57 protein-coding genes, 1 tRNA gene, 1 pseudogene and 1 riboswitch (1 of these 60 only partly in view) are annotated in these 55470 nt (G+C 73.3%); of the genes and pseudogenes, 37 read left to right on the plus strand and 22 right to left on the minus strand.

The genetic code is table 11. The features are described from left to right. Positions 1-54: 54 nt before the first annotated feature. From SHK17_RS03385 to SHK17_RS03395, 3 genes are all read left to right on the plus strand, one after another. Complete coding sequence (locus SHK17_RS03385; RefSeq protein ID WP_322921079.1) at positions 55-726, plus strand: hypothetical protein; 672 nt, start codon at positions 55-57, stop codon at positions 724-726. Positions 727-802: 76 nt separating this feature from the next. Then, positions 803-2050, plus strand: coding sequence for a class I SAM-dependent methyltransferase (locus SHK17_RS03390; RefSeq protein ID WP_322921080.1), 1248 nt, complete (start codon positions 803-805; stop codon positions 2048-2050). A 72-nt stretch (positions 2051-2122) separates the two neighbouring features. Next, a complete protein-coding gene (locus SHK17_RS03395) occupies positions 2123-3013 on the plus strand; it encodes a hypothetical protein (protein WP_322424962.1) in 891 nt (296 codons plus the stop codon). Here the strand turns inward: SHK17_RS03395 and SHK17_RS03400 are convergent. Beyond that, complete coding sequence (locus SHK17_RS03400; RefSeq protein ID WP_322921081.1) at positions 3010-3735, minus strand: aspartate/glutamate racemase family protein; 726 nt, start codon at positions 3733-3735, stop codon at positions 3010-3012. The genes SHK17_RS03395 and SHK17_RS03400 overlap by 4 nt on opposite strands. Before the next feature lie 20 nt (positions 3736-3755). Further along, positions 3756-4544 (minus strand): SDR family NAD(P)-dependent oxidoreductase, encoded by a 789-nt coding sequence (locus tag SHK17_RS03405; RefSeq protein ID WP_322424960.1) that lies wholly within the window; start codon positions 4542-4544, stop codon positions 3756-3758. Positions 4545-4569: 25 nt separating this feature from the next. Here SHK17_RS03405 and SHK17_RS03410 point away from each other — a divergent pair. The 4 genes and pseudogenes from SHK17_RS03410 to SHK17_RS03425 form a co-directional block, all read left to right on the plus strand. Then, positions 4570-5081, plus strand: a pseudogene (locus SHK17_RS03410) (ribonuclease H family protein); the annotation flags it as partial. Between the two features lie 261 nt (positions 5082-5342). Continuing rightward, on the plus strand, positions 5343-5714 hold the full coding sequence (locus SHK17_RS03415; RefSeq protein ID WP_172269696.1) for a hypothetical protein: 372 nt from the start codon (positions 5343-5345) through the stop codon (positions 5712-5714). Positions 5715-5831: 117 nt separating this feature from the next. Beyond that, entirely contained in the window at positions 5832-7088 is a 1257-nt protein-coding gene (gene mshA / locus SHK17_RS03420; protein ID WP_322424958.1) for a D-inositol-3-phosphate glycosyltransferase, read from the plus strand. Beyond that, positions 7085-7585 carry a type III secretion system chaperone family protein gene (locus tag SHK17_RS03425; protein ID WP_322424957.1) on the plus strand — a complete coding sequence of 167 codons (501 nt, stop codon included), beginning with the start codon at positions 7085-7087 and terminating at the stop codon, positions 7583-7585. The genes mshA and SHK17_RS03425 overlap by 4 nt, the downstream gene beginning before the upstream one ends. A 33-nt stretch (positions 7586-7618) precedes the next feature. Here the strand turns inward: SHK17_RS03425 and SHK17_RS03430 are convergent, their stop codons facing one another. The 3 genes from SHK17_RS03430 to SHK17_RS03440 form a co-directional block, all read right to left on the minus strand. After that, positions 7619-8539, minus strand: a complete 921-nt coding sequence (locus tag SHK17_RS03430; protein ID WP_322424956.1) for a DMT family transporter — start codon at positions 8537-8539, stop codon at positions 7619-7621. 74 nt (positions 8540-8613) lie between these two features. Continuing rightward, positions 8614-9291 (minus strand): response regulator, encoded by a 678-nt coding sequence (locus SHK17_RS03435; protein WP_172269700.1) that lies wholly within the window; start codon positions 9289-9291, stop codon positions 8614-8616. Continuing rightward, positions 9288-10508, minus strand: a complete 1221-nt coding sequence (locus tag SHK17_RS03440) for a sensor histidine kinase (protein WP_322424955.1) — start codon at positions 10506-10508, stop codon at positions 9288-9290. Before SHK17_RS03440 ends, SHK17_RS03435 begins: the two co-directional genes overlap by 4 nt. Before the next feature lie 120 nt (positions 10509-10628). Here SHK17_RS03440 and phoU point away from each other — a divergent pair, with 120 nt between their 5' ends. Further along, positions 10629-11279, plus strand: coding sequence for a phosphate signaling complex protein PhoU (gene phoU / locus SHK17_RS03445; protein ID WP_172269704.1), 651 nt, complete (start codon positions 10629-10631; stop codon positions 11277-11279). Positions 11280-11343: 64 nt separating this feature from the next. On the opposite strand, the gene SHK17_RS03450 is transcribed toward phoU, so the two are convergent. The 3 genes from SHK17_RS03450 to SHK17_RS03460 are packed head-to-tail and all read right to left on the minus strand — an operon-like array spanning position 11344 to position 13277. Further along, complete coding sequence (locus tag SHK17_RS03450; protein WP_172269706.1) at positions 11344-12087, minus strand: phosphoglyceromutase; 744 nt, start codon at positions 12085-12087, stop codon at positions 11344-11346. Continuing rightward, positions 12084-12557: a copper chaperone PCu(A)C gene (locus SHK17_RS03455; RefSeq protein ID WP_172269708.1), complete on the minus strand. Its 474-nt coding sequence runs from the start codon at positions 12555-12557 to the stop codon at positions 12084-12086. The genes SHK17_RS03450 and SHK17_RS03455 overlap by 4 nt, the downstream gene beginning before the upstream one ends. A 21-nt stretch (positions 12558-12578) precedes the next feature. After that, the gene (locus SHK17_RS03460; protein WP_322921082.1) at positions 12579-13277 is read right to left on the minus strand and encodes a UbiA prenyltransferase family protein; all 699 of its coding nucleotides are present in this window, start codon (positions 13275-13277) and stop codon (positions 12579-12581) included. A 167-nt stretch (positions 13278-13444) separates the two neighbouring features. Here SHK17_RS03460 and SHK17_RS03465 point away from each other — a divergent pair, with 167 nt between their 5' ends. Both SHK17_RS03465 and SHK17_RS03470 read left to right on the plus strand, forming a co-directional pair. Next, positions 13445-13930: a CarD family transcriptional regulator gene (locus tag SHK17_RS03465; protein ID WP_056602200.1), complete on the plus strand. Its 486-nt coding sequence runs from the start codon at positions 13445-13447 to the stop codon at positions 13928-13930. A gap of 113 nt (positions 13931-14043) precedes the next feature. After that, positions 14044-14526: a 2-C-methyl-D-erythritol 4-phosphate cytidylyltransferase gene (locus tag SHK17_RS03470; RefSeq protein WP_322424952.1), complete on the plus strand. Its 483-nt coding sequence runs from the start codon at positions 14044-14046 to the stop codon at positions 14524-14526. Here the strand turns inward: SHK17_RS03470 and SHK17_RS03475 are convergent. Beyond that, positions 14495-15190 carry an IspD/TarI family cytidylyltransferase gene (locus SHK17_RS03475; protein ID WP_322921083.1) on the minus strand — a complete coding sequence of 232 codons (696 nt, stop codon included), beginning with the start codon at positions 15188-15190 and terminating at the stop codon, positions 14495-14497. The two genes, SHK17_RS03470 and SHK17_RS03475, sit on opposite strands and share 32 nt — an antisense overlap. Beyond that, positions 15190-15675, minus strand: coding sequence for a 2-C-methyl-D-erythritol 2,4-cyclodiphosphate synthase (gene ispF / locus SHK17_RS03480; RefSeq protein WP_172269714.1), 486 nt, complete (start codon positions 15673-15675; stop codon positions 15190-15192). Before ispF ends, SHK17_RS03475 begins: the two co-directional genes overlap by 1 nt. Positions 15676-15712: 37 nt before the next feature. Here ispF and SHK17_RS03485 point away from each other — a divergent pair, with 37 nt between their 5' ends. Further along, the gene (locus SHK17_RS03485) at positions 15713-17233 is read left to right on the plus strand and encodes a molybdopterin-dependent oxidoreductase (RefSeq protein WP_322921084.1); all 1521 of its coding nucleotides are present in this window, start codon (positions 15713-15715) and stop codon (positions 17231-17233) included. Between the two features lie 15 nt (positions 17234-17248). On the opposite strand, the gene SHK17_RS03490 is transcribed toward SHK17_RS03485, so the two are convergent. Then, positions 17249-18448 (minus strand): C39 family peptidase, encoded by a 1200-nt coding sequence (locus tag SHK17_RS03490; protein ID WP_322921085.1) that lies wholly within the window; start codon positions 18446-18448, stop codon positions 17249-17251. A 92-nt stretch (positions 18449-18540) separates the two neighbouring features. Here SHK17_RS03490 and cysS point away from each other — a divergent pair, with 92 nt between their 5' ends. From cysS to SHK17_RS03505, 3 genes are read left to right on the plus strand one after another with little or no spacing between them, the layout of a single operon-like run. Beyond that, positions 18541-19941, plus strand: a complete 1401-nt coding sequence (cysS, locus tag SHK17_RS03495; protein ID WP_322921086.1) for a cysteine--tRNA ligase — start codon at positions 18541-18543, stop codon at positions 19939-19941. A gap of 1 nt (position 19942) precedes the next feature. Further along, positions 19943-20902: a 23S rRNA (guanosine(2251)-2'-O)-methyltransferase RlmB gene (rlmB, locus tag SHK17_RS03500; RefSeq protein ID WP_172269722.1), complete on the plus strand. Its 960-nt coding sequence runs from the start codon at positions 19943-19945 to the stop codon at positions 20900-20902. A 10-nt stretch (positions 20903-20912) separates the two neighbouring features. Continuing rightward, positions 20913-22421 carry a metallophosphoesterase gene (locus SHK17_RS03505; RefSeq protein WP_322921087.1) on the plus strand — a complete coding sequence of 503 codons (1509 nt, stop codon included), beginning with the start codon at positions 20913-20915 and terminating at the stop codon, positions 22419-22421. Here the strand turns inward: SHK17_RS03505 and SHK17_RS03510 are convergent. Together SHK17_RS03510 and SHK17_RS03515 are read right to left on the minus strand one after the other, a co-directional pair. After that, complete coding sequence (locus SHK17_RS03510) at positions 22405-23613, minus strand: DUF4032 domain-containing protein (RefSeq protein WP_322921088.1); 1209 nt, start codon at positions 23611-23613, stop codon at positions 22405-22407. The genes SHK17_RS03505 and SHK17_RS03510 overlap by 17 nt on opposite strands. Before the next feature lie 9 nt (positions 23614-23622). Beyond that, entirely contained in the window at positions 23623-25494 is a 1872-nt protein-coding gene (locus SHK17_RS03515) for a glycoside hydrolase family 13 protein (protein ID WP_322921089.1), read from the minus strand. A gap of 49 nt (positions 25495-25543) precedes the next feature. On the opposite strand from SHK17_RS03515, the gene SHK17_RS03520 reads away from it, so the two are divergent. Continuing rightward, positions 25544-25619 (plus strand) — tRNA-Thr (locus tag SHK17_RS03520). 25 nt (positions 25620-25644) lie between these two features. Here the strand turns inward: SHK17_RS03520 and pdxY are convergent. From pdxY to SHK17_RS03550, 6 genes are all read right to left on the minus strand, one after another. Then, a complete protein-coding gene (pdxY, locus tag SHK17_RS03525; RefSeq protein ID WP_172269730.1) occupies positions 25645-26508 on the minus strand; it encodes a pyridoxal kinase PdxY in 864 nt (287 codons plus the stop codon). Between the two features lie 110 nt (positions 26509-26618). Continuing rightward, positions 26619-27392 (minus strand): dioxygenase family protein, encoded by a 774-nt coding sequence (locus SHK17_RS03530; protein WP_172269732.1) that lies wholly within the window; start codon positions 27390-27392, stop codon positions 26619-26621. 22 nt (positions 27393-27414) lie between these two features. Continuing rightward, positions 27415-28110, minus strand: a complete 696-nt coding sequence (locus tag SHK17_RS03535) for a uracil-DNA glycosylase (RefSeq protein WP_322921091.1) — start codon at positions 28108-28110, stop codon at positions 27415-27417. Beyond that, entirely contained in the window at positions 28107-29549 is a 1443-nt protein-coding gene (locus SHK17_RS03540) for a pyridoxal phosphate-dependent decarboxylase family protein (protein ID WP_322921093.1), read from the minus strand. The genes SHK17_RS03535 and SHK17_RS03540 overlap by 4 nt, the downstream gene beginning before the upstream one ends. After that, on the minus strand, positions 29530-30894 hold the full coding sequence (locus SHK17_RS03545) for an MFS transporter (protein WP_322921095.1): 1365 nt from the start codon (positions 30892-30894) through the stop codon (positions 29530-29532). Before SHK17_RS03545 ends, SHK17_RS03540 begins: the two co-directional genes overlap by 20 nt. Beyond that, complete coding sequence (locus SHK17_RS03550) at positions 30891-32045, minus strand: alpha/beta fold hydrolase (protein WP_322921096.1); 1155 nt, start codon at positions 32043-32045, stop codon at positions 30891-30893. Before SHK17_RS03550 ends, SHK17_RS03545 begins: the two co-directional genes overlap by 4 nt. Before the next feature lie 99 nt (positions 32046-32144). On the opposite strand from SHK17_RS03550, the gene SHK17_RS03555 reads away from it, so the two are divergent. From SHK17_RS03555 to SHK17_RS03570, 4 genes are all read left to right on the plus strand, one after another. After that, positions 32145-32786, plus strand: a complete 642-nt coding sequence (locus SHK17_RS03555; RefSeq protein ID WP_172269742.1) for a fasciclin domain-containing protein — start codon at positions 32145-32147, stop codon at positions 32784-32786. A gap of 51 nt (positions 32787-32837) precedes the next feature. Beyond that, complete coding sequence (locus SHK17_RS03560) at positions 32838-33476, plus strand: RNA polymerase sigma factor (RefSeq protein ID WP_172269744.1); 639 nt, start codon at positions 32838-32840, stop codon at positions 33474-33476. Then, complete coding sequence (locus tag SHK17_RS03565) at positions 33463-34233, plus strand: anti-sigma factor (protein ID WP_322921099.1); 771 nt, start codon at positions 33463-33465, stop codon at positions 34231-34233. The genes SHK17_RS03560 and SHK17_RS03565 overlap by 14 nt, the downstream gene beginning before the upstream one ends. Before the next feature lie 96 nt (positions 34234-34329). Next, positions 34330-35895: an FMN-binding glutamate synthase family protein gene (locus SHK17_RS03570; protein WP_322921100.1), complete on the plus strand. Its 1566-nt coding sequence runs from the start codon at positions 34330-34332 to the stop codon at positions 35893-35895. A gap of 53 nt (positions 35896-35948) precedes the next feature. On the opposite strand, the gene SHK17_RS03575 is transcribed toward SHK17_RS03570, so the two are convergent. Continuing rightward, positions 35949-37391, minus strand: a complete 1443-nt coding sequence (locus SHK17_RS03575; RefSeq protein WP_322424936.1) for an alpha,alpha-trehalose-phosphate synthase (UDP-forming) — start codon at positions 37389-37391, stop codon at positions 35949-35951. Positions 37392-37595: 204 nt separating this feature from the next. Here SHK17_RS03575 and SHK17_RS03580 point away from each other — a divergent pair, with 204 nt between their 5' ends. The 5 genes from SHK17_RS03580 to SHK17_RS03600 all read left to right on the plus strand — a co-directional run bounded on the left by SHK17_RS03580 (position 37596) and on the right by SHK17_RS03600 (position 41235). Next, positions 37596-37889, plus strand: coding sequence for a DUF3263 domain-containing protein (locus SHK17_RS03580; protein ID WP_172269752.1), 294 nt, complete (start codon positions 37596-37598; stop codon positions 37887-37889). 49 nt (positions 37890-37938) lie between these two features. Then, positions 37939-38514 carry a LytR C-terminal domain-containing protein gene (locus SHK17_RS03585; protein ID WP_322921102.1) on the plus strand — a complete coding sequence of 192 codons (576 nt, stop codon included), beginning with the start codon at positions 37939-37941 and terminating at the stop codon, positions 38512-38514. Positions 38515-38591: 77 nt separating this feature from the next. Beyond that, positions 38592-39422, plus strand: coding sequence for a trehalose-phosphatase (otsB, locus tag SHK17_RS03590; protein WP_322921103.1), 831 nt, complete (start codon positions 38592-38594; stop codon positions 39420-39422). A gap of 75 nt (positions 39423-39497) precedes the next feature. Continuing rightward, positions 39498-39637: riboswitch (SAM riboswitch) on the plus strand. Between the two features lie 10 nt (positions 39638-39647). Next, the gene (gene thrC, locus SHK17_RS03595; protein WP_322921104.1) at positions 39648-40946 is read left to right on the plus strand and encodes a threonine synthase; all 1299 of its coding nucleotides are present in this window, start codon (positions 39648-39650) and stop codon (positions 40944-40946) included. 13 nt (positions 40947-40959) lie between these two features. After that, positions 40960-41235 (plus strand): MoaD/ThiS family protein, encoded by a 276-nt coding sequence (locus SHK17_RS03600; RefSeq protein ID WP_172269760.1) that lies wholly within the window; start codon positions 40960-40962, stop codon positions 41233-41235. A gap of 13 nt (positions 41236-41248) precedes the next feature. Here the strand turns inward: SHK17_RS03600 and SHK17_RS03605 are convergent, their stop codons facing one another. Together SHK17_RS03605 and SHK17_RS03610 are read right to left on the minus strand one after the other, a co-directional pair. Next, complete coding sequence (locus tag SHK17_RS03605; protein ID WP_322921105.1) at positions 41249-41743, minus strand: GDYXXLXY domain-containing protein; 495 nt, start codon at positions 41741-41743, stop codon at positions 41249-41251. 11 nt (positions 41744-41754) lie between these two features. Then, positions 41755-42981, minus strand: a complete 1227-nt coding sequence (locus SHK17_RS03610; RefSeq protein WP_322921106.1) for a DUF2157 domain-containing protein — start codon at positions 42979-42981, stop codon at positions 41755-41757. A 125-nt stretch (positions 42982-43106) separates the two neighbouring features. Between SHK17_RS03610 and SHK17_RS03615 the strand changes: the two genes are divergently transcribed. The 13 genes from SHK17_RS03615 to SHK17_RS03675 all read left to right on the plus strand — a co-directional run. After that, entirely contained in the window at positions 43107-43946 is an 840-nt protein-coding gene (locus tag SHK17_RS03615) for an SGNH/GDSL hydrolase family protein (RefSeq protein WP_322424933.1), read from the plus strand. Between the two features lie 9 nt (positions 43947-43955). Then, the gene (locus SHK17_RS03620) at positions 43956-44804 is read left to right on the plus strand and encodes a hypothetical protein (protein ID WP_322921107.1); all 849 of its coding nucleotides are present in this window, start codon (positions 43956-43958) and stop codon (positions 44802-44804) included. 10 nt (positions 44805-44814) lie between these two features. Continuing rightward, positions 44815-45681 (plus strand): ATP-grasp domain-containing protein, encoded by an 867-nt coding sequence (locus SHK17_RS03625; protein ID WP_322921108.1) that lies wholly within the window; start codon positions 44815-44817, stop codon positions 45679-45681. A 198-nt stretch (positions 45682-45879) separates the two neighbouring features. Continuing rightward, complete coding sequence (locus tag SHK17_RS03630; protein ID WP_322921109.1) at positions 45880-46308, plus strand: TadE/TadG family type IV pilus assembly protein; 429 nt, start codon at positions 45880-45882, stop codon at positions 46306-46308. Continuing rightward, entirely contained in the window at positions 46305-48023 is a 1719-nt protein-coding gene (locus SHK17_RS03635) for a pilus assembly protein TadG-related protein (protein ID WP_172269772.1), read from the plus strand. Before SHK17_RS03630 ends, SHK17_RS03635 begins: the two co-directional genes overlap by 4 nt. A gap of 237 nt (positions 48024-48260) precedes the next feature. Continuing rightward, on the plus strand, positions 48261-49892 hold the full coding sequence (gene groL, locus SHK17_RS03640) for a chaperonin GroEL (RefSeq protein WP_172269774.1): 1632 nt from the start codon (positions 48261-48263) through the stop codon (positions 49890-49892). Between the two features lie 135 nt (positions 49893-50027). Beyond that, the gene (locus tag SHK17_RS03645; RefSeq protein WP_322921110.1) at positions 50028-50861 is read left to right on the plus strand and encodes a hypothetical protein; all 834 of its coding nucleotides are present in this window, start codon (positions 50028-50030) and stop codon (positions 50859-50861) included. Between the two features lie 78 nt (positions 50862-50939). Next, on the plus strand, positions 50940-51464 hold the full coding sequence (locus SHK17_RS03650) for a hypothetical protein (protein ID WP_322424928.1): 525 nt from the start codon (positions 50940-50942) through the stop codon (positions 51462-51464). Next, the gene (locus SHK17_RS03655) at positions 51461-52012 is read left to right on the plus strand and encodes an NTP transferase domain-containing protein (RefSeq protein ID WP_172269780.1); all 552 of its coding nucleotides are present in this window, start codon (positions 51461-51463) and stop codon (positions 52010-52012) included. Before SHK17_RS03650 ends, SHK17_RS03655 begins: the two co-directional genes overlap by 4 nt. A 54-nt stretch (positions 52013-52066) precedes the next feature. After that, on the plus strand, positions 52067-52945 hold the full coding sequence (locus SHK17_RS03660; RefSeq protein WP_322424927.1) for an AAA family ATPase: 879 nt from the start codon (positions 52067-52069) through the stop codon (positions 52943-52945). After that, on the plus strand, positions 52942-54099 hold the full coding sequence (locus SHK17_RS03665; protein WP_322921111.1) for a vWA domain-containing protein: 1158 nt from the start codon (positions 52942-52944) through the stop codon (positions 54097-54099). Before SHK17_RS03660 ends, SHK17_RS03665 begins: the two co-directional genes overlap by 4 nt. Beyond that, entirely contained in the window at positions 54092-55225 is a 1134-nt protein-coding gene (locus SHK17_RS03670; protein ID WP_322921112.1) for an XdhC/CoxI family protein, read from the plus strand. Before SHK17_RS03665 ends, SHK17_RS03670 begins: the two co-directional genes overlap by 8 nt. Before the next feature lie 64 nt (positions 55226-55289). Continuing rightward, positions 55290-55470: the 5' portion of an exonuclease/endonuclease/phosphatase family protein gene (locus SHK17_RS03675; RefSeq protein ID WP_322921113.1), read on the plus strand. Its footprint extends 728 nt past the window's final position; only the first 181 of its 909 coding nucleotides appear in the window; its start codon is at positions 55290-55292; its stop codon lies beyond the right edge, outside the window.

Raw genomic sequence — 55470 nt, forward strand, 5'->3', positions numbered from 1 at the left:
ACCTGGCTGTGGAGGACGGCCCGTCCGCCCGCTCCGGTCCCTACCGTCGATGACATGGAGCTCTGGACCGAGCGGCAGGCGACCAGGCACCTGATGGTGCCCGGCGTCGGTCGCGACGCAGCGCGCAGTGCCCTGAAGGCCAACGTGGCGGGACGCCCGCTGTCGGCAGGGGGCACGCTCCTGTACGACGCCCGCGCCGTGTGTGCCGTCCTCGATCGGATGGACCCGCCGTGCGAGATCCGCCAGCGGACGGGACGGCCGATCTTCGTGGCGCGCGTGGCGCCACGCACCCCAGATCCGGCGAGCTCGTGGCGAACGTGGCGCGGCGCCGACGTCCTGGCACCGCGCCCCCAGCAGCTCGACGCGGTGCGAGGGTGGTGGCACCTGGGCTTCCGGCTGGAGGCGCTCTTGCGCGGCGTGGGGCAGTACAAGGGCGTGCCCTTCGTCGCGACCTGCGGCGGGATCGTGGTGCTCGGGGCCGAGATCCGCGGTATCGACGCCGCGCTGGCGGACGAGGGCGCGGCGCTCAGCGAGGCGCGGATCGCCTCCTCCCCGCCCGGGTCGGACTACACGCGGCGGGCGTATGCCTTCGTACTCGACGAGCCGGGAGCCTGGTTCGACGGCCAGCGCGGCCGACGGTTCACGACCGGAGCGGGGGGCCCATTCCGGCTGCTCCACGGCAGGAAGCGGGATGCCTCGACCGGGCGACCTAGGATGGAAGCATGAACCCCCGCCACCGCCGACTCGTGATCCCGGTGGCACTGGGGACGCTCATCCTCATCGTCGTCCTCGCCGCGGTCCTGTGAGTGCACCGGACCTCACGCACGAGCTCCGCGACAGCGCCGAGTGGTCGCGGCTGCGGGCCGCGCTGCTCGACGCCGACCAGCTCGTCCGCGGACTGGCCAGTGGTCGGCGCAGGGGACAGCCGGCGCCGGTGACGGGTGGCCGCGAGGTGCAGCGGCTCGAGCTCCGGGTCGTCGACCTGCGGGCCGGGCGCCACCTGCAGGTGACGTCGTACGACGCCACGCAGGCGCACACCGCCAACCACCTGCTCGGGGAGGCCGCCGAGACGGCGGTCGACGAGCTGCTGGCGCAGCCGTTCGCCAACTGGCACGTCGAGACGGCGACCGAGACCCACCAGCTGCGGGTGACCAAGAAGGGCGTGCCGATGCTCCACACCTCGGCCCGCGCGGAGGCGGTGGAGGTGACCCGCGCCCACGACCGCGACAAGGACCGGCTGCTGCGCGGCGACGACCCGGTGCTGGTCGCCCTCGGCATCAGCGACGCCCAGGGCCGGGTGAAGCCGAGCCGTCAGGCGAAGTACCGCCAGGTGGAGGAGTTCCTCCGGCTGCTCGACGCCAGCCTGTCCGACGGCCTGGCCAAGGGTCACGTCCGCACCCCGACGCCCGACGACCCGCTGCGGATCGTGGACCTGGGCTGCGGCAACGCCTACCTCACCTTCGCCGCGCACCAGTTCCTCACCATGCCGACCGACCGGGGCGGACGCGGCCTGCCGGTCCGGGTGACCGGCGTCGACGTCAAGCAGCAGTCGGCCGACCACAACGCGTCGGTGGCGGCCGAGCTCGGGATCGAGGCGGACTTCGTCGTCGGCTCCATCGAGGACGCCCGGCTCGAGCAGGCGCCCGACGTGGTGCTCGCCCTCCACGCCTGCGACACGGCGACCGACGACGCCCTTGCCCGCGCCGTGGAGTGGGAGGCCGCGCTCGTGCTGGCGGCGCCCTGCTGCCACCACGACATCGCGGCCCAGCTCCGCAAGGCGCCGCCGCCCGCGCCGTACGCCGCGCTGACCCGCGACGGCATCCTGCGCGAGCGGCTGGCCGACACGCTGACCGACGCGCTGCGGGCCGAGCTGCTGCGCGGGACGGGCTACCGGGTCGACGTGGTCCAGTTCGTCGAGAGCGCGCACACCCCGCGCAACACCCTCATCCGCGCGGTGCGGACGGACGGCGCTTCCCGGTCCCGCGGCGAGTACGACGACCTCGTCGCCGCCTGGGGCGTCCGCCCCCGGCTCGGCGAGCTCCTCGCCTGATCGTGCTGCCGGCCTGATCGTGCTGCCGGCCTGATCGTGCTGCTGGCCTGACCCCGCGGCTACCGTGGGCCCATGGAGGTCCGACGGGTGGCAGTGGGTGCGGTGGTCGCGCTGCCGTTCCTGCTCGGCGCCGCCGCCGGTGCGCCCGGTGCAGCCGAGGACGTCGCCTTCCGGTTCTCCGACACCGACGTGGTCGAGTCGAGCGGCCTCGTGGTGCTCGAGGGTCCTGCGGCCGGCGGCCTCGTCGTCACCACCAACGACTCCGGTGACTCCGGACGGGTGTTCGCCGTCGACCCGGACACCGGTGACACCGTGGGCGTGACCTCGTGGGCCGGCGACCCGGTCGACGTCGAGGCACTCGCCCCGGCCGGTCCCGGCCACGTCTGGGTCGGCGACATCGGCGACAACGCCCGCGCGCGCGACTCCGTCGAGGTCCTGCGCGTGCCGGTCGGCCGCGGCGACCGCAGCGTGACGCCCGAGTCGTACGAGCTGGTCTATCCCGAGGGCGCCGGCGACGCCGAGGCGCTGCTGGCGGACCCGCTGACGGGCCGCCTCCTCGTGGTCACCAAGGGCGTCTTCGCCGGCACGGCGTACGCCGCTCCGCTCCAGCTGCGGGCCGACCGGCCCAACCGGCTGGTGGAGGTCGGCGACGCCCCGGGGCTCGTCACCGACGCCACGTTCCTGCCGGGCGGGGGCGGCGTCGTGATGCGGACCTACTCCCACGCCCACCTCGTCGCGTTCCCGTCGTGGGCGCCCGTCTCCTCATGGGAGCTGCCGCAGCAGGACCAGGGCGAGGGTATCGCGCTGGCCGGTCGGCGCCTGCTGGTCAGCACGGAGGGCGCCCGGTCGCAGGTCCTGGAGGTGGACCTGCCGCCCGCGGCCCGCACCACCGCCCTGCAGTCGCCGGCGTGGACGGCGCTGCGGTGGCTCGCGGCCGCGACGGGGAGACCGCTCCCGGCCTAGGCCCGGGCCTGGACCCGGGCCGAGGCAGAGGGCTCGGCGAGCGCCTCGTCGAGCGCGGCCTGGACGTGCAGCGTCGTGCACGGGAAGACGGGCAGCTCGACGTCGGCCTGCTTGACCAGCAGCTCGAGCTCGGTGCACCCGAGCAGCACGCCGCCGGCCCCGGCGTCCCACAGCTCCTCGATGATCTCCACGACCCGGTTGCGGGTGCGGGGCAGCACGACGCCGTGGACGAGCTCCTCGTAGATCGCGTCGTTGAGGAAGTCGTGGTGGCGGACGTCGGGGACGACGACCGAGAGGCCGTGGCCCCGCAGCCGGTCGACGAAGAACGGCTCCTGCATCGCGACCTTGGTCCCGATGAGCCCGACCGTCTCGACGCCCGCCTCACGCACCGCGGCGGCGACGACGTCGGCGAGGTGCAGCACCGGGATGTCGACGGCCTCCTCGACCTGGTCGGCGACCTTGTGAAAGGTCGTCGTGCAGAGCAGCAGGAAGTCCGCGCCGGCCCGCTCGACGCCCCGCGCCGCCTCGGCGAGCAGCGAGCCGACCTGGTCCCAGCGCTCGTCGTCCTCGAGGTGGGTGACCTCGGCGAAGTCGACCGTCGTCAGGGCCAGCCTGGGCGAGGAGAGCCCGCCGAGGCGCTCGCGCATCCCGAGGTTGAGGTCGCGGTAGTAGACCGCGCTGCTCTCCCAGCTCATGCCGCCGACGAGTCCGATGGTCTTCACGCGCGGCAGTCTCCCACGTCTCAGGCCCGGTGCACCTTGTGCGCCGCGGCCTGGGCACGCGGCTTGATGACCAGCTCGTCGATGTCGACGTGCGACGGCCGGGTGGCCACCCACGCGATGGCGTCGGCGACGTCCTCGGCGAGCAGCGGCTCGGCGACGCCGGCGTACACCGCGTCGGCCTTCTCCTGGTCACCGCCGAAGCGGACCAGGGAGAACTCCTCCGTGCGCACCATCCCGGGCGCCACCTCGGTGATCCGGATCGGCTCGCCGTTGAGCTCGAGCCGCAGCGTCTCGGTCACCACCTTCACGCCGTGCTTGGCCGCGGTGTAGCCGCCGCCGCCCTCGTAGGCCCAGCGCCCGGCGGTCGAGCCGACGTTGACGATGACCGCGTCGCCGCTCGCGCGGAGCGAGGGGAGCAGGGCCTGGGTGACCCGGACGAGGCCGAGCACGTTGACGTCGTACATCCAGCGCCAGGCGTCGAGGTCGGCCGCGTCGACCCGGTCGACGCCGACCGCTCCGCCGGCGTTGTTGACCAGTGCGTGGCACACCGGGACGGCCGCGGCCAGGGCCTCGACCGACGCCGCGTCGGTGATGTCGCAGGTGATCGCCTCGCCACCGATCTCGGCGGCCAGGTCCTCGATGCGGTCGGTGCGCCGGGCGGCGCAGACGACGCGGAAGCCCTGCGCGGCCAGGGCGCGCGCGGTGGCGGCGCCGATGCCGCTGGAGGCGCCGGTGACGACGGCGGTGCGGGGGTGGGCAGGATCGTGGGTCTGGCCGTGGGGGTGGTCGTGGGGGTGGTCCTGGGTCATGGAGCCATCCTGCCAAGATGTCCCGGTGATCATCGCGGCGGCAGACGGTTCGGCCCTCGGCAACCCCGGTCCGGCCGGCTGGGCCTGGTACGTCGACGACGACTGCTGGGCCTCGGGCGGGTGGCCCCACGGCACCAACAACATGGGCGAGCTGATGGCCGTGCTCGACCTGCTGCAGCAGACCGCGCACCTCGACGACGAGCTTCGCGTCTACTGCGACAGCACCTACGTCATCAACACCGTGACGAAGTGGATGGCCGGCTGGAAGCGGCGCGGCTGGCGCAAGGGCGACGGCAAGCCAGTGATGAACGTCGAGCTGGTCAAGGGCCTCGACGCTGCCATGCAGGGCCGCCGGGTCGACTTCGTGTGGGTCAAGGGCCACGCCGGGCACGAGCTCAACGAGGCGGCCGACCGGCTCGCCAACGCGGCCGCGGCGGCGTACCGCGACGGGCGCGAGCCCGACCCCGGACCGGGGATCCCGGACAGCTCGACCGCCCACCCCGCCGCCAGCGTCGGGCAGGTCGAGCCGGAGCCGGACCTGTTCTCCGGCCTGGGCCCGGAGGAGCCGGACGTCGTCGTCCTCGCCGACGCGGCTCCGGCGCCCACCGCGCCCGACGTCGAGGTGGTGTCGCTCGACCTGCTGGACGGCGACACGGTCCGGCTCGGCTGGCGGGTCCCGGGCGACCCGTCCGCAGCGGTGCGCAGCGGCGTCTGGGAGCGCGCGGGGGACCAGTGGCGCCGGCGGACCGACGGGTCGTGAGCCGCGCCGGCGCCGGGCCGCCGTGGCACACTTCCGGGATGCCTCCAGCGAAGCTCGCCGCAGCCGCGGCCCTCCTCGGCGGCCTGCTCTGGGTCGTCCGTGCCCTCCTCGGCGGCGGCTCCGACCCGCTCGCCGGCACGCTGTTCCTCATCGGCCTGGCGCTCCTGCTCGTCGGGGCGGCCGTCTTCGGCACGACGCTCGTGCGGAGCGACGCGGTCGCGATGCGGGTGACCGTGGGCCTGGCGGCCGGGCTCCTCGCGCTGTCCCTCACCGAGGCCTTCCGCCCCGCCGACACCCCCTGGTACGACGGCGGCTGGGGCGTCCTCGCCGTCCTGCTGGGCGGACTGGGCCTCGTGCGCGGCAGGCGCGGCGCTTCCGGCCGGCCCGGGGCCGGCGCCCACTCGCGCTGAACCCACCCCTCCGGGCGCGGTGGACGACACCACCGGGAACACCGGGGCCCCTCGCGCGGTTGCACCGGAGGTGCCCGCGTCCGGGCACTCCCCGGACGGGCGGACACAGGAGGCAGCGTGGGCGAGCGGGTGGCGATGATCAGCCTGCACACCTCCCCCCTGGACCAGCCGGGCACCGGTGACGCCGGGGGGATGAACGTCTACGTGATCGAGCTCTCCAAGCGGCTGGCCGCCCAGGGCATCGACGTCGACGTCTTCACCCGCGCCACGTCCTCGGCGCTGCCGCAGGTCGTCGAGGCCGCCGACGGGGTGCTGGTGCGCCACGTCGCCGCCGGGCCCTTCGAGGGCCTCACCAAGGGCGAGCTGCCGGGCCAGCTGTGCACCTTCGCCCGCGAGGTGCTGCGCGCCGAGGCGATGCAGCCGCTCGGGCACTACGACGCCGTGCACTCCCACTACTGGCTCTCCGGCCAGGTCGGGGCGCTGGCCCGCGACCGGTGGAACGTGCCGCTCGTGCACTCCATGCACACCATGGCCAAGGTCAAGAACGAGGCGCTCGCCGCGGGCGACACCCCCGAGCCGCTGTCGCGCGTCATCGGCGAGGAGCAGGTGGTGGAGGCCGCCGACCTGCTGGTCGCCAACACCGACACCGAGGCGCGCCAGCTGGTCGACCTCTACGACGCCAGCCCCGACGCGGTCGAGGTGATCCACCCCGGGGTGGACCTGTCGGTCTTCGCCCCCCGCGGGCGCGCCGAGGCCCGCCGTGAGCTGGGCCTCCCCGAGGACGCCGTCGTGCTGCTGTTCGCGGGCCGCATCCAGCCGCTCAAGGCGCCCGACGTGCTGCTCCGCGCCGTGGCGGTGCTGCTCGACGAGGACCCGTCGCTGCGGGGGCGCCTCGTCGTACCCGTGGTGGGCGGCCCCTCCGGCTCCGGGCTCGAACACCCGACCTCCCTAGCCGACCTGGCCGCCGACCTCGGCATCAGCGACGTGGTCCGGTTCGTCCCGCCGGTCACGCAGGCCGAGCTGGCCGTGTGGTCCTCGGCGGCCACCGCGGTGGCGGTGCCGTCCTACAACGAGTCGTTCGGCCTGGTGGCCGTCGAGGCGCAGGCGACCGGTACGCCGGTGGTCGCGGCCGCGGTCGGTGGCCTCACCACCGTGGTGCGGGACGGCGTCAGCGGCCTCCTGGTCGCCACCCACGAGCCCCGCGACTGGGCGGCCAGCCTCCGCCGCCTCGTCGACGACCCGGCGCTCGTGGAGCGGCTCGGACGTGGTGCCGTGGCGCACGCCCAGGAGTTCTCGTGGGAGCACACCGCCGCCCTGACGTTGAAGGCCTACGAGCGCGCCGCCGGCCGGATGCGTGCTGAGATGGCCTCATGAGCGCCCTCGAGACGATCCGCGCCTACCTCGCCGACAACGAGATCGAGCACGAGGAGACGAGCCGCGAGGGCGTCCCCGGCGCCCGCTTCTCGCTGACCCTGCCGGGTGAGAAGAAGCTGCAGACCCCCGTGCGCCTCGACGTCGGCCCGCACGCGCTCGGCGTGCACGCCTTCGTGTGCCGCAACCCCGACGAGAACCACGCGCGCGTCCACCGCTGGCTGCTCGAGCGCAACCTGCGGATGTACGCCGTCTCCTTCGCCGTCGACCGCCACGGCGACATCTACCTCGAGGCACGGCTGCCGCTGGCCGCGGTCAGCGCCGACGAGCTCGACCGGATCCTCGGCTCGGTGCTCGCCAATGCCGACGAGTCCTTCAACGCCATCCTCGAGCTCGGCTTCGCCTCCTCGATCCGCAAGGAGTGGGAGTGGCGGACCTCCCGCGGGGAGTCGACCCGCAACCTCGAGGCGTTCCGCGGCTGGCTCGAGGCCCAGCCGTGACCTCCCAGCCGTGAGGACCGGCGCCGGGATCCCCTAGGCCCCGGCGCGGGGCTTGCGCCGGGTCATCAGCACGCCGACGATCGCGAGCGCCCCGCCGACGAACGTCAGGGACGGCGGCACCTCGTCGATCGTCAGCCAGGCGATCAGCGTCGCGATGCCGGGCACCAGGAACGTGGTGAGCGACAGCGCGCCCGCGTCGGTGTGGGTGAGTGCGTAGGCCCAGGTCGTGAACGCGACCGCGGTCGGCAGGACGCCGAGGTAGACGATCCACCACAGCTCGGCACCGCCGTCGGCGACGATGCCCGGCAGGTCGCCCGAGAAGGGCAGGCAGACCACCGCGCCCATGAGGAACGACACGAACACCACCTGCACCGAGGGGAGCCGGCGCAGCAGCACCTTCTGCGTCAGCACGCCGACGGCGTACATCGCCGCCGCGAGCAGCACGAGCAGCACGCCCAGCACGCTCGCGCCGGCCTCGGTGGAGGACCCGCGGGCGATGACCGCGACGCCGGCGAAGCCGACGACCATGCCGGCGAGCAGCCAGCCGTGGAGACGCTCCCCGAACAGCGGCACCGCGAGCAGCGCGACGATGACGGGGCCGATCTGGATGATCATCGCCGCCGTGCCGGCATCGACGTGCCGCTCACCCGCGTTGAGCGCCAGGTTGTAGACGCCGAACCAGCCGATCCCGCCGACGGCGAGCAGCGTCCACTCGCGCCGCGTCGGACGGACCCAGCCGTGGCGCAGGACCAGCGGCAGGACGACGAGCGCGGCCACGAGCAGCCGGCCGGAGCCGAGCGCGCCCGGGCTGACGTCGTGGGCGACGTGGCGGATCACCACGAACGCCGAGGCCCACATCACGAGCGTGACGCCACCGGCCGCGACGGGGAGCCAGGCGGGCGGTGCCCCGGTCTCGCCGGGTGCGCCGGTGGGGGACTGCGTCGTGGTCGTCACGAGTCAAGGCTAGGTACGGTCATGACCGGGCGCCAGCGGTTTTCGGACGCCGAACGCCGACATCCCGCCGTGGCTCAGAGGTCGAGCTTGTAGCCCAGCCCGCGCACGGTGACGAGGTACTTCGGCTCGCCCGGGTCGGGCTCGAGCTTGGCGCGCAGCCGCTTGACGTGGACGTCGAGGGTCTTGGTGTCGCCGACGTAGTCGGAGCCCCAGACCCGGTCGATCAGCTGGCCGCGGGTCAGCACCCGCCCCGGGTTGCGCAGGAACATCTCCAGCAGCTCGAACTCCTTGAGCGGCAGCCGCTGCTCGGAGCCGTCCACCGTCACCACGTGCCGCTCGACGTCCATCCGCACCGGCCCGGCCTCGAGGGTGTCGGGCATGAGGTCCGGCTCGTGCCCGCGCCGCAGCACGGCCCGGATGCGCGCCACGAGCTCGCGGGGGGAGTAGGGCTTGGTGACGTAGTCGTCGGCGCCGAGCTCGAGCCCGACCACCTTGTCCACCTCGTCGTCCTTGGCGCTGACCATGATGACCGGGACCGAGGAGGTCTGGCGGATCTGGCGGCACACCTCCGTGCCCGGGATGCCGGGGAGCATCAGGTCGAGGAGCACGATGTCGGGCCCGAAGCGGTCGAACTCCGTGAGGGCTGTGTTGCCGTCGGCGGCGATGGCCACCTCGTAGCCCTCCTTGCGGAGCATGTAGGCGAGCGCGTCGCTGTAGCTCTCTTCGTCCTCGACGACGAGTACCCGTGTCACGGGCGTACCTCCTGCTGGTTCCTGCGTGGGGTGGACGTGGTGGCCGGCCGTGCCGGCACGACGAGCTCGACGGGCGTGCGCCCGGAGCCCTGGTCGGTCTCGGCGTTGCGGGGGAGCGTCAACGTGAACGTCGAGCCCTGCCCCTGCACGGACCACACCGAGATGTCGCCGCCGTGGGTCGCCGCGACGTGCTTGACGATGGCCAGCCCGAGGCCGGTGCCGCCGGTGGAGCGGTGCCGGGCGGGGTCGACGCGGTAGAACCGCTCGAAGATGCGGTCGATGTCCTCGGCGGGGATGCCGATGCCCTGGTCGACCACGCTGATCTGGATCTGCTCGCCCTCGGAGCGGGTGGTGACCACCACGCGCGAGCCGCTGTTGGAGTAGGCGACGGCGTTGGCGACCAGGTTGCTGATGGCGGCGCCGATCTGCTCCTGCGAGCCGAAGACCTCCAGGCCGTGCTGGCCGCGCGACTCGACGGTGATCTCCTTGGCGGCGGCCTCCATCGCGCTGGTGTCGACGGCGGTGGCGACGGCGGCGTCGAGGTCGACCATGACCGGCGTCTCGAACGGGTCGTGGCCCTGCAGCCGGGACAGCTCGATGATCTGCTGCACGAGCTTGGAGAGCCGGTCGCTCTCCTTGAGCATCCGGTTGGCGAAGCGCTGCACCGCCTCCGGGTCGTCGGCGGCGTCGGTGACCGCCTCGGCCAGCAGCCGGATGGCGCCGACGGGGGTCTTGAGCTCGTGGCTGACGTTGGCCACGAAGTCGCGGCGCACCGCCTCGACGCGCCTCTCGCGGGTGCGGTCCTCGACCAGGGCCAGCACGAGCCGGGCGCCCAGGGGCGCCACGCGCGCGGTCAGCGTGCGGTCGATGCCGCCGGCGGCCGCGGGCATCTCGAGCTCGCTCTCGCGGATCTGGCCGTCGCGGCGCACCTGCGCGACGACGTCGAGCAGCTCGGGGACCACGACCGTGCTGCCGCGCACCAGCCCGAAGGCGTACGCCGGCGCCGAGGCCTTGAGGACCTGGTCGGACGCGTCGACCACGATCGCGCTCGAGCGCAGGATGCTGAGCACGGCGGCCACGCCGGCCTGCACGACCGGCTCCTCCGCGGCGGGCAGCGTGTGGCGCTGGCGCTCGCTGATGTGCCAGGCGAGGACCGCACCGCCGGCGACGATGGCCCCGACGATCGCGGCCAGACCAGCCTGCATCGTCGGGTCCACGCCCACCATCGTACGCAACCGGCACGACCGTCCAGACGGGTTGGACACCGGGCGCCGACTGTTCACGCGCCGTTCATCGGGCACGTACGTGTGTTCGCTTCGGCTCCCTAGGGTGGCGGCATGCGTGAGGCCTTCCATGACCAGCTCGACGGCATCTTCGCCGACCTCTCCGAGATCTGCGGGCAGGTCGAGGTCGCGGTGCGCGAGGCGACCAAGGCCCTGATGACCGGCGACATCCACACCGCCGACCAGGTCATCAGCGGCGACAAGGCGATCGACGCCGCCCGCGAGCGCGTCGACGACACCGCGTTCGCCCTGCTGTCGCTGCAGCAGCCCGTCGCCGGCGACCTCCGGATGATCGTGTCCGCGCTGCGCATGGTGAGCGAGCTCGAGCGGATGGGCGACCTGTCGGTGCACGTCGCGAAGATCGCTCGGCTGCGCGTCCCCGCCGTCGCGGTGCCGGACGAGCTGCGACCCACCATGGAGCGGATGGCCGAGACGGCCGAGGACATGGTGCGTCGCGTGCGCGGCATCATCGTCGACCGCGACGTCGAGGCCGCCATCGAGCTCGGCCGCGACGACGAGGTCATGGACCAGCTGCGCCGCCGCAGCTTCACCGAGCTGCTCTCCACCGACTGGCAGCACGGCGTCGAGGCCGCGGTCGACATCGCCCTGCTCGGCCGCTACTACGAGCGCATCGCCGACCACTCGGTGTCGGTCGCGAACCGGGTGGTCTTCGTGGTCACCGGGGACCTGCCGCCCCGCGACTGAGCCGGGGGCCCAGCGGCCCCGGCTCGAAGGCCGGACTCAGCGGCCGGACTCAGCGGGCCCGGACTCAGCGGCCCTGGTTGGCGACCGCGGCCGCGGCTGCTGCCGCCGCCTCGGGGTCGAGGTACTCGCCGCGGGCGACCGTCGGGCGCAGGTCCTCGTCGAGGCGGTAGACCAGCGGCATGCCGGTGGGGATGTTGAGCCCGGCGATCTCCTCGTCGCTGATCTTGTCGAGGTGCTTGACCAGGGCGCGCAGGCTGTTGCCGTGGGCCGCGACCAGGACGGTCTTGCCGCTCTGCAGGTCGGGCACGATCTCGGCGTCCCACCACGGCAGGAACCGGGCGATGACGTCCTTGAGGCACTCGGTGCGCGGGAGCTCGTCGCCGAGGTCGGCGTAGCGCGGGTCGCCGGCCTGGGAGTACTCGTCGGCGTCGTCGAGCGGCGGCGGCGGGACGTCGAAGGAGCGCCGCCAGAGCATGAACTGCTCCTCGCCGTACTCCTCGAGCGTCTGCTTCTTGTCCTTGCCCTGCAGGGCGCCGTAGTGGCGCTCGTTGAGGCGCCAGCTGCGCTTCACCGGGATCCAGTGGCGGTCGGCGGCGTCGAGCGCCAGCGCGGCCGTGTTGATCGCGCGGCGCTGCAGCGAGGTGTGCACGACGTCGGGGGTGAGCCCGGCCTCGCGGATGAGCTGGCCGCCGCGCACCGCCTCGGCCCGGCCCTTCTCCGTGAGCGCGACGTCGACCCAGCCGGTGAAGAGGTTCTTGGCGTTCCACTCGCTCTCGCCGTGGCGGAGCAGGACCAACGTGTGCGTCATGAGACGTCCAGACCTTCCCAGTAGCCGCTGTCGTCGGGCATCACGGGGACCTTCATGGTGACGGTCTCGCCGTTGCCGAACTCGATCGCCAGCGGGACGAAGTCGCCGGCGGTGAACTCGCCGGTCAGCACGATGCCCACCGGGGGCTCCGCGAGGTTGACGAAGCCGCCGGCCGGGATGGCCACCGGCTCGAACTCGGCTGCAGTGATCGACTCGCCCTCGTCGCCCCCGACGCCGGTGAAGCTCTGCTCCTCGGTGTCGTCGTTGTTGGAGAACGAGGCCACGAAGGTGCCCGAGCCCTCCTGGCCCGAGACGACCACCGCTCCGAGGACGTCGACGAGCGCCTGGCGGTTGTCCGCCGCGCTGTTGACGGTGTACTCCCGATCGGTGGCGTAGTCGAAGCCACAGGAGGACAGCGGAGCGGCGAGCGCAAGAACCGCAGCGGCGGTCGCGATGAGTCGTTGCTGCATGGCGCACAGCCTAGCGTCGGCTCAGGTCAGTCCGACGGTCCGCCCTGCGATGAGGATGCCGAGGACGACGAGGGTGGTCCACACGCTCGCCACGAGCAGCAGCCGCGGTGTCCCCGTGCGCAGCGCGAGCAGCATCGGGAGCGACCGCTCGGCCTCCTCGTGGTCGTCCACCAGGCCCGGCAGCGACAGCAGCACGTGGACGCCCAGGCCGAGGGCCGCGGCGAGGGCGACCACCGCCGCGGTGGGCGGCGTCGTGGCGCCGACGCCGTTCCAGCCGCCGTACGCCAGGAAGGCGGGGTAGAGCGCGAAGCTCGCCGTCCACGGGACGAAGGACAGCGGCCGTGCGTGCAGCAGGCGGTCGCCGATCGCCGAGAGCGCCAGGAGGGCCAGGTACGCCGTCGCCGCCCGGCGGCCGTGGGCCACCGCGAGCGGGACGACGAGCAGGACCCCGCAGGCGATCGCGAACCAGACGGTCCCGGCCTCCAGCGCGCCGAAGGTGAGCGGCTTGTCGGGACGCCGACGGGCGTCGCGACCCCGGTCGGTCAGGTCGTCGGCCCAGCCCAGGACCGACTGGCCGACCAGCACCGTCGCGAGCACGAGCGCGACCTCGCGCAGCGGCCTCCCGGCGACGGCGGCCGCGGCCGCGAGGGCCGTCGCGGTGCCGACGGCCTGGCGCGGGTGGGCGGCTCGGAGGAGGGCCAGCGCCGGGGTCGTCGCCATGGCCCGAAGTATGGCCGAGCGCCTTCCCGCGGCCGGCCCGCGGTCGGGCAGGACCACAGAGACCCGCGTTCTGTCAAGCCCGGAAGTGCCCTCTGACCTGCACAAACGCGTTCGGAAGAGATTCGAACCCGTGTTAGAATGGTCACCTAGGAAGGGGAACTGAACATATGACTTTCACCGTTGGCGAAACGGTCGTCTATCCCAATCACGGGGCCGCTGTCATCGAGGACATCGAGATGCGGACGATCAAGGGAGAGGACCGGCAGTACCTCGTCCTGAGGATTGTCGCCCAGCAGGACCTGGTGGTCCGAGTGCCGGCCTGCAACCTCGACCTCGTCGGTGTCCGCGACGTCGTCGACAAGGAGGGCCTCGACCGCGTGTTCGACGTCCTGCGTGCCGCCCACGTCGAGGAGCCGACCAACTGGTCGCGCCGCTACAAGGCCAACCTGGAGAAGCTCCACTCCGGCGACGTCATGAAGGTGTCGGAGGTCGTGCGCGACCTGTGGCGCCGCGAGCGCGACCGCGGTCTGTCGGCCGGCGAGAAGCGGATGCTGGCCAAGGCGCGCCAGATCCTGGTCTCCGAGCTGGCCCTGGCGGAGAAGACCAACGAGGACAAGGCCGAGGCCATGCTCGACGAGGTGCTCGCCTCCTGAGCAGCAACGACACCGACCGAGGCCCCTGGGACGAGATCCCCAGGGGCCTCGGTCTCGTTCTGGACGAGGACCGCGGCTCGCTGCCCTTCGCGCTGCTGCAGGGCGAGGCGCTCGTGGCGTGCGCCGCGTGGGCGCTCGGGGAGTCCGGGGTCGACCTCGTCGACGCCTCGGTCACCTGGCCGGAGCTCACGGAGGCCGGTCTCGACCTCGTGCTGCACGACTCGCTCTGCCCGATGACGCCGCCGGGCTTCATCGCCGACTGCCTGGAGCAGGCCCGGGAGACCGGGCGGCCGGTGGTCGGCACCCGACCGGTCACCGACACCGTCAAGGCGGTGGCGGACGGCGTGGTGGGCGAGACCCTCGACCGCGAGGAGCTGCTCGCCGTCGCCTCACCGCTCGTCATCCCCGCGGTCGTCCTGGCGGCGCTGGCCCGCCGGCCCGCGTCCGACCTCGCGCAGGCGGTCGCCGACCTCGCCGCCGACGGTCACCGCGTCGAGACGCGGCAGGCCCCGCCGCAGGGGCGTCGGGTGGCCTCGCTCGAGGACGTCCGGCTCCTGGAGGCCCTCACGACCGCCCAGGGCCGCGACCGGGGCTGATCCCGGCCGCGAGCGCCACGTCCTCGGGGAACGTGACCTTGAGGTTGAGCGCGCTGCTCGGGACCGCGGCGACGTCGAGCCCGCGGTAGGCCGCGACGCACCCCGCGGTGTCGGTCGCCTCGAACCCGTCGGCCTCCGCAGCGGCGTACGCCGCCAGCACCTCGCCGGCCCGGAAGGCCTGCGGCGTCTGCACGGCGCCCACGGCCCCGTCGACCACGGAGAGGTCGGCGTGCAGCAGGGCGCGCACCGGAGCCACCGGGATGGCGCCACCCACCTCGCGCGCGGCGTCCAGCACCCGCTCCCACAGCACCACGCCCGCCAGGGGCCGGGCACCGTCGTGGATCGCGACGACGTCGACCTCGCCCGACTCGATGTCCGGGGCCAGCACCCGCAGGGCGGCCCACTCCGAGGCGTGGCGGGTGGCGCCGCCGTCGACCAGCACCACCTCGCGCTCTCCGAGGTGCGGCGCGACCGCGTCGGCCACCGCCGCGCGGTCCTCGGGACGCACCACGAGCACGAGCCGGCGTACGTCCGGCAGCGCCAGCGCGTCGCGCACCGACCACACGAGGACGGGGACGTCGAGCAGGGGGAGGAGCACCTTGTTGACCTCGGCGCCCACCCGGCTGCCGGAGCCCGCGGCGAGGATGACGACCGCGGTCGACATCAGCCGGTGACCAGGGCCGTGGCGATCGCGGCGACTCCCTCGCCGCGTCCGGTGAGGCCGAGGCCGTCGGTGGTGGTCGCCGAGACGGTGACGGGGGCGCCGACGGCGGCGGACAGCGTGGCGGCGGCCTCCTCGCGGCGAGGGCCGAGCCGCGGCACGTTGCCGATCACCTGCACGGCGACGTTGCCGATCTCCCAGCCCGCCGCCCGCACGCGGCGAGCGGTCTCGGCCAGCAGGGTCGCACCCGACGCCCCGGCCCACTCGGGCTCCGAGGTGCCGAAGTTGCTGCCGAGGTCGCCGATCCCGGCGGCGGAGAACAGCGCGTCGCAGGCCGCGTGGGCCGCGACGTCCGCGTCGGAGTGGCCCTCGAGCCCGGCCGGCTCGTCGGGCCAGGCGAGGCCCGCGAGGTGCATCGGGACGCCGGGGACCAGCCGGTGCACGTCGGTGCCGATGCCGATCCGCGCGCCGGCGAGGGGGGTGGTCACGTCGGCATCATGCCCGACGCCCCGTCACAATGGTCGGGTGACCACTCGCCGACCGCCCTGGGTGCTGGCCGGAGTCCTCGCCGGGCTCGCCGGGCTGGCGACCAGCTACGCGACCGCGATGGTGCTCACCATCCGCGAGTCCCCGGTGGTGGCCGTGGCCGAGCAGGTCATCCGGCTCGCCCCCGACGCGGTGACCGAGGGCGCCATCTCCCTCCTCGGCACGCTCGACAAGCCCGCGCTGGTCATCGGGATCCTCCTCCTGCTCCTCGCCTGCTTCGCCGGCGCCGGCGCCCTGGCCCGTCGGGGCTGGTGGCAGCCGGTGCTGGTGTGGGTCGCGCTCGGCGCGGTCGGTCTGGTCGCCGTCATGGGGCAGCGCGGCTCCGCCCCCATCGACGCGGCCCCGGTCGTGGTCGGGCTGCTCACCTGGGTCACGGTCCACTCCGCCCTCACCGACGCACTGCTGCGGGCGCGGCGCCGACCGGAGCTCGAGTCGCGCGAGCGCCGCGTATTCCTCATGGTGGCGGGCGCGATCTCGGTCGCCTCGCTCGGCATCGCCGTCGCCGGCCGCTTCGTCGGCGCCGGCCGTCGCCACGTGGAGGTGAGCCGCCGCCTGCTCCGCATCCCCGGCGTCACCCGGCGGCAGGCGCCGCCGGCGACCTCCCTCGGGCTGCCCGGCGTCGCGCCGTGGCAGACGCCCAACGAGGACTTCTACCGGATCGACACCACCATCGCGCTGCCCGCCATCGAGCCCGAGGACTGGTCGCTGCGCATCCACGGCATGGTCGAGCGGGAGCTGACCCTGACCTACTCCGAGCTGGTCGCGCGCACCGTCACGGAGTCCTGGATCACGCTCAACTGCGTGAGCAACGAGGTGGGCGGCGACCTGGTCGGCAACGCGCGCTGGAGCGGCGTACGCATCGCGGACCTGCTCGCCGACCTCGGCGTCTCCGCCGACGCCGACTGCGTCCTGCAGACCTCGCACGACGGCTGGACGTGCGCGACCCCGCTGGAGGCGCTCACCGACGAGCGCGACGCCATGCTCGCCGTGGCGATGAACGGCCGGCCGCTGCCGATCGAGCACGGCTTCCCGGTCCGCACGATCGTCCCGGGGCTCTACGGCTACGTCTCGGCCACGAAGTGGGTGGTCGACCTCGAGGTCAGCACCTTCGCCGACTCGGTCGGCTACTGGACGACCCGCGGCTGGTCCGCCGAGGGACCGGTCAAGATCGCCTCCCGCATCGACGTCCCCCGCTCCGGTGACGAGGTCCCGGCCGGTGAGGTCACCTTCGGCGGCGTCGCCTGGCACCAGCAGACGGGGATCGCGGCGGTCGAGGTCCAGGTCGACGGCGGCGCGTGGGGCCGCGCCGAGCTCGGTCAGGTGCCCTCGGTCGACACCTGGGTCCAGTGGGCCCTCACGGTCGACGTGCCCGAGGGGGACCACGAGGTCCGGGTGCGCGCCGTCGGCAAGGACGGCGCCACGCAGACGAGCGTGCTGCGCTCGCCCGACCCGGACGGCTCGACCGGGCTGCACACCATCGAGATCAGCGCGTCGGCGTGAGGCCCGCGGGGCCGCTCAGCCGTTGCGGATGACGTACGCCGTCCCGCCGGAGGCGGCGATCCAGATCCGCTCGAGCTGCGCGCGGTCGTAGACGCGCCGCACCTCGCCGTTGGTGGCCCCGGCCGGGTCGTTGACGACGACGTCGCCGTCGGCCTCGAAGCCGACGATGACGAGCAGGTGGCCGTTGCTCGAGGAGATCGGCGCTCCGGTGAGCTGGTTGCGGCCGAAGGCGACGGACACGACGAGCGGCACCCCCGCGGCGATGTGGTCCTCGGCCTCGCGCAGGTCGCGCATCCGCGTGACGTAGGAGTCGCCGCCGACGAGGGTGGCGGCGTAGGCGGTGTTGAAGGCCCAGTTGCCCGTGCCGTCGTAGCCGTGGTCGTAGACCATCTTCGCCGTGTGGTCGACCACCGGGTCGGCGTGCCCGGCAACGCCGGTCGGGGTGGGGAAGATGCCGTAGTGGGCGAGGACCATGGCGGTCGAGGCCGCGGAGCACCAGGCCTCGCCGCCACCGCCCCACTGCGGGTAGTGCCCGCTGTGCACCATCTGGGAGTACGTCGGCACGTCGAGGACGGTGCCGACGCCCGGCCCGGGGGTCGAGGTCGGGCGCGGAGCCGAGGCGTCGGCCGAGGCGACGGCTCCCACGCGCTCCAGGCTGACGGCCAGGCTCGAGCCCTTCGGTCGCATCAGCGTCACCCGGACCTGCCACGCGCTGACCGTGCTGGTGGCGTACCAGGTGTCGACGCTGACCCGGCCGAGGTCGTCGGCCTGGCCCGAGTAGGTGGTGCGCGGCACGGGGCGGTTGGTCCGGGCCCAGTCGGCGAGGGTGTCCCAGCTGCCGGCGCGGCCGTCGGCGCCGCGTCCGCGGACCTCGATGCGCACCAGGCTGCGACCGGGGGTCGTCGCCTCCCAGCTCGGGACCAGGGCCGTCGCGTCGAAGCCGGGCGCGGCCCACGGCGAGGTCCAGGTGCCCGCCTCGTAGGCCTTGCCGGCCACCGTCCGGGGAGCGGGGGCGAGCAGGGAGACCTGTCCGCGCCCGAGCTTGAGGCCCGCCCGCCTGCCGGCCTTGAGGTCGGCGTAGCTGCTCCAGGAGGTCAGCTGGACCTGCGGGACCGCCCGGCGGCCGGGGTCGGCGGTCGCGGCGCCCACGGGAGGCGCGAGCAGGCCGCCCAGCAGGAGGGGGGCGAGGACCAGGGCGGCGCGGCGTCGGAGCACCGCCCGACGATAACCCGACTCGTCCCACCGGTCACAGGAGTCACAGGATTCGCCGAAGGGGTGGATCCTCCCGCGCGCCCTAGACTTGGCGGGTGACCCTGAGGCTCCACGACACCGCCACGCGCGAGACGCGCGACTTCGCACCCCTCGTCCCGGGCAGGGCCGGGATCTACGTGTGCGGCCTCACCGTGCAGTCCGAGCCGCACGTCGGCCACGTGCGCTCGGCGGTCAACTTCGACGTGCTGCGGCGCTGGCTGGCCGCGAGCGGCTACGAGGTCGACTTCATCCGCAACGTCACCGACATCGACGACAAGATCCTGGCCAGGTCCGAGCAGCAGGGCGTGCACTGGTACGCCCTCGCGTCCGCGATGAAGCGCGAGCTCGACACCGCCCTCGCCGCCATCAACGTGCTCCCGCCGACCTACGAGCCCGGCGCCACCGGTCACGTGCCGGAGATCGTCGAGCTGATCGAGGAGCTCGTCGCGCGGGGCCACGCCTACGCCGCCGAGGACGGCAGCGGCGACGTCTACTTCGACGTCCGCAGCTGGCCCACCTACGGCGAGCTCACCCGCCAGCGGCTCGAGGACATGGAGCCGGCCGGCGACGCCGACCCCCGCGGCAAGCGCGACCCGCGTGACTTCGCCCTGTGGAAGGGCTGGAAGACCGGGTCGGAGCCGCAGACGGCGTCCTGGCCCTCGCCGTGGGGCCGCGGTCGGCCCGGGTGGCACATCGAGTGCTCCGCCATGGCCGGCAAGTACCTCGGCCCCGCCTTCGACATCCACGGCGGCGGCGTCGACCTGCGCTTCCCGCACCACGAGAACGAGCAGGCGCAGTCCCGCGCCGCGGGCCGCGAGTTCGCGTCCTACTGGCTGCACAACGCCTGGATCACCACCGCCGGCGAGAAGATGAGCAAGTCGCTCGGCAACTCCCTGCTCATCCCGTCCGTGCTCGAGCGGGTGCGGGGCATCGAGCTGCGCTACTACATGGTCGCGGCGCACTACCGCTCCCACGTCGAGTTCTCCTTCGAGGCGCTCGACGAGGCTGCCAAGGGGTTCCGCCGCATCGAGGACTTCCTCGACCGTGCGGCGCCCGTGGTCGGCAGCTGGTTCGCGGCGCTGCCGGACGCGTTCGTCGAGGCGATGGACGACGACCTGGGCACGCCCGCCGCGGTCGCGGTGATCCACGAGTCCGTCCGCGAGGGCAACCGGCTCCTGGCCGACGGGCCCTCCGAGGCGCTGTCGCTGCGCTTCGGCGAGGTGCTGGCGATGCTCGACGTGCTGGGGCTCAACCCGGCCGACGCGGCCTGGGCGACCGGCGGCTCCGACGACCGGCTGACCGAGGTCGTCGACGCGCTCGTGCGGGGACTGCTCGCCGAGCGGGCGGCGGCGCGCGAAGCCAAGGACTGGGCGCGCGCCGACGCCATCCGAGACCAGATCAAGGCGGCCGGCGTCGAGGTGGAGGACACCCCGACCGGCCCGAAGTGGAGCGTGTGACGTGCCAGGCAACTCGAAGCGCAAGGGCGCCATCAAGAAGACCGGCAAGGGAAACCCCACCGCCGGCTCCGGCGGCCGTGTCCGGCGCGGGCTCGAGGGCAAGGGCCCCACGCCCAAGGCCAAGGACCGGCCCTACCACCAGGCGCACAAGGCCGCCAAGCGTGCCGAGCGCGACAAGACGACCCGGCCCAAGCGGCGTACGACGTCCGACGCCGAGTGGGCGGCCGGCCGCAACTCGGTGGTGGAGCTCCTCCAGGGCGGCGTCCCGGTCGCCGCGCTCTACGTCGCCGAGGGTGCCGAGCGGGACAACCGGCTGCGCGAGGCGTTCAAGCTCGCCGCCGAGCAGGGCGTCCGGCTGCTCGAGGTCACCCGCAACGAGATGGACCGGATGACCAACGGCGCCGTGCACCAGGGCCTCGCCGCCCGGCTGCCGGCCTACGAGTACGCCCACGCCGACGACCTGCTCGACCGGGCCGACGAGCTCAAGGAGCCGGCCCTCGTCGTGGCGCTCGACCAGGTCACCGACCCCCGCAACCTCGGCGCCGTCATCCGGTCCGCCGCGGGCTTCGGCGCACACGGGGTGCTGATCCCCGAGCGCCGCGCGGCGGGCATGACCGCGTCGGCGTGGAAGACCAGCGCCGGCGCCGCGGCCCGGCTGCCGGTCGCCCAGACCGTCAACCTGACCCGCCAGCTCAAGGCCTACCAGGAAGCCGGCTGCATGGTCGTCGGCCTGGCTGCCGACGGCGACCTCTCGCTGCCCGAGCTCGTCGCGCCGGGCGGCCTCGCCGAGGGCCCGCTCGTCGTGGTCGTCGGCTCGGAGGGCAAGGGCCTCAGCCGGCTGGTCGCCGAGACGTGCGACCAGATCGTCTCCATCCCGATGGCCGCCCAGCTCGAGTCCCTCAACGCCGGCGTCGCCGCCTCGGTCGCCCTCTACGCCATCTCCCAGGCCCGCCTGGCATGACGTCAGCCGGATGAGCCTGCCCCGCCGCGTGCTGGTCGGGGTGCTGCTGGCGTGCCTGGCCGTCGCCCTCGGCGTCACCGTGGCGGTCTCGCTGTTCCTCACCAGCAGCCGGACCGTGGTGCTCGTCGGCCACGACACCGTCGTACGCCCGACGCTGGCCGACGACGCGGTGGTGCAGACGGGCCCGCTGCTGCCGGACCTCCGGATCCGCGACGTCGGTCCGGTCGGGGTGACCTTGGCGCTCGGCAAGACCGAGGTCGGCTCGGTGGAGGAGCTCGTCGAGCGCTACGCCCTCATCGCGGGCGATCCCACGGCGCCCGTCGAGAAGGTGCAGGGCGTCGTGGTCGACATGGCGGTCTCCGCCGCGCTCCGGGGTCTCGCCGTGGGGCTGGTCCCGGTCGCGGTCTACCTGCTGCTCGGGCGGCACCGGCGCGGCGAGCTGTTCCGCGGCATCCGGTCGCGCCAGGGCGTCGTCGCGCTCGTGCTCCTGCTCGTCCTGCCGGTGCTGGTGTGGCAGCCGTGGGAGGTGGACGAGGAGACCCAGGAGGAGCAGGGCGCCTGGCAGACCCTGGCCGAGCTCGCCGGCCCCGACGTGGTCCTCCCCGAGGAGGTGCGCGACGTCGAGGTGCGGGTCGGTCCGGTCACCACGCAGAGCAAGCGGCTCGTGCTGAGCGCGATCGACACCTACGACCGCAGCAAGGAGTTCTACTCCGCCGCCGCAGAGGGGGCGGCCGACCTCGACGTGCGTGAGCCCGAGGAGGGGGAGACGGTGGCCCTCGTCGTCAGCGACCGGCACGACAACATCGGCATGGACCGCGTCGCGCGCGCCATCGGCGAGGCCGCCGGGGCGAGCGTCGTGCTCGACGCGGGTGACGACACCTCCACCGGCCAGCCGTGGGAGGCGTTCAGTCTCGACTCGCTCTCGGCCACGTTCGACGACTGGGACCGCTACGCCGTCGCCGGCAACCACGACAACGGCCCCTTCGTCAGCACCTACCTCGCCGACCAGGGCTGGACGATGCTCGACGGCGAGGTCGTCGACGCCCCGTGGGGCGCCAGCCTCCTCGGGGTCGACGACCCCCGCAGCAGCGGGCTGGGCAGCTGGCGCGACGAGACCGGGCTCAGCTTCGACGAGGTCGGCGAGCGCCTCGCCGACGCGGCCTGCTCCACGGCCGAGGACGGCGAGCGCGTGAGCACCGTGCTCGTCCACGACGCCAACCTGGGGCGCGAGGCCCTCCGCCGCGGCTGCGTCGACCTCGTGCTCGGCGGGCACACCCACGTGCAGGCGGGCCCGGACGCCGTCGAGGGCGAGGACGGCGCCACCGGCTGGACCTGGACCAACGGCACGACCGGCGGGGCGGCGTACGCCATCGCCATCGGCAGCAAGCCGCGGCGCGACGCCGACGTCAGCCTCGTGACGTACGCCGACGGGCGGCCGACCGGGCTGCAGTGGGTGCGCCTGCGCACCGACGGGTCGTGGCTGGTCGGCGACTGGAGCCCGGTCACTCCTCTCCCGTGATGACCTCGTCGGGCTTCGCGGTGAGGTAGCGGTCGATGTAGTCGCGGGCCGTCTCGTGGATGCCGACCTCGTGACCGGCCTGCTCGGACAGGTACCACCGGTGCTCGAGGATCTCGTGGAAGACCTCGGCCGGCTCCAGCTTGCCGGTCGCGTCCGGGGGGATCATCGCCATGATCGGCTCGAAGATCTCGTGCATCCACCGGCTGGCCACCAGGTGCCGGTCCTCGCGGCCGAGGTCGTGGTGCGCGGTGAAGGAGGCGAGGTCGTTGAGCAGCCGCCGGGCCTGGTTGTCCTCGACCGTCATGCCGGTGAGCGCCTGGATCTCGCGGGTGTGGTGGCCGAGGTCGACGACCTTCGGCTGGATCCGGATGGTCTCGCCGCCGAGGTCGGTGACGATGTCGAGCTCGTCGATGTCGAAGCCGAGGTCGTTGAGCCGCTCGACGCGGCGCTCGATGCGCCACATCTCCTCGGCGCGGAACTCCTCGAGGTCGGTCAGCTCGCTCCAGAGCGCCTCGTAGCGCTCGCGCAGGTGGCTGATGATGGCGAAGCCGTCGATCGGGCGCTGGACCGCGCCGCTCGCGCTGAGGTCCATCAGCTCGGCGAAGATGTTCTCGCAGCCCACCGTGATGTCGTACTCCCGCATCCGGTCGCTCACCGCGTCGTGCAGCTCGCCGGTCTCGGCGTCGACGAGGTAGGCGGCGAACTCGCCGGCGTTGCGGCGGAAGAGCACGTTGGACAGCGAGACGTCGCCCCAGTAGAAGCCGGCGAGGTGCAGGCGCACCAGCAGCACGACGATCGCGTCGATGAGGGTCGGCACGTGCTCGGCGGTCATCCCGCGGCTGAACAGGCTGCGGTAGGGCAGCGAGAACTGCAGGTGGCGGGTGATCAGCGCGGCGGGCAGCTCGTCGCCGTCGCGGCCCTCGCGTCCGGTGACGACGCCCTGCGGCGTGACCGCCGGGAGCCCGAGCCGCTGCAGGTCGCGCAGCATGCGGTACTCGCGGAAGGCGATGTCGTCGTTGGTCTCCTTGACCGCGTAGACGCGCTCGCCGAGGCGCACGATGCGGACCACGTGGCGCGAGAGTCCCCGCGGGAGCGGGACCACGACGTCGTCGGGCCACTCCTCCAGGCAGGTGTCCCAGGGCAGCCCGAGGATCGCCGGGTCGGGCCGGCTGGCGACGATCCGCATGGCCATGGGGCGACGCTACTCCTCGTCGAGGACCCAGACGTCGAACCGCGGGCCGTCGGTCGCGGGGACCTCGATGCCGGAGCCTGTGCTCGTTCCGTCGGCGGCCGCGAGGTCGCTGCCGCCAGGCTCCGAGCCGAAGACGTGGCGGCCCGCTCCGAGCGGGAGGGTGAAGCCGCCGCCGGCGGCCCGGCGCGCGACGACGAGGACGGACTCGTCCGGGTGCTCGCGCACGTAGGCGATGGTGTCGGCCTCCACGTGCGCCCACCGCAGGCCACCGCGCCGCAGGGCCGGGTGCTCTCGCCGCAGCGTGGCCAGGTCGGCGTACGTCCCCAGGGTGCGGGTGTCCCACTCGCCGCGGCGGTGCCACGGCATGGTGCGCCGGGCGTCCTCGCCGTTGACGCCCTCGAGGCCGATCTCGTCGCCAGCGAAGATCATCGGCACGCCCGGCATCGTGAACTGCAGGCCGGCCGCCACGCGGTGCACCGCGCAGTCGCCGCCCACCACGGTGCGGATCCGGGCGGAGTCGTGCGAGCCGAGGATGTTCCAGCTCGACGAGGTGGCGCGCCAGCCGAGGGTGCCCTGCCAGGAGCGGAAGGTGTCGACGACCGCGCCGCCGTCGCGCCGGGGCACCGGCAGCGGCCGGCCGAACGCGCGAGCGGGGGAGGCCGGGTCGCGCAGCCACGACCACACCGGCCACGAGAAGCCGGAGTAGTTCATCGTGCCGTGCCAGCCGTCCCCGTCGACGTCGCCGGTGGCGTCGTGGTTGTGCTCGCCGATGACCCACGGGTCGTCGCGCAGCTCGGCGGCGGTCGCGCGCACGGCCCGGGCGACCTCGTGGGCGACGTCGATGTCGCCCAGCCGGCCGGTCATGTTGGCCACGTCGATGCGCCAGCCGTCGACGTCGTACGGCGGGCGCAGCCACCGCCCGACCACCGAGTGCGGCCCCTCGACCATCGCGTGCCGGACGTCGAGGTTGGCGTGGTTGATCTTGGGCAGCGTGCCGTGGCCCATCCAGCAGGCGTAGGTGCCGTCCTCGTCGAAGTAGTAGAAGGACCGGTGCGGGTCCTCCGGGTCGTCCGCGGCGGCCAGGAACCACTCGTGGGTGTCGCCGGTGTGGTTGGTGGTGAGGTCGCCCAGGATGCGCCAGCCCCGCTCGTGCACCGCGGTGCTGAGCCGGGCGTACGCCTCGTCCCCGCCGAGGAGCGGGTCGACCTGCGTGAACGTGGTCGCGTTGTAGCGGTGGTTGCTCTCGCCCGGGAAGACGGGCGTCGTGTAGACGACGTCGGCGCCCACGGCCGCCACGTGGTCGAGATGCTCGGTGATGCCGTCCAGGTCGCCGCCGAACAGCTGCATCGGCGTGCGGGGGTCGCTGCCCTCGAAGACCACCTCGTCGTCCCACTCGGCGGGGAGCGCCCAGTCCGGGGCCTCGCGCTCGTCGGCCGCCGCGGAGCGGGCGAAGCGGTCGGGGAAGACCTGGTAGACGACGCCGTCGCGACCCCAGTCGGGGGCCGGCGGGAAGGCGGCGACCCGGAAGTCGGTCGCGTCCGGGACGTCGTGGCCGACGATCCCCGAGCCGGTGAGCCACTCCTGCTCGCCCTCCGCCGCGCCCTCGCCGTCCGGCGCCGGGCGCACCAGGAGGAAGCGGTAGTGGGTGACCGGGTTGTGCACCGGCAGCTGCGCCTCCCACCACACCACGTCGCCCGCCGCCGTCGCGGTCGTGGGGTGGAAGACCGGCTCGGCGTCGTACGTCGTGCGCAGCCAGATCTCCTCGACCGGGTCCTGGACGGTGGTCCGCACGCGGACGGTGACGGTCTGCCCCAGCGTGGGCGCCTCATGCGAGACGTGCAGCGGGGAGCCGTCGTGGTGGGGGAGGTGGAGGAGGCTCACGGGCGTGATTGTTCCTCACCTAGGATGGCCGCCGCGCCCGCGGGCGCACGCCGGTGTAGCTCAGTTGGTAGAGCGCATTACTTGTAATAATGATGTCGCGGGTTCGATTCCTGTCACCGGCTCCATCTCGTGATGACTCGTGATGAACCGTCAGCGGACCTGCTCGACCTCGAACTCGCAGGCCGGGGACGCGATCGCGTCCTGCGCGGCGATCAGCCGCAGCTCGCGCTCCCCGGAGTCGAGGGTCTCCTTGAGCACCGCGAAGACCGAGGAGGCGGTGCGGGCGAGGGCGTCCGCGGCCGAGCCGGTCGTCCTGAGGTGCGCGGTGAAGAGCGCGGCGGTGATGTCGCCGGAGCCGTTGGCCTTCATGGGCAGCCGCGGCGTCGTGACCAGCCAGGCGCCGTCCCCGGTCACGGCGAGCATCTCGATGACGTCCTCGGCCGCGCCAGCGCGGTCCACGGAGGTGACCAGCACCGTCGAGGGCCCGAGGCCGCGCACCTCGTCGACCGCGGACAGGACGTCGTCGAGCGTCGACGGGCCGCTGAGCGCGTCGCGATCGGTGATGAAGCCGAGCTCGAACTGGTTGGGCGTCAGCACGTCGGCGACGGGGATGATCGTCGAGCGGTACTTCGGCGGGATGGCCGGGTTGACGAAGCACCCCGAGGTCGCGTTGCCCATCACCGGGTCGCAGGTGTACGTTGCCGCGGGGTTGGCCGCCTTGACCTGGGCCACCGCGTCGACGATCACGTCGGCGATCTCCGGCGAGCCCTGGTAGCCCGAGAGCACCGCGTCGCAGGATGCGAACGCACCGCGCTCGCCGATGCCGGTGATCACCGCGGCGACGTCCTCGGCCGCGATCAGCGGGCCGCGCCACGCGCCATAGCCGGTGTGGTTGGAGAAGTTCACGGTCAGGACCGGCCACACCTCGTGGCCGAGACGCTGGAGCGGGAACACGGCTGCGGAGTTACCGACGTGGCCGTAGGCGACGTGGGACTGGATGGAGAGGACGCGCACCCCCCGAGACTAGTTCAGGTCTCGATGCACGCCGTCACGACCTCGTGCCTCGGTCGTGGGCGCACTCGACCTCGCCTGACAGCGGGCCGCCTCGTGCCTCGCCGCCCCCGTCAGGCGACCTGCAGCGACCGCTTCGAGAGCCCCATCCAGTAGCCGTCGATGACCTGCGTCGCCGGCTCGTCGGCCGCGGTCGCTGCACCGAGCGTGACGAAGAGCGGCGTGTAGTGCTCGACGGTCGGGTGGGCGTAGGGCATGCCCGGCGCCTTCGCGCGGTAGTCCGACAGGGTGTCGACGTCCCCCCGCGCCAGCGCCTCCGCGGCCCACAGGTCGAAGTCCTGCGACCAGCCGGGAGCCGCGGCGTCGATGCTCCAGTCGGTGAGGAACGGCAGGCCGTGGGTCAGGAAGCCGGAGCCGACGATGAGCACGCCCTCCTCGCGGAGCGGCCGCAGCCGCTCGCCCAGCTTCATCAGCCGGTGGGGGTCGTCGGTGGGCAGCGACATCTGCAGGACCGGGATGTCGGCGTCGGGATACATGATCTTCAGCGGCACCCACGCCCCGTGGTCGAGGCCGCGGGAGACGTGCTGGTGCACCGGCTCAGTGCTCGGCATCATGGCCGCGACGCGTCGGGCCAGCGCCGTCGCGTCCGGGGTCTCGTAGGTCATCTCGTAGTACTTCGGCGCGAAGCCGCCGAAGTCGTAGACGAGGGGTGCGCCGCTCGCGGAGAGGCTGACCGGAGCGGACTCCCAGTGCGCCGAGACGATGAGGACCGCCGTGGGGCGGGGCAGGTCCTGCGCCCAGGCGGCGAGCTGCCCGGACCAGATCGGGTCGTCGAGCAGCGGCGGCGCGCCGTGGCCGATGTAGAGGGCAGGCATGGGGGTCGTCATGACAGGCTCAATAGTACGGGATTCAATTATATTCCGGAAGGCCCCAGTCGACCGGCTCCGCGCCCTGCTCCTCGAGCAGCCGGTTGACCCGGCTGAACGGCTTGGACCCGAAGAACCCGCGGCGCGCGCTCAGCGGCGACGGGTGCGCCGACTCCACCCACGGGATGTCGCCGAGGAGCGGCTTGAGCGACTGTGCGTGCCGGCCCCAGAGGATGGCCGCGCACGGACCGCCGCGCTCGGCGAGGGCGGTGATCGCCCGCTCCGTGATGGCCTCCCAGCCCTTGCCCTGGTGGCTGTTGGAGTCACCCGGGCGCACGGTCAGCGACCGGTTGAGCAGCATCACGCCCTGGTCCGCCCACGCCGACAGGTCGCCGTGGCGGGGCGGCACGATGCCGAGGTCGTCGCGCAGCTCGACGTAGATGTTGACCAGGCTGGGCGGCAGCGGCCACACGTGCCGCTCGACGGCGAAGCTCAGGCCGATCGGGTGGCTCGGGTTGGGGTAGGGGTCCTGGCCCACGACGAGGACGCGTACGTCGGCGAGCGGGCGCCGGAACGCCCGGAAGACCAGGTCGCCGGCAGGTTGGTAGCCGCGGCCGGCCGCCACCTCCTCGCGCAGGAAGCGGCCCATCGCCGCGATGCGGTCGTCCACCGGGGCCAGCGCCTCCGCCCAGTCGGCGGCGACGAGGTCCTTCTCGACGAGCCCGGCGAGCGCGCTCACGAGCGGCGCACCGGTCGCTGGAGCCGGTCGAGGAAGGCGACGAGCAAGGCCTCTCGCATGGGCGGCGAGGCGACGTCGAGCATCGCGTTGACCGCGGCCATCCTCGTCGGCAGCTCGAGCCCGCCGTCGGCCGCCGTGCCGACCAGGCCGGATGCCGCCAGCAGGCCGTCGAAGTCGTCGTCGTCCAACGTCGTCGGGTCGAGCGCCTCGATGAAGGCCACCACGTCCGCGTCCACCGCGACCGGTCCGGCGGCCTGCGCCGCGGCGAGCGACTCCGTGAGCGCCGTCGCGAACTCCTCGACGTGCGCGAGCGTGCCCGCGCTCACCGAGAGGTGGATGCTCGCTCCGTCGGCGCCGTGCGACAGCTGCGGCTGGACGTACCAGCCACGGTCGACGAGCTCGTCGGTCAGGGTGAACGGGTCGCACGAGGAGTCGGTCGCCATCGCGACCAGCGTCGAGTCGGGCGGGACCACGAGGCGCAGCGCCGGCTCCCGCTCGATGCGCTCGACGATGGCGTCGACCGCGACGAGCGCCCGGTCCGCTAGCTCGAGGTAGCCGGCGTCGCCGATGTGCTCGACGACCGCCCAGGTCCCGGCGACCGGCCCTCCCGAGCGGGTGGACTGCGTCGTCGCGTTCAGCATCGTGTAGCCCGGCCAGGCCGCCGACGCGAAGAACTGCGGCCGGCGCAGGCCCGCGTCGCGGTGGAGCAGCAGGGAGGTGCCCTTGGGCGCGTAGGCGTACTTGTGGGTGTCCACCGAGATCGACGTGACGCCCTCGACGGCGAAGGTCCACGGCGGCACCGCGCGGCCGAGCCGGGCGGCGTAGGGCAGCACCCACCCGCCGATGCAGGCGTCGACGTGGCAGCGGATCCCGTGGGCGGCCGCGGCGGCCGCGACGGCGGTGACCGGGTCCACCACCCCGTGGGCGTACGACGGTGCGCTGGCGACGACCAGGACGGTGTCGTCGTCCATCGCCTCGGCCATCGCAACGGGGTCGGCGCGGAAGTCGGGACCGACCGGCACCAGCACCGCCTCGACGCCGAAGTAGTGGGCGGCCTTGTGGAACGCGGCGTGCGCGGTCGAGGGCAGCACCATCCGGGGGCGTACGACGTCGGGCCTGCTGTCGCGCGCACCCTGCACCGCCAGCAGGATCGACTCCGTGCCGCCGGAGGTGACCGTCCCGACCGCCGTGCCCGGGGCGTCGAGGAGGGCGCACGTGAACCCGACCAGCTCGTTCTCCATCTGCAGCAGCGACGGGAACGCGGTCGGGTCGAGGGCGTTGGAGGCGGCGTAGGCGGCCACGGCCTCGCGTGCGACCCGGTCGACCTCGGGCTCGCCGGAGTCGTAGACGTAGGCCAGCGTGCGCCCGCCGTGGACGGGCAGGTCGGCGCCCTGCAGGGCCCGGAGGCGCTCGAGGGGGTCAGCCGTGCCGGAGGTCATGGGGGGCTCCTTCCGCTGCCGCCACCTCGGCGGCGTCGAGGGTGTACTGCCGCAGCCACCACAGGCTCAGCAGGGTCAGCGCCGCGGGCAGCACGGAGAACCCGAGCGTGATCGCGGTCAGGGCCGAGCCGGGCTGGGTGATCTCCCGGCCCTCGCTCGAGAGGTAGCCGCCCAGCGCCAGCACGACGGCGAAGACGGCCGGTCCCAGGGCGAGGCCGAGGGTCTCGCCCGCCGTCCAGACGCCCGTGTAGACGCCCGCGCGGTTCTCGCCCGTCCGGGCCGAGTCGACCGCCGCCGCGTCGGGCAGCATCGCCATCGGGAAGACCTGGCAGCCGGCGTAGCCGACGCCGACCAGGGCGGTCGCGGCGAAGACGACCGCCGGCGGCGCGATCCGCGCGGTGACCGCGAGCACGGCCCCTGCGGCCAGCACGAGCGAGGCGATGACGTAGCCGCGTCGCTTGCCGATCCGCGTGCCGACCGCGGTCCACACGGGCGTCAGCAGCAGGGCCGGGCCGACGAAGCAGACGAACAGGACGGTGGCCGCTCCCGAGCTCGCCAGCACGTCGCCCGCGAGGTAGTCGACCCCCGCCAGCATGCAGCCGGTCGCCAGCGCCTGGAGGACGAAGGTGGTGAGCAGGACCCTGAAGTCGCGCGCCTGCCCGACGATCCGCAGCTGCTCGCGCAGCGACCCCGCTCCGGCGGCGACGGCGCCGACCGGCGCCCGGCGGGTGCCCCACCAGGCGCTCACTACCCCGACCGCGATCAGGACCGACATCACCACGCCCATCACGCGGTAGCCGTCGCGGCCGCCGATCGCGTCGCGGATCACCGGTGCCGTCGCACCGGCCAGCATGATGGTGAACGCCAGGATCGCCACCCGCCACGTCATCAGCCGCGTGCGCTCGTCGTAGGACGCGGTGATCTCCGCGGGCATCGCGACGTAGGGGACCTGGAAGAACGCGTACGCCGACGCCGCGAGCACGAAGAACACCAGCACCCAGCCCGCCTCGAGCAGCGAGCTCCCGAGGTCGGGCGCCGCGAAGATGAGCGCGAAGGCGCCCGCCAGCATCAGCCCGGCGCGGATCAGCCAGGGCCGGCGCGGTCCTGCCGGGTCGATGGTCCGGTCGCTGACCCGCCCCGCGACCGGGTTGAGGACGACGTCCCAGGCCTTGGGGAGGAAGACGATCACCCCGGCCCACAGCGCGGCGATGCCGAGCTCGTCGGTGAGGTAGGGGAGCAGCATCAGCCCGGGCACGGTGCCGAAGGCGCCGGTGGCGACCGACCCGCTGCCGTAGCCGATCCGGACGCCACGGGACAGCCGCGAGGTGTCCAGGGTGCTCGTCACCGCTGGCCCAGGGACCGGGAGCCCGCCGAGCCGTAGCGGCGCGACGGGTTGGCGCCGATCGTGCGCGGGCCGGTCGGCTCCGGGCCGGCCGACCACTGCTCCACCCACTCGTCGATCGTCGTCCACGTCGTGCCACGTGCCGCGCGTCCGGTGAGCATGCCGAGGTGGCCGCCGGGGACGATCTCGAAGCGCACCTCGCGCGATCCGCTGAGCAGCGGCACCACAGGGCGTACGGCGGGCAGCGGCGCGATGCCGTCGGTGTTGCCGGCGAACACGAGCACCGGCACCTCGATCGCGGCCAGGTCGACGGTGCGCCCGCCGATCTCCGTGCTGCCGCCCACGAGCGCGTCGCCCTCGAGGAAGCGGTGGTAGAGCTGGCCGAAGCTGCGGCCGGGGTAGGCGGTCGTGTTGGACATGAACCGGGTCACCGCCTCCACCTGCGCGAGGTAGTCCGTGTCGTCGAGGTGGGTCAGCACCGCCAGCGGCTTGGCGACCACCTGCTGCGCCGACGCCGCGGTGAAGGCCCAGCCGACCAGCGACGTCGGCACGCCGCCCAGCGCCCGGTGGGCACGGGTGACCGGGCCCCGACCCTGGGTGAGGTCGAGCAGCGGGCGCACCGGGGCGACCAGGGGCACCTTCGTGACGTCGACCGGTGATCCGACGACGGTGAGCGAGGCGATCGGGAGGTCCTGGGCGTCGGCGGCGGTGAGCAGGGCGAAGAGACCGCCGAGGCTCCACCCGACGAGGTGCACGCCGCGGCCGCCGGAGTGCTCGTGGACTGCCCGGACGGCCAGCGGGAGGACCTCGTCGACCCAGTGCTCCATGCCGACGGTCCGGTCCTCGAGGGGCACCCGCCCGTAGTCGACGAGGTAGGTCGGACGGCCCCCTCCGATCAGGTGCTCCACCAGCGAGCAGCCCCGGCGCAGGTCGTAGCACAGGGCCGGCGCGGCGAGCGGCGCCACCAGCAGGACCGGGTCGCCGGTCTGCGGGACCTCGGGGGCGGGCAGGTAGTGGTAGACCTCGCGCAGCTCCCCGTCGTCGATCAGCGTCCGCGGCATCCGGCGGAGGTCGGCCAGCCCGCCGTGGAGCACGGTGTGCGCCACGTTCCCGGCCGCCGACACCACCTGTCCGGGCGTGGGGATGAGGTCCATGCGAGAAACTTACGGCCCGGGTGCATCCAGTGGCGGGCTCCGGACGGAGAAGGGGGTGTGACGGGCGCCGACCGGCGCCCCCGACGGAAGGAACACCCCATGAAGCGTCGCGTTCCCGCCCTTCTCGCCGCCTCTGCCCTCGCGCTCGGCGCGGTGCAGGCCACGGCCCCCGCTGCCAGCGCCCAGGCCGCCCCCGGGGAGGACAGCCTCGCCGCCCTCCTGACCTCGGACGGCAACACGTTCGACAAGAACAAGAACGACTTCGACATCGTCACCGAGGCCGCGCTCGCGATCGTCGGCGCGAAGCCGGACTCGCCGGTGGCCCTCCTCGCCGACGGCAGCCAGAAGCTCACCGTCTTCGCTCCCACCGACCAGGCCTTCCGCCTGCTGGCCAAGGACCTGACCGGCAAGAACATCAAGTCCGAGAAGGCGATCTTCGACGCGCTCGTCGAGCTCGCCGGTGTCGACACCATCGAGACCGTGCTGCTCTACCACGTCGTCCCGGGCAAGACCCTCACCAGCGGCAAGGTCCTCAAGGCCGACGGCGCCAAGCTCGCCACCGCCCAGGGCGGCAAGATCAAGGTCAAGGTGACCATGAAGCCCAAGGTGTCGGTGACGCTGAAGGACCTCGACAAGGACGCCACCGACCCGAAGGCCGTGCTCGACGCCCTCGACCTCAACAAGGGCAACAAGCAGGTCGCGCACGGCATCGACCGCGTGCTGCGCCCGATCGACCTCTGAGTCGGACCGAGTCGGAGCACACCGAGAACAGGCGCTGGGTGGGGGACGCGGATGAGCACCGTCGCGTTCCCCGCCCGCGCGCCACGCCGGTACGGTGGCGCAGTGGTCACCGGCGTCGCACTCGAGGACGAGCAGGACGATGACGTCCGCTCGGTCGCAGCTCGTCTCGTGGACGGTGACGAGCTCGCCCTCGAGGAGATCTTCGACCGCTGGTCGGCGCTGGTCCACACCTACGCCCTCCGGGCGCTCCGCGACCCGCACGACGCGGAGGACGTCACGCAGCAGGTCTTCGTGGCCGCGTGGCGCAGCCGGCACACGCTGACTCCCAGCCCGACGGCGCTGCCCGCCTGGCTGATCGGCATCGCCCGGCACAAGGTCGCCGACGCCCGGGCCGCGCGGGCCCGCGACAGCGACAGGGTCGCCGCGGTCGCCGCCCAGCCCGAGGCCCACCACGACCTCGTGGAGGCCGTCGACCGCGAGGTCGCCGACCGCCTCGTCGTCCGCCAGGCCGTCCAGGACCTCCCGGACCCGCGCCGCACCATCGTGTTCCTCGCGTTCTGGGAGGAACGCAGCCACGCCGAGATCGCGGAGACCACCGGCCTCCCGCTCGGCACCGTCAAGAGCCACGTCCGTCGTGGCCTCGTCCAGGTCCAGCAGAAGCTCGAGGGGGTGCGCCGTGTCCCACGTTGATCTCGAGGAGCTCGCCGGGGTCGCCCTCGACCACGACGACACCTCCGACGAGGTGCGTCGCCATGTCGCCTCCTGCCCGGAGTGCAGGGCCGTCGTCGCGTCCCTCGCCGAGGCCCGGCACCTCGCCGGCGAGGGCCCGCTCGTCGCCCCGCCGCGCCACGTCCGCGACCGCGTGCTCGCCCACGTGCGCACGCCGGGTGCCGCCGCCGACGCCCCGACCTCCGCTCCCTCTCCGCCCATCCCGCTGCGCCGCGGCTCGCACCGCACGACCGGCACGGGTCAGGCCCCCTCCGGGCGACGCGGCGTCCCCGTGTGGGCCGCCGGGCTCGCCGCCGCACTGGCCCTCGTGGCCGGACTCGGCCTCGGCCGCGTCCTGGGCGACGGCGACGCCGCCCCCGAGGCCGTGGACCCGCCGACGCAGTCCGCCACCGTCGTCGCGGCCGCCGACCTCACCGCGCTCGACAGCGACGCCGCCCGCGGCGAGGCCAGCGCCGTGCGTTCCGAGGACACCGTCACCCTCCGCGTGCGCGCCCGCGAGCTCGGCGAGGAGGACGGCTTCCACGAGGTCTGGCTCATCAACGTCGACGGCACCCGCATGGTGGCCCTCGGCGTGCTGGCGAACGGCGACGCGGGCGAGTTCCAGGTCCCCCGGGGGCTCATCGACGACGGCTACCGGATCGTCGACATCTCCATCGAGCCCGAGGACGGCGACCCCACCCACTCCGGGGTCAGCCTCGCCCGCGGCGAGCTCGCCTGAGCGGTCCTGCCCGGTCCGCCGCCGCAGCCGCCACCCACCACCGCCCTAGGGGCGGGAGTCCTCGACATCGCGCCGTCCGGGGACTAGGAACGAACCATGAGGTGGAGGTACGCGGTCCTGGGCGGCACGGTGGCGGCCGCGGCCGCGACGACGGCGCACGACCTGGTCCAGCGCAAGCACGCGATCCTGCGCAACTTCCCCGTCGTGGGCCACGCCCGCTTCCTGGTGGAGAAGTTCGGACCCGAGCTGCGCCAGTACATCGTCACGAGCAACGACGAGGAGCGGCCCTTCAGCCGCGACCAGCGGCGCTGGGTCTACGCCAGCGCCAAGCTGGAGAACAACTACTTCGGCTTCGGCACCGACAACGACGTCGAGAACGCCGCGGGCTACCCGGTCATCAAGCACCGGACCTTCGCCGGGCCCGGTGCGGCGACGATGCCGCACGCCCAGGAGGAGGTCGTCCTGCCGTGCGCCAAGGTGATGGGCGCCGCGCGCGGGCGTACGCACGCCTTCCGCCCGGGATCGGTCGTCAACGTCTCCGGGATGAGCTTCGGATCGCTGTCCGGCAAGGCCATCGAGGCGCTCAACAAGGGTGCGGCGATGACGGGGTCCCTGCAGAACACGGGGGAGGGGGCCCTCTCCCCGCACCACCGCCACGGCGGCGACATCATCTTCCAGATCGGCACGGCCTACTTCGGCTGCCGTGACGAGCGCGGCCGGTTCGACCTGGACCGGCTCGTCGACCTCGTCCACTCCGCGCCGGTCAGGGCGATCGAGATCAAGCTCAGCCAGGGCGCCAAGCCGGGGCTGGGCGGGATGCTGCCCGGGGAGAAGGTCAGCCGGGAGATCGCCGAGATCCGCGGCATCCCGGAGGGCAAGGACTGCGCCTCGCCGAGCCGCCACGCGGAGTTCCACGACGTCGACTCGATGCTCGACTTCGTGGAGCGGGTGGCCGGGGCGACGGGCCTGCCGGTCGGGATCAAGTCGGCGGTCGGCAACCTCACGATGTGGGACGACCTCACCGAGGAGATGGCCCGCGGCGGCCGCGGGGTCGACTTCGTCAACATCGACGGCGGCGAGGGCGGCACCGGTGCCGCGCCGATGATCTTCGCCGACTCGGTGGCCTATCCCTTCCGGATCGGCTTCGCCGAGGTCTACCGCCGCTTCGCGGCCGCCGGCCTCACCGACGACGTGGTGTTCCTCGGCGCCGGCAAGCTCGGCATCCCCGAGAACGCCATCGTCGCCTTCGCCCTCGGCGTCGACATGGTGCAGGTCGGCCGCGAGGCCATGATGGCCATCGGCTGCATCCAGGCACAGAAGTGCCACACCGACCACTGCCCGGTCGGCGTCGCCACCCAGGACCCGCGCTACACGCGCGGTCTCGACGTCAGCCTCAAGAGCGTGCGGGCGGCCAACTACATCCGCTCCCTGCGCCGCGACCTGCTCAAGGTGTCCGAGGCGATCGGCGTCGTGCACCCCGGGCTCATCGGACCCGGCGACATCGACATCCTCGACGGCACCCGCTCGGCCGTCGGGCTGGCCGGGACCTACGGCTACGACCCCACGTGGCCGCGCCTGGGCCCCCGCCTGGTCGAGGAGATCCAGTCGCTCATGGTCGCCCAGGCGGCCACGCACGGCACCGCGGTCGACGAGCACCCCTGACGGGCCGGCGGGGTCCAGTGGGCCCGGCAGGTCCCGGCAGGTGAGCGGCCGGCTCAGCCTGCCGGCGTCCGGCGCACCGTCTTGTCGTGGTGGTCGGGCACCGCCGCGAGCTCGTCGAGGAAGTCGCGCGCCCACTTGGACACGTCGTTGGCCACGACCGTCTTGCGCATGGCGCGCATCCGGCGACCGGTCTCCTTGTCGTCGGCGGCGTAGGCCTCGAGCAGCGAGGCCTTCATGCCGTCGATGTCGTAGGGGTTGACCAGCCACGCCTGGCGCAGCTCCTGCGCGGCGCCGGCGAACTCGGAGAGGACCAGCGCGCCCTTGTTGTCGAAGCGGCAGGCGACGTACTCCTTGGCGACGAGGTTCATCCCGTCGCGGAACGGCGTGACGACCATGATGTCGGCCGCGCGGTAGAGCGCCGTCATCTCGTCGCGCGGGTAGGAGACGTGCATGTAGGAGATGGCCGGACGCCCGATGCGACCGTGGTCGCCGTTGATGCGGCCGACCAGCCGCTCGATGTCGTCGCGCAGGATGCGATATTGCTCCACGCGCTCGCGCGACGGCGTCGCGACCTGCACGAAGACCGCGTCCTCCACGTCGAGGTGTCCGTCGCGGACGAGCTCGCCGAAGGCGCGCAGTCGCGAGTAGATGCCCTTGGTGTAGTCGAGCCGGTCCACGCCGAGGAAGATCTTGCGCGGGTTGCCGAGCGCCTCGCGGATCTCGGCGGCCCGCTCGTCGACGCCGCTGCTGCGGGCCAGCTCCTCGAATCCGGCCGTGTCGATGGAGATCGGGAACGCGGTGGCCTTCACCGGCCGCCCGTCGGGGAGGTAGATGGTGTCGCGGTGGGTCTTGTGGCCCACGCGGCTGCGCACCAGGCGTACGAAGTTGGCGGCGGCACCGGGCAGCTGGAAGCCGATCAGGTCGGCGCCGAGCAGCCCCTCGAGGATCTGGCGTCGCCACGGGAGCTGCGAGAAGAGCTCGGCGGGCGGGAACGGGATGTGGAGGTAGAAGCCGATCCGCAGGTCGGGCCGCTGCTCGCGGAGCATCTGCGGGACGAGCTGGAGCTGGTAGTCCTGCACCCAGACCGTCGCCCCGTCGGCGGCGACCTCGGCGGCGCGGTCGGCGAAGCGCCGGTTGACCGCGACGTAGGACTCCCACCACTCGCGGTGGAACTCCGGCTTGGCGACGACGTCGTGGTAGAGCGGCCAGAGGGTGCCGTTGGAGAAGCCCTCGTAGAACTCCTCGACCTCCTGGGAGCTCATCGAGACCGGCACGAGGGAGAGCCCGTTCTCCACGAACGGCTCGATCTCGTCCTCGTCGGCCGACCCGGGCCAGCCGATCCAGGCGCCGTCGTTGGCGCGCAGCACCGGCTCGAGCGCTGTCACCAAGCCGCCGGGGGAGGGGCGCCACGTCACCGACCCGTCCGGCTGGCTCACCCGGTCCACGGGTAGCCGGTTGGCCACGATCACGAGGTCTGCCTTGGAGGTCCGGCTCACCCCGTCACCCTAACCAGCCGCGCGGTGCCCGCAGACCACCCCGCGGTGCGTCCGCCCCGAGGCGCCCCGCCGCAGGCACGTGCCGTGAGCCGGGTTTGTCCAGACGACTCGCCGGGAGCGAATGACATCGTTGTCGTTCGTCGCCTAGACTGACGCCAGTCCGCTCGGTCACGGGTGGACGTGGGGTCGAGGAGGAGAAGGCAGATGGACGCAGCGTCGCACATCGCAGCGGAGCAGGAGACTGCGGCCGGGCTGAGCCAGCGCGACCGCGAGATCCTCGAGTTCGAGCGGCACTGGTGGAAGTACGCCGGCGCCAAGGAGCAGGCGGTCCGGGACAACTTCGACATGTCCTCGACCCGCTACTACCAGGTCCTCAACGCGCTCATCGACCGTCCCGAGGCCCTCGAGGCCGACCCGCTGCTCGTCCGCCGGCTGCGCCGGCTGCGCGCCTCGCGCCAGCGGCAGCGCTCCGCCCGCCGCCTCGGCTTCGAGATCTGACCGGCACCTCCCGCACTGCATCCACGACTCACGATTGGTCACCTTCCCCATGACCTTCCCCACCTTCCCCAGGTTGCTCCGCTCGACCTCCGCCCTCCCTCCGCGCCGCGGGCTGCTGCGCCGCCCGCGTGACGAGCGGGGCGTGGCCTTCCCCTCGCCGCTCGTGATGCTCTCCGTGCTGGCGGTCGCGATGGCCTCGATCACCTTCGTCGCGACGCGCGACCAGGCGCCCACGGAGCGCCGCGTCGACAACACCGCCACCATCGCCAGCGCCGACCAGTCGCCCAGCGCCGAGCCGAGCGACACGGCCGTCGAGAAGCCGAAGCCCAAGCCGGAGCCCCGCATCAAGCGCGGCGAGGTCTACGTCGAGGTGTTCAACAACTCCGGCATCAAGGGCCTGGCGGCCACCACCGCCGCCAAGGCCACCGGCGTCGGCTGGGCCGTGGTCGGCGAGGACAACTGGTACGGCGTGGTGCCGACCACCACGGTCTACTTCCCGCCGCGGCTCCGGGCCGCCGGCGAGCAGCTGGCGCTCGACCTCGGCATCAAGCGCACCGCGCCGGCGGTCGGCGTGATGAAGCGCGACCGGCTCACCATCATCCTCACCACCGACGCCCCCCAGTAGCCCCGGCACCGTCCCACCGGGCGCGCCGCCCGCCGGCCGGTTGGCCGGGCGTCCGCCCTGCGTGGTTGGCTTCGGTCATGGAGTTCACCTCCGACGACGCGCGCGCCCACTACGACGCCGTGCGCGACGTCCTCGACGGTGTCGTGGTCGGGCTCGACTTCGACGGCACGCTGTCCCCGGTCGTCGACGACCCCGAGGCGGCCCGCCTGCACCCGGGCGCGCCCGGGGCCCTGCTCGAGCTCGCCGAGGCGGTGCGCGCGGTCGCGGTGATCACCGGCCGCCCCGCGCGGCAGGCCATCGCCATGGGCGACCTCGACGCGCTCGGCAACGCCATGCTCGACCGCGGTGCCGAGCTCTTCGTCTTCGGCCAGTACGGCAACGAGCGCTGGTCGGCCACCGAGCAGCGGATCCGCTCGCCGCGCCCCCCTGCCGGCCTCGCGAGCTTCGAGCGCGAGCTGCCGGCGGTGCTGCGCGGCGCCGGCGCCGCCGACGCGTTCATCGAGCAGAAGGGCCTCGCCGTCGCCGTGCACACGCGACGGATGGCGGACCCGGCGGACGCCTTCCAGCGCCTGGTCGAGCCGGTGGCCGCCCTGGCGCACCGCCACCACCTCACGGTCGAGCCCGGCCGCAACGTCGTCGAGGTCCGCTCCGGCGACATGCACAAGGGACAGGCCCTGCGGACCTTCGTCGCCGAGCAGCAGGCGAGCGGCGTGATCTTCGGCGGCGACGACCTCGGGGACGTCGAGGCGTTCGAGGCCGTCCGGGCGCTGCGCGCCGAGGGACTGCCGGGCCTGGTCGTGTGCTCGGCCTCCACCGAGCAGCCCCAGCTCGTCGACCTCGCGGACGTCGTCGTCGACGGCCCCGACGGCGTGGTCGAGCTGCTCGGCGGCCTCCTCCTGCGTCGCTGACCGCTGGGCGGACGCCCCTCATCCACATCGTGGACTCGGTGTGCGCATCGTGAGACGGCCGTCCTAGGCTGAGCGTGCTCATCACGAGGGACTGAGGGAACGGCCCGACGAAGTCCCGGCAACCACCCATGAGCCTCCTGCCCGGCCCACGCCCGGCAGTCATGGGAGCAGGTGCCAAATCCGGCCCACGCGAGAGTCGCGGGGACAGATGAGAAGGAGGACTTCATGAGCACCGTGCTGCACGAGACCACCACCGCCGCTGCGTCGACCGGCTCGACCCGCAAGGGGCTCCGGGAGGGCGCCTTCGGCCACGCCCGCGCCCTGGCCTGCCGCGAGTGCGGGCACGAGGTCGAGCTCGGGCCGTCGTACGCCTGTCCGGAGTGCTTCGGGCCCCTCGAGGTGGCCTACGACTTCCCGAACGTCACGCGCGAAGAGATCGCCGCGGGTCCGGCCAACATCTGGCGCTACAAGGCGCTGCTGCCGGTGCCGTCCGACATCGAGCAGAGCCCCAACACCGAGCCGGGCTTCACCCGCCTGCTCCAGGCGCACAACCTCGGTCGCGAGCTCGGCATCGACACGCTGTGGGTCAAGGACGACTCAACCAACCCCACCAACTCCTTCAAGGACCGCGTGGTGGCGTGCGCGCTGAGCGCCGCGCGCGAGCTCGACGCGAAGGTCTTCGCCTGCCCCTCCACCGGCAACCTGGCCAACGCGGTCGCCGCGGCGGGTGCGCGGGCCGGCATGAAGACGGTGGTCTTCATCCCGAGCAACCTCGAGAAGCCCAAGCAGGTCAACTCGGCCGTCTACACCGACCACCTCGTGGCGGTCGACGGCAACTACGACGACGTCAACAAGCTCGCCTCGGAGATCGCCGGCGAGGAGGAGGGCTGGGCGTTCGTCAACGTCAACGTGCGCCCCTTCTACGCGGAGGGCTCCAAGACGCTGGGCTACGAGATCGCCGAGCAGCTCGGCTGGCGGCTGCCCGACCAGGTCGTCATCCCGGTCGCCTCCGGCTCGCAGCTGACCAAGGTCGACAAGGCGTTCCGCGAGCTGGTCGCCCTCGGCCTCGTCGAGGACAAGCCCTACAAGGTCTTCGGCGCGCAGGCGACCGGCTGCTCACCGGTCTCGGTCGCCTACAAGGCCGGCACCGACGCCATCCGCCCGGTCAAGCCCGACACCATCGCCAAGAGCCTCGCGATCGGCAACCCGGCCGACGGCATCTACGTCCTCGACATCTGCCGGCGCTCCGGCGGCGCCGTGGAGGACATCACCGACGACGAGGTGCGCGACGGCATCCTGCTGCTCGCCCGCACCGAGGGGATCTTCACCGAGACCGCCGGCGGCACCACGGTGGGCGTGCTCAAGAAGCTCGTCGAGACCGGCCAGCTCGACCCGACGCTGGAGACCGTGGTCATCAACACCGGCATGGGCCTCAAGACCCTCGACGCCGTCGCCGACCGCGTCGGCCCCGCCGCCACCATCGCACCCAGCTACGACGCCTTCGTCGCGTCCGGCGTCCTCTGAGAGGGAACCACCCATGGCAGTCTCCGTCCGGATCCCCACCATCCTGCGCACCTACACCGGCGGCGAGTCCGAGGTCAGCGCCGAGGGCGACACCCTGGCCGCGGTCCTCGACGACCTCGACGCCCACTACGCCGGCATCAAGGGCCGCATCCTCGACGAGGCGGGTGCGCTGCGGCGCTTCGTCAACGTCTACGTCGGCAACGACGACGTCCGGTTCCTCGAGGACCTGCAGACGCCCACCCCGGACGGCGTCCAGGTCTCGGTGATCCCGGCGGTCGCGGGCGGCTGAGCCGCAGCGACACTCACGGCCCCCGTACGTCGACCACGGCGGCGTGGCCGCGGCCGTCGACGCGCACCTCGGCGACGGCGCCGTCACGCAGCAGGTCCTCGGCCGCCGCCGCCTCGTCCTGCGGCAGGAACCAGCTCTCGATCCCGCAGCGCAGCTGCCACGACCCGTCGTCGCACGCGAGGTAGGGGCCCTCGCCCGGCCGTTCGCGCGACCACCCGTCGGCGACCCACACCTCGCCGTCGGGGACGAGGCTGACGTAGACGTCGCCCCGCTCCCCGTCGTCGGGGACCTGCCCGCCGCGGGGCAGGTCGGGGTAGTCGAGCGCGACGTACGCGCCGCGGAACGGGTCGACCGGGTCGAGGGCCGCGACCCTCAGGAGGTAGGTCTCGCCGGTGGCCCGGGCGGAGAGCTGCGGGGCGACGGACAGGCCGACGAGGGCGAGCTGCGTCACGGCGACGACGGCAGTGGTGGCGGCGGTGGTGGCGGCGGTGGTGGTGGTGCGGTTCACGGGTCTGCTCCTCAGGAGGCGTCGGTGGAGGTGTCGGGAGAGCTCGGGGTGGGCGGGGCCTCGAGGGCCTGGGCCAGCCCGCGGCGGGCCCGGTCGAAGAGGAACCCGGTGCCGAGGAAGACGGTGCCGAGCACCACGAACAGCCAGGCCCCGGTGACGATCGGCGCGAAGACCGCGAAGCTCTGGAACGTGGTGAAGACGACGAGCGCGGTCGTCGCCATCCAGGTGAGCGCCGGGTGGTCGCGCAGCGCGCCCAGCGCGACGAGACCGACGGCGAGGGCGGCGTACGCGGCGACGGCCACGGCGGCGCGCAGCCAGTCGGCCGTGCCGACGTCCGAGGCGTCCGCACCGGTGGTCCACAGGGCGAGGGCGCCGGCGCCCAGCAGCACGCCGATCGCACCGACCGGCTCGAGGATCCGGGCGCCGGGCCGGGTGACGGCGGCGAGCGCTGCCGCAGCGGCTGCGACGGCCAGCGCGAGCACGAGGGACGTCGACCACACGATGCCGTCCGAGCCGATGCCCGGGACGGCGGCGACGAACCCGGCCAGCAGCGCCATGCCGGCAGCCACGGTGCGCCAGGCGCGGGCGAACCGGTCGGCGCGCCCGTCGTGGACCACCGCCAGCGCGGCCGCGAGCACCGCGCCCGCGCCGAGGAGCACGACGACGGTGAGCCCGGTCTGCTCGTCCCACAGCGGTCGGGCCAGCCACCACCCGACGCCGGTGACCACGCCGACGGCGAAGGGCGCGAAGGCGCCGGTCAGGTAGCCGTGCAGGAGGGCTCCGGCCGCCCACAGGCCGACGAGGCGCGGCTCGAACGCGGGGACCTGCAGCGACTGGGCGGCCTGGAAGACCATCGCGCCGAGGCCGAGGGCGGCGAGGAGCCGGGCGGCCCCGACGACGGAGGGGGACGCGCGTCGGTGGGCGAGCACCTCGCCCCCGACGAGGAAGAGCAGCCAGAGGGCCGCGACCAGCCCGAAGCGGGTGAGGGGAGCGAGCCGGTCGAGGTTGGCGGCCACGAGCCAGACGAGCCCGGTGCCGACGAAGGCACCGCCGACCCGGAGGAGGAGCCCGCCGAGGAGCGGCCGGGCGTGGCGCTCGGGTCGGTAGCGGGTCGAGATGCGCGCGGCCTGGCCCTCGGTGATGAGGCCCTGCGCGGTCCAGTCGTCGAGCTCGGATCGCAGCCAGGACAGCCGGCGCGGGGGGACGGGGCGGGGTGGGAGGCTGACGGATTCGGTCATGTCCCCACCGTCGTCCGCCGGTGGGCCGGTGTCGTGAGTACGCGGACCCGGGTGTGGGTGAGCCGTTGGGCGCTCCGTCGACCGGGGTTGTGCCGACGTTCAGGTCCGTGTGGTTCAACCGACCCGTGTCCAGCAAGCACCTGACCCGCGCCGGGGTGGCGCTCACCCTCCTCGGCGGCGTCGCCGGCGGTACGGCGTACGGCGCCCGCGAGCTGCTGCAGCGCCAGGCCGCCCAGGCGCGGCGGGCGATCGGCAAGCCGCTGGGGGAGCAGGCGCCCTCGGCCGACAAGCACTACAAGCGCAAGTACGGCGAGCCCGTCGACCTGCTCGTCCTCGGCGACTCGATCGCCGCGGGCCTCGGGGCGGAGCGGCCCAAGCACACGCTCGGCAGCCGCCTGGCGCGCGGGATCGCGAAGCACGCCGGCAGGTCCGTACGGCTGCGCACCGCTGCCGTCGTCGGGTCCGAGAGCAGCATGCTGGCCGGGCAGCTGGCGTCGCTGCCCGACTCCTACCGCCCCGACGTCGCCGTCATCATCGTCGGTGGCAACGACGTCACGCACCGGGTGCCGGTCGCCGAGTCGGTGCGCCACCTCGGCGCCGCGATCGACGACCTGCGCGCCCGGGGGGCCGAGGTGGTCGTGGGCACCTGCCCGGACCTGGGCGCGCTGCGCCCGGTCCCGCAGCCGCTGCGCGCGCTGGGCTCGCGGGCGTCCCGCCAGCTCGCGGCCGCCCAACGGGCGGAGGCGCTGGAGCGCGGTGCCCGGGTGGTCTCGCTCGCGCACGTCGTCGGCCCGTTCTTCATCAGCAACCCCGACGAGATGTTCAGCCTGGACCGCTTCCACCCGAGCGCCCACGGCTACAAGCGGACCGCCAAGGCGATGCTGCCGTCGGTGCTCGCGGCCCTCGGGCTGGTGGAGGTCGTGCCGTTCGGGCACCACGTCCCGGGGGTGGGCGGGTCAGGCTAGGGTTCGCGGGTGCGCACCACTGCTCGACGAGCCGGCGAGGCCGTCAAGAAGGCGGCGAAGAAGGCCGGCCGCATGCAGCCGTCCCCCGAGCCGCTGGAGCAGCCGCTCCCGGCGGTCGAGGTCGACGCCCGGGCGGAGCGCCGGCGGCGGCTCCTCGCCAGCAACCTGACCGAGCTGGCCATCGAGTTCCGCACCGACAAGTGGGGCGTGCACAAGTACACCCCGCACTACGAGCGCCACCTGCAGCACCTGCGGGGGGAGTCCTTCACGCTGCTCGAGCTCGGCATCGGCGGCTACAAGAAGCGCCGCAAGAGCGGGGCGTCCATGAAGATGTGGCGCTGGTTCTTCCCTCGGGCCCGCATCGTCGGCCTCGACATCGAGGACAAGAGCTGGCTGACCCGCGGGCACATCCACACCTACCTCGGCGACCAGACCGACCCGGAGGTCCTGCACCGGATCATCGAGGAGCAGGGTGCGCCGATGGTCGTCATCGACGACGGCAGCCACATCCCCGCCCACGTGCGCGAGTCCTTCCGGATCCTGTTCCCGCTGCTGCCCGACGGTGCGATCTACTGCATCGAGGACACCCAGACCTCCTACTGGCCGGCCTGGGGCGGTCAGCTCGACCCGCGGGCGCCCGGGACGTCGATGGACCTGGTCAAGGACCTCGTCGACGGCCTCAACCACGAGGAGTTCCTGGTCGAGGGCTACGAGCCGAGCTACACCGACCAGTGGGTCCGCGCGGTGCACTGCTACCACAACCTCGTGATCATCGAGAAGGGCGACAACCGCGAGGGCACCAACCGCGACCACGCCGCCCACCAGTTCCACGGCTCCTCCGAGCTCCCCAAGGCATGAGGGTCCTCGCATGACCGTCCTCCTCGCGACCAGCGGCGACCTGCCGCAGGGCGAGCCCGGCGCGGCCGCGCTCGACAGCGTGCTCCACGAGCGCGGCACTGACTTCGCCTGGGTGCGCTGGGACGACCCCGCCGTCGACTGGGCCGGCGCCGACCTCGTCGCGGTCCGCTCCACCTGGGACTACGTCACCCGGCACACCGAGTTCCTCGAGTGGGCCGGCTCGCTCGACCAGGCCCGGCTGCTCAACGGCGCCGACGTCTTCGCCTGGAACCACGACAAGCGCTACCTCGCTGACCTCGGCGACCTCCCGGCCGTGCCGACGCTGCTCGCCGACGACCGCGCGAGCCTCGCGGCCGCCGTCGCGGAGCTCGGCACCGCCGTGGTCAAGCCGCGCGTCGGTGCCGGAGGCGCCGGGCTGATCGTGGTGACCGATCCCGACGACCCGCGCCTGGGGCGGCCGGTGCGCAGCCACCCCGACTACCCCGAGGTCGACGGCCCGTGGGTGGTGCAGCCGCTCGTGGAGTCCATCCGCACCTCGGGCGAGGTGTCCGTCTACGTCCTCGGCGGCCGGCTGACCCAGCGCTTCGACAAGCAGCCGGGGCCGGGCGACGTACGCGTCAACGAGGAGTTCGGCGGGCGGGTCCGGGCCGTGGACACGGGTGAGGTCGGCGACCTCGCGATGCGGGCGTACGACGCCATGGCCGAGCGCTTCGGCCGGCCGATGGACTACCTGCGCGTCGACCTGCTGCAGTGGGACGGCGACTGGGTCGTCAGCGAGCTCGAGCTGATCGAGCCGGGCCTCTACCTCGACGTCTCGCCGGCCAACGCCGGGCCCTTCGCCGACCTCCTCGAGGCCCGGCTGCGCGACGTGCGCTGAGCGACCTGGAGGCCGCGCCCTCGGGGCCCCCGCGCCCGTCCGGTGTCGGTCCCGCGCCGGGATGGCCTACGGCGCAGTGGTCATATCGGGCTATTAAGTCCGGCCGGTGTGCCGAGGCATCCTTGAGCGTCCGCCGATAGCGTCGATCGGTGTCGGCCCGTGGGTCCGGGGTCGGTCATGACACGAGAGGGGGAGACGGTGTCTCTGTGCCGCAAGCGAACCAACGAGCGGGGTGCTGCCGCCGTCGAGTTCGCCCTCGTCGTGCCGCTGCTCTTCGTCCTCGTCTTCGGGATGATCGACTTCGGGTGGGCGATCAACCGCTACGCCGTGATCAACAACGCCGCGCGTGAGGGCGTCCGCCTGGCCAGCCTCGGCACGGACTCCTCGGAGGTCGCGGCCTCCGTCCTCGACTCCCTGTCCGACTCCGGCCTCGACGGCGCGGAGATCGACGTGGAGGTCAACTGCCTCACCCCCACCGGCGGTGCCTGCGGGTCCTGGGGGGACGCCGCCTCGGGGGGCACCGCCCTCGTCGAGGTGACCTACGTCGTCGAGTGGCTGACGCCGGTCGGGGCGACCATCAGCGATGGCCTTGTCATCCGAAAGACCAGCCGAATGAGGATCGAATGAAGCTGCGCCGCCGAACCATCCGCCCGCGCGACGAGCGGGGGGCCACGGCCGTGATGGTGGGCCTGCTGTCCACCGTCCTCTTCGCCACGGCCGCTCTCGCCGTCGACATCAGCTCGCTCGCGATGGAGCGGCAGCGGCTCCACGACCACGTCGACTCCGCCGCTCACGCCGGCGCCTTCGCGCTTCCCGGCACCGGGACCCAGGCACAGACCGCGGCCCTCAGCATGGCCAACAGCCAGGACGGCGACCTCAACCTCACGGCCGGCGCCAACACCAAGCTCCTGTGCATCGTGGCGTCCACCGGCGTGACGCGCGAGGTCAAGGCGTCGCAGATCCCGAGCACGTGCAACCCCGGCCCGCCCGGCGCGCCCTTCACGGCGTCGCGCTACCCGGGCCTGAGGTGCAACAGCTACATCTGTGCCATCCCGTGCGCCACCGGCACCGCGGCCAAGTGCAACACGATCGAGGTGCGAGCCGAGAAGCCGGTCGACTACGGCTTCGCGCCGATCATCGGGTTCGACCAGGGCAACACCGGCTCCGTCGCCTCGGCGGCGTGCAAGGGCCCGTGCGGCAGCGAGGTCCCGAACCCGCTCGACATCGTCATCATGGCCGACCGCACGGCCTCCATGCCGTCGGCGGACCGGGCGCAGATGAAGATGGCGATCCTCAACTCGCTCAAGACGATGACGCCGTCGCTGCACCACGTCGCCTTCGGTGCCCTGGCCAAGTCCCGCACCTCCGGCTTCACGCCCAAGGGCAGCTTCATCCGCCCGACGCACCCGGCGACCCCGGTCTACGAGGACTGCGCCAGGTTCACGACGACGTCCACCCGCAACGCCTGCCGGGACCGCAACACCGCCAAGCAGACCGTCTACAACGCCGCCGTCGCCGACTGGGAGGCCGGCGAGTCCGCGTTCTCGAAGTCGGCGGGCTGGGACGGCACCGGCGAGACCGACAGCGACGGGATCTGCCGGTCCGAGGCGGTGCGCCTCAACGGCCGCGTCGCCGCCGACACCCGCAACGAGGGCACCTGGATCCCGGTGGACTGGACCAACGGCTACCTCACCGAGACGGGCGCGCTGGTCAGCAACAGTGCGCTGGTGGACGCCATCAGCTGCCTGCCCGAGTCGGCCTCGGGCGAGTACGGCACCAACATCGGCGGCTCGCTCAAGGCGGCGGTGCGCAAGGTGATGGGCGGCAGCACCGTCCCCGGCGCCTCCGACCGCCCGGGCACTCCCCGCAAGGTGGTCATCTTCGAGACCGACGGCCAGCCCGACGAGGTCGGCAGCGCGACGGGAAGCACGGCCATCGGCACCACCAGCGAGCTGTGGAGCGGCCAGCAGTCCACGAGCTCCTCGGTCAAGAACGGCACCAACGGCTGCAACCGGTTCAAGGAGGTAGCCACCAACGCCAAGGGGGCCGGCGTCATCGTGATCACGATCGGCTTCGGCTCGGCCACGACCGCGACCTGCGAGCGCTACTTCGACTTCGCCGGCGAGCAGAAGGTCAAGGACGTGCTCGCCTCGGCGGCCTCCAACGCACCCAGCGGCGGTCCGAGCACGGCGGGCGACTGCACCACCCCCGCGGGCATCGCGGCGGAGAACATCGATGGTGACTACTTCTTCTGCGCCACCAAGGGCGACGAGCTCGCCGAGATCTTCAAGACCGCGCTCAACCAGGTGAGCAACAGCATCAGGTTGATCAAGCTGCCCTGAGGCTCCTCCCGACGCATGACGCCACCCCCGGCCGGGCCGGGGGTGGCGTTTGCACTCTCCGGGGTCGAGTGCTAAACATGAGGTTGGCACTCTCGTCATGAGAGTGACAACGACCCGGGTGACGCTGAGGTCCGCAGAAGTCGGCGTGAATGGATCGCCGGCGGAGCGGGTCGTCCGTCGCGGGCAGCCCGCCCGGCGTCGACACACAGACTCACGTCGATAGGAATCGCACGCGATATGGCCAAGCTGATTGCTTTCAACGAGGAGGCCCGCCGCGGCCTCGAGCGAGGGATGAACACCCTCGCCGACGCGGTCAAGGTCACCCTCGGCCCCAAGGGCCGCAACGTCGTCCTGGAGAAGAAGTGGGGCGCCCCCACCATCACCAACGACGGTGTCTCGATCGCCAAGGAGATCGAGCTGGAGGACCCCTACGAGAAGATCGGCGCCGAGCTGGTCAAGGAGGTCGCCAAGAAGACCGACGACGTCGCCGGTGACGGCACGACGACGGCCACCGTCCTGGCTCAGGCCATGGTCCGCGAGGGCCTGCGCAACGTCGCGGCCGGCGCGAACCCGATGGGCCTCAAGCGCGGCATCGAGGCCGCCGTCGCCGCCGTGTCCGAGCAGCTGCTCGCCATGGCGAAGGACGTCGAGACCAAGGAGCAGATCGCCTCCACCGCGTCGATCTCCGCCGCTGACACCACCGTCGGCGAGATCATCGCCGAGGCGATGGACAAGGTCGGCAAGGAAGGCGTCATCACCGTCGAGGAGTCCAACACCTTCGGGCTGGACCTCGAGCTGACCGAGGGCATGCGGTTCGACAAGGGCTACATCTCGGCCTACTTCGCCACCGACCTCGAGCGCATGGAGGCCGTGCTGGAGGACCCCTACGTCCTCATCGCCAACTCCAAGGTCTCCACGGTCAAGGACCTCCTGCCGCTGCTGGAGAAGGTCATGCAGTCCGGCAAGCCGCTGCTGATCATCGCCGAGGACGTCGACGGCGAGGCGCTGTCGACCCTGGTCGTCAACAAGATCAAGGGCACCTTCCGCTCCGTCGCCGTCAAGGCTCCGGGCTTCGGTGACCGCCGCAAGGCCATGCTGCAGGACATCGCCATCCTCACCGGTGGCCAGGTCATCTCCGAGGAGGTCGGCCTCAAGCTCGAGTCGGCCGGTCTCGAGCTGCTCGGCCAGGCCCGCAAGGTCGTCATCACCAAGGACGAGACCACCATCGTCGAGGGCGCCGGCGACCAGGCCCAGATCGAGGGCCGGGTCAACCAGATCCGCGCCGAGATCGAGAAGTCGGACTCCGACTACGACCGCGAGAAGCTCCAGGAGCGCCTCGCCAAGCTGGCCGGCGGCGTGGCCGTCATCAAGGTCGGCGCGGCCACCGAGGTCGAGCTCAAGGAGCGCAAGCACCGCATCGAGGACGCCGTGCGCAACGCCAAGGCCGCGGTCGAGGAGGGCATCGTCGCCGGTGGCGGCGTCGCGCTCGTCCAGGCCGGTGCCGAGGCGTTCACCAAGCTCGACCTGACCGGCGACGAGGCCACGGGTGCCAACATCGTCCGCGTCGCCATCGAGGCCCCGCTCAAGCAGATCGCGATCAACGCCGGTCTCGAGGGTGGCGTCGTGTCCGAGAAGGTGCGCAACCTCGAGGCGGGTCACGGCCTCAACGCCGCGACCGGTGACTACGTCGACATGATCGCCGAGGGCATCATCGACCCGGCCAAGGTCACGCGCTCCGCGCTGCAGAACGCCGCGTCGATCGCCGCGCTGTTCCTCACCACCGAGGCCGTCGTGGCCGACAAGCCCGAGAAGGCTGCCGCCATGCCCGGCGGTGGCGACATGGGCGGCATGGGCGGCATGGACTTCTGACCTGACGGTCAGGACCACCGCTCCACCACAGCACCACCAGCAGGGCCCCCGCTCCGGCGGGGGCCCTCGCTGCGTCTGCGGCCCCGTGGCGTCAGTGGTCCGGAGGGAGGTGGTGGGCACTGGTACTAATGGGACATGCGCCTCCCCGTGCCCGGCCCCCGCGACCTGTTCTCGGCGCTCGAGCGAGGCGGGGAGCAGGTCGAGGCCCTGCTCGGAGCCGTGCCGCGCATGCTGGCCCTGCTCGACCAGGCCGAGGTGCTGGTGGCGCGGGCCTCCGCGACGATCGACCGGGTCGGGGCGGTGGCCGACGACGCTCAGGAGCAGATCGATCGCGTCGGGGCGGTGGCTGATGGCGCGCAGCAGCAGATCGATCGCGTCGGGGCGGTGGCTGATGGCGCGCAGCAGCAGATCGACCGGGTGGCGGCGGTGGCTGATGGCGCGCAGCAGCAGATCGACCGGGTGGCGGCGGTGGCTGATGGCGCGCAGCAGCAGATCGACCGGGTGGCGGCGGTCTCCGACGGCGCGCAGCAGCAGATCGACCGGGTGGCGGCGGTCTCCGACGGCGCGCAGCAGCAGATCGACCGGGTGGCGGCGGTCTCCGACGGCGCGCAGCAGCAGATCGACCGCGTGGCGGCGGTCTCCGACGACGCGGCCCTGCTCGTGGGGCGCGCCACGACGCTCCTCGACGCGATGGAGCCTTCGCTGACCACGCTGCAGCCCGTCCTGCAGACGCTCGCCGACACCACCCACCCGGAAGAGGTGGCCGCGCTCGTGCGCCTCGTCGACCACCTGCCCGCCCTCACCGAGCAGGTCGAGCGCGACGTGGTGCCGGTGATGAAGACCCTCGAGACGGTGGCTCCCGACCTGCACGAGCTGCTCGAGGTGTCCCGCGAGCTCAACGAGCTCCTCGGCAAGATCCCCGGCGTGGGGCGGCTCAAGCGCAAGCTCGAGGAGGACGACGACGCCTGAGGCGGAACGGGCCGGCGCCACTAGGCGTCCAAGGGGTGTGGCACGGTGAGGACACCGGCCCGGACCACAGGAGGAACCGTGAACACCAGCCGACCCCGCACCCTCTCCGTCACCCTCGTCTCGCTGCTCGCGCTGGGCAGCCTGGCCGCCTGCGGGTCCGACGACGCCGACAGCGGCACCGACACGAGCACCCCCTCGAGCAGCGCCTCCAGCGAGTCCGGGGCCGGCGCGAACGACGAGTCGGGCTCGTCCGGCTCCGGCACCCGGGCCCTCACCGCCGACGGGTCGCTCGCGGGCAAGTGCGCCATGCCGTCGGCCGAGACGCTGGCCACCTTCGACACCGCGTTCGCGGGCACGGTGACCTCGATCGACGGCGGCACCGCCACCCTCGAGGTCGACCAGTGGTACGCCGGCGAGGAGGCCTCGACCGTCACCGTCGAGGCGCCCGGGGACGACCTGCAGGACCTGCTCATGGCCGTCGACTTCCAGGAGGGCGCCGCCTACCTGGTGAGCGCCGACGGCGACCGCGTGAGCCTCTGCGGCTTCTCCGGCGAGCAGTCCCCGGAGCTCGAGGCGCTCTACGCGGAGGCCTTTGCGTCGTGACGTCCGTGGCCGGGCTGCTCCTCGCCGCAGGCGCCGGGGAGCGGTTCGGCGGGCCGAAAGCCTTGGCCCGCGACGACGACGGCACCTCGTGGCTGCTCCGGTCCGTGCAGGCGCTCCGCCCGTGCGCCGAGGTCGTGGTGGTGCTGGGCGCGGAGGCAGAGCGGGCCGCCGCCCTGCTGCCGATGTCGGTGTGGCGCGTGCGCGCGGACGACTGGGCCGACGGGATGGGGGCCTCGCTCCGCACCGGCCTCGACGCCCTCGGCCCGACCGCGCACGACGCTGCGCTCGTCTCGCTGGTCGACCTCCCCGACGTGGGCCCGGCCGTGGTGTCCCGCCTGCTCGGAGCGCACGAAGGGCCCGGGGACCTGGCGCGAGCGGCGTACGACGGCGTGCCGGGCCACCCGGTCCTGATCGGGCGGGAGCACTGGGCGGGCGTCACCGCGACCGCCGCCGGCGACCGCGGTGCCCGCGACTACCTCGCCACGCACGAGGTCGCGCTCGTCGAGTGCGCCGACCTCGCCACCGGCGCCGACGTGGACGCCCGCTGACCCGTCCGGCGCAGCCCAACGTGCGACCAACGTGCCGGGTCGTAGCCTGACCGCATGCCTGTGAGGATGGACTCCGCTGCGGACGTGGCTGCCCGGCTGGGCGGGACGGGATACCTCGCCGACGAGGAGCTGGCCACGGTGGTGTTCCTGGCCGCGCGCATGCAGCGGCCGCTGCTCGTCGAGGGCGAGCCGGGCACCGGCAAGACGGCCCTGGCCGAGGCGCTGGCCCAGAGCCTGGACCTGCCGCTGGTCCGGCTCCAGTGCTATGAGGGGATCGACGCCAGCCAGGCCCTCTACGACTGGGACTTCCCGCGGCAGATCCTCCACCTGCGGGCGCTGGAGGCGGCCGGTGACGTCGACCCCGACGAGGCGGAGAAGAGCCTCTACGACGAGCGCTTCCTGCTCTCGCGTCCGGTCCTCGCCGCGCTGCGGCAGGCGCCGGCGGTACTGCTGGTCGACGAGGTGGACCGCGCCGACGACGAGTTCGAGGCGTTCCTGCTGGAGGTGCTCTCGACCTGGCAGGTGACCATCCCCGAGTTCGGCACGGTCACCGCGCCCGAGCCGCCGCTCGTGGTGCTGACCTCCAACCGCACCCGCGAGCTGCACGACGCGCTGAAGCGTCGCTGCCTCTACCACTGGATCGACCACCCGGGCCTCGAGCGCGAGGTGCAGATCGTGCGCTCGCGCGCCCCGGAGGTCAGCGAGGTGCTGGCCCAGCAGGTGGTCGGCCTGGTCCAGCAGCTGCGCTCGCGCGACGACCTGCTCAAGCCGCCGGGCGTCGCGGAGACCCTCGACTGGGCACGCGCGCTGACCTACCTCGGTGCCGCGGAGCTCGACCTGGCCTCGGCGGCCGCGACGCTCGGCGCGCTGCTGAAGTACCGCGAGGACGCCGACCGGGTGAAGGCCGCGCTCGACCGGATGATGGTGCGATGAGCACCGCCCCGACCAGCCCGACCGGTCCGGCGTCGCCCGGACGTCGGTCCGCGGACGAGGTGCTGCTCGGCTTCACCCGTGCCCTGCGTGCCTCGGGCGTGGCGGTCACGCAGGACCGGTCGCAGGGCTTCCTCGCCGCGGTGGCCGCCGTCGGCGCCGACGACCGCCGGGCAACCTACTGGGCCGGGCGGGCGACGCTGTGCGGCTCGCCGGACGACCTGGCCCGCTACGACCAGGTGTTCGCCGCGTGGTTCGACCCGCGCGACGGGCTGCCGCGGGCGCGGCCGCGCGAGACGCCGCGCCCCGCTGCGGCGCACCTGCTGCCGGACGCCGAGGGTGCCGGCACGGAGGGCGAGGGTGACGAGGACGTCGTCCGCGCCCGGGCGTCGGCCGCGGAGGCGCTGCGGCACCGGGACGTCGCGACGCTCGACGCCGCCGAGAAGCGACGGCTGGCCGGGATGTTCGCCCGCCTCTCGCTGCGCCCGCCGAGCCGGCGTACGGCACGCCACCGCAGGTGGCACCGCGGCCAGGTCGACGCCGCCCGCACCCTGCGCAGCTCCCTGCGTCACCTCGGCGAGCCGGGCGAGATCGCGTGGCGCCGTCGCGGCACCCGGCCGCGGCGCGTGGTGCTGCTGGTCGACGTCAGCGGCTCGATGAGCGCGTACGCCGACGCGCTGCTGCGGCTGGCCCACCGCCTCACCCAGTCCGCGCGCACCACCGGCGGCACGGTCGAGACGTTCACGGTCGGTACCCGGCTGACGCACCTCACCCGGGCCCTGCGCTCGCCGGACGCCGACCGCGCCCTCGTGGTCGCGGGGGAGGTCGTCCCGGACTGGTCGGGCGGCACGCGGCTCGGGGAGACGCTGCAGGTGTTCCTCGATCGGTGGGGCCAGCGCGGCATGGCCCGCGGCGCCGTCGTCGTCGTCTTCAGCGACGGGTGGGAGCGCGGCGACGCCGGCCTGCTCGGCGAGCAGATGGCCCGGCTCCAGCGGGTCGCCCACCGCGTCGTCTGGGTCAACCCGCACCGAGGGAAGGCGGGCTACGAGCCGCTGCAGGGCGGCGTGGTGGCCGCGCTGCCGCACTGCGACGACTTCCTCGCCGGCCACTCGCTCTCCACCTTCGCCGACCTCACCGGGGTGATCGCCCGTGCGTGACGTGCTGCCCGACCTCCTCGCGTGGTGGGAGGCCGGCGAGACCATCGGCGTCGGCACGGTCGTCGCGACCTTCCGGTCCGCGCCGCGGCCCCCCGGCGCCTCCATGCTGGTCGGGCCCGACGAGACCGCCGTGGGCTCCGTGTCCGGCGGCTGCGTGGAGGGCGCGGTCTACGAGCTCGCGCAGGAGGTGGTGGGCACCGGGCAGCCGGTGCTCGAGCGCTACGGCGTGTCCGACGACGACGCCTTCGCCGTCGGCCTGACCTGCGGCGGCATCCTCGACGTCTTCGTCGAGCGGGTCTCGCGCGAGACGTTCCCCGAGCTCGGCGGGGTCGCGGCCGACATCGAGGCGGGGCGGCCGGTCGCCCTGGTCACGGTCATCGAGCACCCCGACCCCGAGCGGGTGGGCAGGCGGATGGTCGTGCGGCCGGAGGGACCCGCGGAGGGCTCGCTCGGCTCCGGGCGCGCGGACGCCGCCGTCCACGACGACGCCCTCGGCCTCCTGGCCGCGGGCACCAACGCCACCGTGACCTACGGCCCCGACGGGGAGCGGCGCGGCGAGGGGATGCGCGTGTTCGTGTGGGGGTTCGCCCCCAAGCCGCGGATGCTGGTCTTCGGGGCCATCGACTTCGCGGCGGCCGTGGCCAAGGTCGGCTCGTTCCTCGGCTACCACGTCACGGTGTGCGACGCCCGTCCCGTCTTCGCCACGACGTCGCGCTTCCCCGGGGCGGACGAGGTCGTCGTCGACTGGCCGCACCGCTACCTCGCGGCCGAGGTCGATGCCGGCCGCGTCGACCCGCGGACGGTGCTCGCGGTGCTGACCCACGACCCGAAGTTCGACGTGCCGCTGCTGGAGGTGGCGCTGCGCCTCGGCGAGGACGTCCGCCCGCGCTACATCGGCGCCATGGGGTCGCGGCGCACGCACCACGAGCGGATGGCGCGGCTCGTCGAGGCGGGTCTCTCGGCGGACGAGCTCGCCCTGCTGTCGTCCCCGATCGGCCTCGACCTCGGTGCCCGTACGCCCGAGGAGACGGCGGTCTCGATCGCGGCCGAGATCGTCGCCCGGCAGTGGGGCGGGTCGGGCGAGCGGCTCGCCACGACCCACGGCCGCATCCACCACGACGACTGACCGGAGGCCGCTGCCCCGCGCCGGGGAGTTGGACGACCGGCACGACCCGCCTATGGTCGTGCGGGTGTTTTCGCTCCCCGCCCTGCCCCGTGTCCTCGCCCGACCGACCGCGCTCCTCGCGGCCACGGTCCTGCTGACCACCGGTGCGGCGGGTGGTCCACCCGCGCAGGCGCGTGAGCAGGACCGCGCGTCGGCCTCGGCCGCCACGTCCGGCCCCGGCAAGGAGTTCGTCGTGGCGTCGCTGA

Origin of the sequence: Nocardioides renjunii (genome assembly GCF_034661175.1) — a bacterium.
GTDB lineage: Bacteria > Actinomycetota > Actinomycetes > Propionibacteriales > Nocardioidaceae > Nocardioides > Nocardioides renjunii.

Bases quoted from the DNA above. Each gene is read 5' to 3' on its own strand.
- SHK17_RS03385 (WP_322921079.1), top strand. From the start codon at position 55: ATGGAGCTCTGGACCGAGCGGCAGGCGACCAGGCACCTGATGGTGCCC.
- SHK17_RS03395 (WP_322424962.1), top strand. From the start codon at position 2,123: ATGGAGGTCCGACGGGTGGCAGTGGGTGCGGTGGTCGCGCTGCCGTTC.
- SHK17_RS03405 (WP_322424960.1), bottom strand. From the start codon at position 4,544: ATGACCCAGGACCACCCCCACGACCACCCCCACGGCCAGACCCACGAT.
- SHK17_RS03415 (WP_172269696.1), top strand. From the start codon at position 5,343: ATGCCTCCAGCGAAGCTCGCCGCAGCCGCGGCCCTCCTCGGCGGCCTG.
- SHK17_RS03425 (WP_322424957.1), top strand. From the start codon at position 7,085: ATGAGCGCCCTCGAGACGATCCGCGCCTACCTCGCCGACAACGAGATC.
- phoU (WP_172269704.1), top strand. From the start codon at position 10,629: ATGCGTGAGGCCTTCCATGACCAGCTCGACGGCATCTTCGCCGACCTC.
- SHK17_RS03450 (WP_172269706.1), bottom strand. From the start codon at position 12,087: ATGACGCACACGTTGGTCCTGCTCCGCCACGGCGAGAGCGAGTGGAAC.
- SHK17_RS03455 (WP_172269708.1), bottom strand. From the start codon at position 12,557: ATGCAGCAACGACTCATCGCGACCGCCGCTGCGGTTCTTGCGCTCGCC.
- SHK17_RS03460 (WP_322921082.1), bottom strand. From the start codon at position 13,277: ATGGCGACGACCCCGGCGCTGGCCCTCCTCCGAGCCGCCCACCCGCGC.
- SHK17_RS03465 (WP_056602200.1), top strand. From the start codon at position 13,445: ATGACTTTCACCGTTGGCGAAACGGTCGTCTATCCCAATCACGGGGCC.
- SHK17_RS03475 (WP_322921083.1), bottom strand. From the start codon at position 15,190: ATGTCGACCGCGGTCGTCATCCTCGCCGCGGGCTCCGGCAGCCGGGTG.
- SHK17_RS03505 (WP_322921087.1), top strand. From the start codon at position 20,913: ATGAGCCTGCCCCGCCGCGTGCTGGTCGGGGTGCTGCTGGCGTGCCTG.
- SHK17_RS03510 (WP_322921088.1), bottom strand. From the start codon at position 23,613: ATGGCCATGCGGATCGTCGCCAGCCGGCCCGACCCGGCGATCCTCGGG.
- SHK17_RS03530 (WP_172269732.1), bottom strand. From the start codon at position 27,392: ATGACGACCCCCATGCCTGCCCTCTACATCGGCCACGGCGCGCCGCCG.
- SHK17_RS03540 (WP_322921093.1), bottom strand. From the start codon at position 29,549: ATGACCTCCGGCACGGCTGACCCCCTCGAGCGCCTCCGGGCCCTGCAG.
- SHK17_RS03550 (WP_322921096.1), bottom strand. From the start codon at position 32,045: ATGGACCTCATCCCCACGCCCGGACAGGTGGTGTCGGCGGCCGGGAAC.
- SHK17_RS03555 (WP_172269742.1), top strand. From the start codon at position 32,145: ATGAAGCGTCGCGTTCCCGCCCTTCTCGCCGCCTCTGCCCTCGCGCTC.
- SHK17_RS03560 (WP_172269744.1), top strand. From the start codon at position 32,838: ATGAGCACCGTCGCGTTCCCCGCCCGCGCGCCACGCCGGTACGGTGGC.
- SHK17_RS03570 (WP_322921100.1), top strand. From the start codon at position 34,330: ATGAGGTGGAGGTACGCGGTCCTGGGCGGCACGGTGGCGGCCGCGGCC.
- SHK17_RS03580 (WP_172269752.1), top strand. From the start codon at position 37,596: ATGGACGCAGCGTCGCACATCGCAGCGGAGCAGGAGACTGCGGCCGGG.
- SHK17_RS03585 (WP_322921102.1), top strand. From the start codon at position 37,939: ATGACCTTCCCCACCTTCCCCAGGTTGCTCCGCTCGACCTCCGCCCTC.
- otsB (WP_322921103.1), top strand. From the start codon at position 38,592: ATGGAGTTCACCTCCGACGACGCGCGCGCCCACTACGACGCCGTGCGC.
- thrC (WP_322921104.1), top strand. From the start codon at position 39,648: ATGAGCACCGTGCTGCACGAGACCACCACCGCCGCTGCGTCGACCGGC.
- SHK17_RS03600 (WP_172269760.1), top strand. From the start codon at position 40,960: ATGGCAGTCTCCGTCCGGATCCCCACCATCCTGCGCACCTACACCGGC.
- SHK17_RS03610 (WP_322921106.1), bottom strand. From the start codon at position 42,981: ATGACCGAATCCGTCAGCCTCCCACCCCGCCCCGTCCCCCCGCGCCGG.
- SHK17_RS03625 (WP_322921108.1), top strand. From the start codon at position 44,815: ATGACCGTCCTCCTCGCGACCAGCGGCGACCTGCCGCAGGGCGAGCCC.
- SHK17_RS03635 (WP_172269772.1), top strand. From the start codon at position 46,305: ATGAAGCTGCGCCGCCGAACCATCCGCCCGCGCGACGAGCGGGGGGCC.
- groL (WP_172269774.1), top strand. From the start codon at position 48,261: ATGGCCAAGCTGATTGCTTTCAACGAGGAGGCCCGCCGCGGCCTCGAG.
- SHK17_RS03645 (WP_322921110.1), top strand. From the start codon at position 50,028: ATGCGCCTCCCCGTGCCCGGCCCCCGCGACCTGTTCTCGGCGCTCGAG.
- SHK17_RS03660 (WP_322424927.1), top strand. From the start codon at position 52,067: ATGCCTGTGAGGATGGACTCCGCTGCGGACGTGGCTGCCCGGCTGGGC.
- SHK17_RS03665 (WP_322921111.1), top strand. From the start codon at position 52,942: ATGAGCACCGCCCCGACCAGCCCGACCGGTCCGGCGTCGCCCGGACGT.